Annotated in this window: 41 protein-coding genes and 1 pseudogene; 23 read left to right on the forward strand and 19 right to left on the reverse strand. The window is 72.5% G+C overall.

Annotation, left to right across the window (positions count from 1 at the left end; all coding sequences use genetic code 11):
* The first annotated feature begins 348 nt into the window (after nucleotides 1-348).
* The 4 genes from ACMA1D_RS18440 to ACMA1D_RS18455 all read left to right on the forward strand — a co-directional run bounded on the left by ACMA1D_RS18440 (nucleotide 349) and on the right by ACMA1D_RS18455 (nucleotide 5,964).
* A complete protein-coding gene (locus ACMA1D_RS18440) occupies nucleotides 349-1,656 on the forward strand; it encodes a glycosyl hydrolase family 8 (RefSeq protein ID WP_414725132.1) in 1,308 nt (435 codons plus the stop codon).
* 420 nt (nucleotides 1,657-2,076) lie between these two features.
* Nucleotides 2,077-3,435: an extracellular solute-binding protein gene (locus tag ACMA1D_RS18445; RefSeq protein ID WP_414725097.1), complete on the forward strand. Its 1,359-nt coding sequence runs from the start codon at nucleotides 2,077-2,079 to the stop codon at nucleotides 3,433-3,435.
* Nucleotides 3,436-3,815: 380 nt separating this feature from the next.
* Nucleotides 3,816-4,658 (forward strand): carbohydrate ABC transporter permease, encoded by an 843-nt coding sequence (locus ACMA1D_RS18450; protein ID WP_414725098.1) that lies wholly within the window; start codon nucleotides 3,816-3,818, stop codon nucleotides 4,656-4,658.
* A gap of 493 nt (nucleotides 4,659-5,151) precedes the next feature.
* Nucleotides 5,152-5,964: a carbohydrate ABC transporter permease gene (locus tag ACMA1D_RS18455; protein WP_414725133.1), complete on the forward strand. Its 813-nt coding sequence runs from the start codon at nucleotides 5,152-5,154 to the stop codon at nucleotides 5,962-5,964.
* Nucleotides 5,965-6,235: 271 nt separating this feature from the next.
* Here the strand turns inward: ACMA1D_RS18455 and ACMA1D_RS18460 are convergent, their stop codons facing one another.
* From ACMA1D_RS18460 to ACMA1D_RS18475, 4 genes are all read right to left on the reverse strand, one after another.
* Nucleotides 6,236-7,486 carry a serine hydrolase domain-containing protein gene (locus ACMA1D_RS18460; RefSeq protein WP_414725099.1) on the reverse strand — a complete coding sequence of 417 codons (1,251 nt, stop codon included), beginning with the start codon at nucleotides 7,484-7,486 and terminating at the stop codon, nucleotides 6,236-6,238.
* A 587-nt stretch (nucleotides 7,487-8,073) separates the two neighbouring features.
* Nucleotides 8,074-8,472, reverse strand: a complete 399-nt coding sequence (locus tag ACMA1D_RS18465) for a hypothetical protein (protein WP_414725100.1) — start codon at nucleotides 8,470-8,472, stop codon at nucleotides 8,074-8,076.
* Nucleotides 8,473-9,014: 542 nt separating this feature from the next.
* Complete coding sequence (locus ACMA1D_RS18470; protein WP_414725101.1) at nucleotides 9,015-10,355, reverse strand: hypothetical protein; 1,341 nt, start codon at nucleotides 10,353-10,355, stop codon at nucleotides 9,015-9,017.
* A 311-nt stretch (nucleotides 10,356-10,666) separates the two neighbouring features.
* Nucleotides 10,667-11,365: a hypothetical protein gene (locus ACMA1D_RS18475; protein ID WP_414725102.1), complete on the reverse strand. Its 699-nt coding sequence runs from the start codon at nucleotides 11,363-11,365 to the stop codon at nucleotides 10,667-10,669.
* Nucleotides 11,366-11,749: 384 nt separating this feature from the next.
* On the opposite strand from ACMA1D_RS18475, the gene ACMA1D_RS18480 reads away from it, so the two are divergent.
* Nucleotides 11,750-12,559 (forward strand): S1 family peptidase, encoded by an 810-nt coding sequence (locus ACMA1D_RS18480; RefSeq protein WP_414725103.1) that lies wholly within the window; start codon nucleotides 11,750-11,752, stop codon nucleotides 12,557-12,559.
* 745 nt (nucleotides 12,560-13,304) lie between these two features.
* Here ACMA1D_RS18480 and ACMA1D_RS18485 read toward each other — a convergent pair.
* Nucleotides 13,305-14,330 carry an ATP-dependent 6-phosphofructokinase gene (locus tag ACMA1D_RS18485; protein ID WP_349992866.1) on the reverse strand — a complete coding sequence of 342 codons (1,026 nt, stop codon included), beginning with the start codon at nucleotides 14,328-14,330 and terminating at the stop codon, nucleotides 13,305-13,307.
* An 860-nt stretch (nucleotides 14,331-15,190) separates the two neighbouring features.
* Here ACMA1D_RS18485 and pta point away from each other — a divergent pair.
* The 3 genes from pta (at nucleotide 15,191) to pyk (ending at nucleotide 20,014) form a co-directional block, all read left to right on the forward strand.
* A complete protein-coding gene (gene pta / locus ACMA1D_RS18490) occupies nucleotides 15,191-17,317 on the forward strand; it encodes a phosphate acetyltransferase (RefSeq protein ID WP_414725104.1) in 2,127 nt (708 codons plus the stop codon).
* Entirely contained in the window at nucleotides 17,314-18,471 is a 1,158-nt protein-coding gene (locus tag ACMA1D_RS18495) for an acetate kinase (protein WP_414725105.1), read from the forward strand. Before pta ends, ACMA1D_RS18495 begins: the two co-directional genes overlap by 4 nt.
* Before the next feature lie 124 nt (nucleotides 18,472-18,595).
* Nucleotides 18,596-20,014 carry a pyruvate kinase gene (gene pyk, locus ACMA1D_RS18500; RefSeq protein WP_414725106.1) on the forward strand — a complete coding sequence of 473 codons (1,419 nt, stop codon included), beginning with the start codon at nucleotides 18,596-18,598 and terminating at the stop codon, nucleotides 20,012-20,014.
* A gap of 471 nt (nucleotides 20,015-20,485) precedes the next feature.
* Here the strand turns inward: pyk and ACMA1D_RS18505 are convergent, their stop codons facing one another.
* The 4 genes from ACMA1D_RS18505 to ACMA1D_RS18520 all read right to left on the reverse strand — a co-directional run bounded on the left by ACMA1D_RS18505 (nucleotide 20,486) and on the right by ACMA1D_RS18520 (nucleotide 25,125).
* Nucleotides 20,486-22,174, reverse strand: coding sequence for a hydrogenase expression protein HypF (locus ACMA1D_RS18505; RefSeq protein ID WP_414725107.1), 1,689 nt, complete (start codon nucleotides 22,172-22,174; stop codon nucleotides 20,486-20,488).
* Nucleotides 22,152-22,793 carry a DUF6114 domain-containing protein gene (locus ACMA1D_RS18510; protein WP_414725134.1) on the reverse strand — a complete coding sequence of 214 codons (642 nt, stop codon included), beginning with the start codon at nucleotides 22,791-22,793 and terminating at the stop codon, nucleotides 22,152-22,154. The genes ACMA1D_RS18505 and ACMA1D_RS18510 overlap by 23 nt, the downstream gene beginning before the upstream one ends.
* A gap of 128 nt (nucleotides 22,794-22,921) precedes the next feature.
* On the reverse strand, nucleotides 22,922-23,542 hold the full coding sequence (locus tag ACMA1D_RS18515; protein ID WP_414725108.1) for a DUF6230 family protein: 621 nt from the start codon (nucleotides 23,540-23,542) through the stop codon (nucleotides 22,922-22,924).
* Between the two features lie 617 nt (nucleotides 23,543-24,159).
* Nucleotides 24,160-25,125 carry a tetratricopeptide repeat protein gene (locus ACMA1D_RS18520; protein WP_414725109.1) on the reverse strand — a complete coding sequence of 322 codons (966 nt, stop codon included), beginning with the start codon at nucleotides 25,123-25,125 and terminating at the stop codon, nucleotides 24,160-24,162.
* Nucleotides 25,126-25,507: 382 nt separating this feature from the next.
* On the opposite strand from ACMA1D_RS18520, the pseudogene ACMA1D_RS18525 reads away from it, so the two are divergent.
* The 3 genes and pseudogenes from ACMA1D_RS18525 to ACMA1D_RS18535 form a co-directional block, all read left to right on the forward strand.
* A pseudogene (locus ACMA1D_RS18525) lies at nucleotides 25,508-26,140 on the forward strand (TetR/AcrR family transcriptional regulator); the annotation flags it as partial.
* A 525-nt stretch (nucleotides 26,141-26,665) separates the two neighbouring features.
* On the forward strand, nucleotides 26,666-27,958 hold the full coding sequence (locus tag ACMA1D_RS18530; protein WP_414725110.1) for an alpha/beta hydrolase: 1,293 nt from the start codon (nucleotides 26,666-26,668) through the stop codon (nucleotides 27,956-27,958).
* Nucleotides 27,959-28,194: 236 nt separating this feature from the next.
* Nucleotides 28,195-29,490, forward strand: coding sequence for an alpha/beta hydrolase (locus tag ACMA1D_RS18535; RefSeq protein ID WP_414725111.1), 1,296 nt, complete (start codon nucleotides 28,195-28,197; stop codon nucleotides 29,488-29,490).
* Nucleotides 29,491-29,599: 109 nt separating this feature from the next.
* On the opposite strand, the gene ACMA1D_RS18540 is transcribed toward ACMA1D_RS18535, so the two are convergent.
* The 4 genes from ACMA1D_RS18540 to ACMA1D_RS18555 form a co-directional block, all read right to left on the reverse strand.
* Nucleotides 29,600-31,300, reverse strand: a complete 1,701-nt coding sequence (locus ACMA1D_RS18540) for a methylmalonyl-CoA mutase (protein WP_414725112.1) — start codon at nucleotides 31,298-31,300, stop codon at nucleotides 29,600-29,602.
* Nucleotides 31,301-31,812: 512 nt separating this feature from the next.
* On the reverse strand, nucleotides 31,813-32,142 hold the full coding sequence (locus ACMA1D_RS18545; protein ID WP_349993339.1) for a DUF3817 domain-containing protein: 330 nt from the start codon (nucleotides 32,140-32,142) through the stop codon (nucleotides 31,813-31,815).
* Between the two features lie 80 nt (nucleotides 32,143-32,222).
* Nucleotides 32,223-32,783, reverse strand: coding sequence for a MarR family winged helix-turn-helix transcriptional regulator (locus ACMA1D_RS18550; protein ID WP_414725113.1), 561 nt, complete (start codon nucleotides 32,781-32,783; stop codon nucleotides 32,223-32,225).
* A 201-nt stretch (nucleotides 32,784-32,984) separates the two neighbouring features.
* Nucleotides 32,985-34,220 (reverse strand): alpha/beta hydrolase family protein, encoded by a 1,236-nt coding sequence (locus ACMA1D_RS18555; protein ID WP_414725114.1) that lies wholly within the window; start codon nucleotides 34,218-34,220, stop codon nucleotides 32,985-32,987.
* Nucleotides 34,221-34,666: 446 nt separating this feature from the next.
* On the opposite strand from ACMA1D_RS18555, the gene ACMA1D_RS18560 reads away from it, so the two are divergent.
* Entirely contained in the window at nucleotides 34,667-34,900 is a 234-nt protein-coding gene (locus ACMA1D_RS18560) for a hypothetical protein (RefSeq protein WP_414725115.1), read from the forward strand.
* A gap of 177 nt (nucleotides 34,901-35,077) precedes the next feature.
* On the opposite strand, the gene ACMA1D_RS18565 is transcribed toward ACMA1D_RS18560, so the two are convergent.
* Nucleotides 35,078-35,374 (reverse strand): MTH1187 family thiamine-binding protein, encoded by a 297-nt coding sequence (locus ACMA1D_RS18565; protein WP_414725116.1) that lies wholly within the window; start codon nucleotides 35,372-35,374, stop codon nucleotides 35,078-35,080.
* Entirely contained in the window at nucleotides 35,371-35,715 is a 345-nt protein-coding gene (locus ACMA1D_RS18570) for a DUF3817 domain-containing protein (RefSeq protein WP_414725117.1), read from the reverse strand. The genes ACMA1D_RS18565 and ACMA1D_RS18570 overlap by 4 nt, the downstream gene beginning before the upstream one ends.
* A 189-nt stretch (nucleotides 35,716-35,904) precedes the next feature.
* Here ACMA1D_RS18570 and ACMA1D_RS18575 point away from each other — a divergent pair, with 189 nt between their 5' ends.
* The 4 genes from ACMA1D_RS18575 (at nucleotide 35,905) to ACMA1D_RS18590 (ending at nucleotide 38,455) form a co-directional block, all read left to right on the forward strand.
* Nucleotides 35,905-36,543, forward strand: coding sequence for an AIM24 family protein (locus tag ACMA1D_RS18575; protein ID WP_414725118.1), 639 nt, complete (start codon nucleotides 35,905-35,907; stop codon nucleotides 36,541-36,543).
* On the forward strand, nucleotides 36,543-37,193 hold the full coding sequence (locus tag ACMA1D_RS18580) for an AIM24 family protein (protein ID WP_414725119.1): 651 nt from the start codon (nucleotides 36,543-36,545) through the stop codon (nucleotides 37,191-37,193). Before ACMA1D_RS18575 ends, ACMA1D_RS18580 begins: the two co-directional genes overlap by 1 nt.
* The gene (locus tag ACMA1D_RS18585; RefSeq protein ID WP_349996893.1) at nucleotides 37,190-37,888 is read left to right on the forward strand and encodes an AIM24 family protein; all 699 of its coding nucleotides are present in this window, start codon (nucleotides 37,190-37,192) and stop codon (nucleotides 37,886-37,888) included. Before ACMA1D_RS18580 ends, ACMA1D_RS18585 begins: the two co-directional genes overlap by 4 nt.
* Before the next feature lie 90 nt (nucleotides 37,889-37,978).
* On the forward strand, nucleotides 37,979-38,455 hold the full coding sequence (locus ACMA1D_RS18590; protein ID WP_414725120.1) for a MarR family winged helix-turn-helix transcriptional regulator: 477 nt from the start codon (nucleotides 37,979-37,981) through the stop codon (nucleotides 38,453-38,455).
* A 286-nt stretch (nucleotides 38,456-38,741) separates the two neighbouring features.
* Here ACMA1D_RS18590 and ACMA1D_RS18595 read toward each other — a convergent pair whose 3' ends face one another.
* Nucleotides 38,742-40,454 (reverse strand): sensor histidine kinase, encoded by a 1,713-nt coding sequence (locus ACMA1D_RS18595; RefSeq protein WP_414725121.1) that lies wholly within the window; start codon nucleotides 40,452-40,454, stop codon nucleotides 38,742-38,744.
* On the reverse strand, nucleotides 40,447-41,109 hold the full coding sequence (locus tag ACMA1D_RS18600) for a response regulator transcription factor (protein WP_414725122.1): 663 nt from the start codon (nucleotides 41,107-41,109) through the stop codon (nucleotides 40,447-40,449). Before ACMA1D_RS18600 ends, ACMA1D_RS18595 begins: the two co-directional genes overlap by 8 nt.
* A 134-nt stretch (nucleotides 41,110-41,243) precedes the next feature.
* On the opposite strand from ACMA1D_RS18600, the gene ACMA1D_RS18605 reads away from it, so the two are divergent.
* The gene (locus ACMA1D_RS18605) at nucleotides 41,244-42,062 is read left to right on the forward strand and encodes a PepSY domain-containing protein (RefSeq protein ID WP_414725123.1); all 819 of its coding nucleotides are present in this window, start codon (nucleotides 41,244-41,246) and stop codon (nucleotides 42,060-42,062) included.
* A 621-nt stretch (nucleotides 42,063-42,683) separates the two neighbouring features.
* On the opposite strand, the gene meaB is transcribed toward ACMA1D_RS18605, so the two are convergent.
* Both meaB and ACMA1D_RS18615 read right to left on the reverse strand, forming a co-directional pair.
* A complete protein-coding gene (gene meaB / locus ACMA1D_RS18610) occupies nucleotides 42,684-43,640 on the reverse strand; it encodes a methylmalonyl Co-A mutase-associated GTPase MeaB (protein WP_414725124.1) in 957 nt (318 codons plus the stop codon).
* Between the two features lie 74 nt (nucleotides 43,641-43,714).
* Nucleotides 43,715-44,917 (reverse strand): acetyl-CoA C-acetyltransferase, encoded by a 1,203-nt coding sequence (locus ACMA1D_RS18615; RefSeq protein WP_414725125.1) that lies wholly within the window; start codon nucleotides 44,915-44,917, stop codon nucleotides 43,715-43,717.
* Nucleotides 44,918-45,058: 141 nt separating this feature from the next.
* On the opposite strand from ACMA1D_RS18615, the gene mce reads away from it, so the two are divergent.
* The 6 genes from mce to ACMA1D_RS18645 all read left to right on the forward strand — a co-directional run bounded on the left by mce (nucleotide 45,059) and on the right by ACMA1D_RS18645 (nucleotide 54,424).
* Complete coding sequence (gene mce / locus ACMA1D_RS18620) at nucleotides 45,059-45,499, forward strand: methylmalonyl-CoA epimerase (RefSeq protein WP_349992846.1); 441 nt, start codon at nucleotides 45,059-45,061, stop codon at nucleotides 45,497-45,499.
* Nucleotides 45,500-45,673: 174 nt separating this feature from the next.
* Complete coding sequence (gene scy / locus ACMA1D_RS18625) at nucleotides 45,674-49,558, forward strand: polarized growth protein Scy (protein ID WP_414725126.1); 3,885 nt, start codon at nucleotides 45,674-45,676, stop codon at nucleotides 49,556-49,558.
* A 115-nt stretch (nucleotides 49,559-49,673) separates the two neighbouring features.
* Nucleotides 49,674-50,609 carry a cellulose-binding protein gene (locus tag ACMA1D_RS18630; protein ID WP_349992847.1) on the forward strand — a complete coding sequence of 312 codons (936 nt, stop codon included), beginning with the start codon at nucleotides 49,674-49,676 and terminating at the stop codon, nucleotides 50,607-50,609.
* Between the two features lie 281 nt (nucleotides 50,610-50,890).
* Nucleotides 50,891-52,024 (forward strand): ABC transporter ATP-binding protein, encoded by a 1,134-nt coding sequence (locus ACMA1D_RS18635; RefSeq protein ID WP_414725127.1) that lies wholly within the window; start codon nucleotides 50,891-50,893, stop codon nucleotides 52,022-52,024.
* A gap of 2 nt (nucleotides 52,025-52,026) precedes the next feature.
* Entirely contained in the window at nucleotides 52,027-52,797 is a 771-nt protein-coding gene (locus ACMA1D_RS18640) for an ABC transporter permease (protein ID WP_414725128.1), read from the forward strand.
* A 280-nt stretch (nucleotides 52,798-53,077) separates the two neighbouring features.
* Nucleotides 53,078-54,424 (forward strand): ATP-binding cassette domain-containing protein, encoded by a 1,347-nt coding sequence (locus ACMA1D_RS18645; protein ID WP_414725129.1) that lies wholly within the window; start codon nucleotides 53,078-53,080, stop codon nucleotides 54,422-54,424.
* Nucleotides 54,425-54,537 lie beyond the last annotated feature (113 nt).

Genomic DNA, 54,537 nt, shown 5'->3' on the forward strand with positions numbered 1-54,537 from the left:
CCCGGCTGCGCGGCGCCGCGCCCGCCCCGTACCGCCGACTGAACGCGCCGCGTGCCGCCACGCGCCACCACGCCCACGGGCCCCGTCCACCCGGCCCCCGTCACCCGACCAGGCCCGCACCCGTCGCTCGACGGGTACCGGCGGCGCGCCCCCGGCGCATCCGTGCGCTCGGGCAACGACACAGGTCAGCCATGGTGCACAAGCCCCGGGTCGCCCACCCATGGGCGCACGGAACCGGGCCTTCAGGTAAACAGGAAACTTTCTTAATCATCGCCTTGTCGGGTCTGCACGGGCTCGCTACCGTTCACATCCCCAACTCCCGTCCAAGGATGGAGGCATGACGTGGCTATGGTGAGGAACCGCAGATCGCTCGCCGTGCTCACGGCCGCCGCGCTCGTCGGCGGCGGCGGATTCTGGCTCGCCGGCCTGCCCGGCAGCCAGCCCGCAAGTGCCACCAGCACCGCCCCCACATCGGCCGTCGGGTCCGGGCAGGCCACGCGCGCCGCGGCCACCCCCGCCGTCCCGTTCGGCAGCCACTCCTTCTCCTACGCCAGCGGCGCCCTCAAGCCCTCGGGCAACCAGCAGGACAACGACGCCAAGGTGGTGTCCTTCTACAAGAAGTGGAAGGCCAACTTCATCAAGCAGAACTGCGGGAACGGCTGGTACCAGGTGTACTCGCCGGACGCCGACCACGACTACGTCGGCGAGGCGCAGGGCTACGGCATGGTGATCACCGCGACCATGGCCGGCGCCGACGCCGACGCGCAGAAGATCTTCGACGGCATCCTGAAGTACGTACTGGCGCACCCCTCGTCCATCAACAAGGACCTGCACGCCGCCGAGCAGGACGAGAGCTGCAAGAGCGTCAACGGCACGGACTCGGCGACCGACGGCGACCTGGACATCGCGTACGGGCTGCTCCTCGCCGACCGGCAGTGGGGCAGCTCCGGCACGTACGACTACAAGGCGCTGGCCGTGAAGCGGATCAACGCCATCAAGAAGAGCGAGGTGCACAGCGGCACCAAGCTGACCAAGCTGGGCGACTGGTCATCGGGCTCCGACGACAAGCTCTCGCGCACATCGGACTGGATGCCTGGCCACTTCAAGGCGTTCAAGAAGGCCACCGGCGACGGCACCTGGGACGCGGTACGCACCAAGACGCAGCAGGTCACGGCCGACCTCCAGAGCAAGTACGCGGCGAAGACCGGCCTGTTGCCCGACTTCGTGGAGAACACCACCAGCTCGCCGCGGCCCGCCAACGGCGAGGTGCTCGAAGACCCGCACGACGGTGACTACCACTGGAACGCCTGCCGCGACCCGTGGCGGCTCGGCACCGACGCCGCGCAGACCGGCGACTCCGCGTCGAAGAAGGCAGCGGTCAAGCTGAGCAACTGGGCGGAGCAGAAGTCCGGCGGCAACCCGTCCAAGCTGGTCAACGGCTACCGGCTGAACGGCTCGGCCTACGGCTCCGGCAACGACGCCGCGTTCTTCGCCCCGTTCGCGGTCGCCGCCATGAACGACGGTGACGGTCAGGAGTGGTTGGACGCGCTCTGGAAGAAGATGGTCGCCACTTCGCCCGGCTCCGGCGACTACTTCTCCGCCAGCATCCAGCTCCAGTCGATGCTGGTGGTCACGCACAACTTCTGGACGCCCTGACCCGGCATCCGTTCCACCGGCTGCGCGGCGCCTAATCGCGCGCCTGCCCGTCGCGCCGGCCGGCCCGCCTGACCGCACCGTTCCGACGGCGGGCGGGGCGTCCCCGTAACGGGCCCGGCCCGGCACCCCACGAGGGTGCCGGGCCGTTCGCACGCCCGGCCGCTCCGCTCCACACCCCGCCGCCGGGCAACGCCTCATGCGCCCCCGCGCCCCCGTACGCGCACCGACGCCCCGCCGGCCCCCGCCGGACGCCGTCGGACGCCGCCCGCACTGCGCCGTACCAGTGACCCCGCCACCGGCCGGGGTCGCGGCCATTGACCTGTGCTCGAAGTGGCACGTACGGTCACCGGGCAGTCACCGCAGCGCCCCGTCGGCGCCTCCTGCGCGCCTTGGGGCGCCGTGTCCAAGGAGGCCGTGCCCGTGCGCCCCACCGCCCCGCTCATCCTCGCCGCCAGTCTCACGCTCGCCGCCACCTCGCTCACCGCCTGCGGCGCGTTCGGCAACGATCCCCACACCATCAAGGTCGTCTACCTGCGCAACACGGACAACGAGGTCAGGCACATGGACGCCTACCTGTCCGCGGTGAAGAAGGAGTTCGAGCGCACGCACCGCGGCGAGAAGGTCAAGCTGATCCCGATCCAGGCCGCGCAGCCCGACTACTGGGTGAAGATCCAGCAGATGATGCGCTCGGCGAAGACCACACCGGACGTCGTCTACGAAGACACCTTCATCATCAACTCCGATGTGGCCAGCGGCTATCTGCGCCCGCTCGACCGCGAACTGGCCCGCTGGCCCGCCTGGGACCAGTTCCTGCCGCAGGCCAGGACCGCGGCGAAGGCCGAGGACGGCAAGACCTACGGGGTACCGATGGGCACCGACACCCGCGGGCTGTGGTTCAACAAGGAGATCTTCGCCAAGGCCGGGCTGCCCACTGACTGGCGCCCCCGCACCTGGGCCGACCTGCTGGCCGCGGCCCGCACCATCAAAGCGCGGGTCCCCGGCGTCACGCCCCTCAACGTGTACACCGGCAAGGGCCCGGGCGAGGCGTCGGTGATGCAGGGCTTCGAAATGCTGCTGTACGGCACCGGCACCGACCCGCTGTACGAGCCCAAGGCCGGCAAGTGGGTCACCGGCGGCCAGGGCTTCAAGGACGCACTCGGCTTCCTCGACACCTTTTACGGCCAGCGCCTCGGCCTGCGCCCCGCGGAAGCGGTCGACCCCAACGTGCCCACCCGGGTCGCGACGGAGCTGCTGCCCGAGGGGAAGGTTGCCATCGCCCTGGACGGCTCCTGGCTGGGCCAGTTCTGGATCGAATCCGGCGGGCGGCCCTGGCCCCGGTGGTCGAAGGTGCTCGGCCGCGCCCCGATGCCGACACAGTTCGGGCAGCCGCCCGGGGTGGTCAGCATGTCCGGCGGCTGGGCCTGGGCGATCCCCGCCAAATCGGAGAAGCCCGAACTCGCCTGGAAGCTCATCCAAACCCTCCAGACCACCCCGAACGCCGTCGAGTGGACCCTGCGCGACGCCCAGATCGCGGTCCGCAAGGACGTCGCGGCCGACCACCGCTACCGCACCTCGATGCCCGGCATCGCCTTCTTCACCGACCTCGTACGCCACACCCACTACCGCCCCGCCCTCCCCGAATACCCACGGGTCTCGGCAGCCATCGGCGAAGCGATGGAAACCGTCACCACCAGCGGCACCTCCCCCACGAAGGCCGCCCGAGAGTACGACGCAGAGCTACGCTCCCTCACCGACGGCAAGGTGGTGAACCGACCTTGATGAACAGACTTGGTCTTGGTCGAGGTGGGGTGGGTGGGCGGCGGGGTGGAGCGGGTGGGCGGGGTGGTTTGGGCCGGCGGGGTGGAGCGGGTGAGTGGGGTGGGACGGGTGAGTGGGGTGGTTTGGGCCAGCGGGGTAGCTCAGGTGAGTGGGGTGGAGCGGGTGGGCGGGGTGGTTTGGGCCGGCGAGATAGAGCGGGTGGGCGGGGTGGCTGGGGTCGCCTGAGCCGTCTGGGTGGACAGGGTGGGATGGATGGGCTGGGCGGCCGGGACGGCCTAAGTGGGTGGGGCGGTCGGGGTGGCTCGGGTACTCCGCGATCGGGGGCCCCCTCCCCCTCCCCCATCCCCGCCCCCACCCCCGTCGATCACGGTCGCCGGCCGTTGCGCTGGTTGCCGCTCGCGCCGGCCACCGTCCTGCTGCTGCTCTTCCTCGGCGGCCCGATCCTGTACTGCATCGTCATCGCCTTCACCGACATGCAGCTCACCGGCTCCGCTTCGACGCACTTCGTCGGCTTCGACAACTTCCAACACGCCTTCCAGGACCGGCACTTCCGCAACGCCGTGGTGCTCACCCTGGTCTTCACCGTGCTGTCCTCGATCATCGGCCAGAACACGCTCGGCCTCGGCCTCGCCCTGCTGATGCAGCGCGCCTCACGCCCAGTGCGCACCCTGACCGGGGCCGTGGTCATCGCGGCCTGGGTGGTCCCGGAGATCGTCGCTGGCTTCCTCCTCTACGCCTTCTTCCGCGATGAGGGCACCTTGAACTCCGTCCTCGACGGGGTTCACCTGCCCTCTCAGGACTGGCTCTACAGTGCGCCGATCATCGCCGTATCGCTCGCCAACGTCTGGCGCGGCACCGCGTTCTCGATGCTCATCTACTCGGCCGCCCTCTCCGATGTACCCCGGGAGGTCACTGAGGCGGCGGAGGTGGACGGGGCGGGCGGCTGGCGCCGGCTGTGGCACGTCACCCTGCCGATGATCCGCCGCTCCATCGGTACCAATCTGATGCTCAACACCCTCCAAACGCTCTCCGTCTTCGGTCTGATCTGGGCCATGACCCGCGGCGGCCCCGGCAACCGCAGCCAGACGCTCCCGGTGTTCATGTACGACCAGGCCCTGCTCAAGGCGCTGATCGGCTACGGCACGGCGGTCGCCCTGCTGTTGTTGGTCATCGGCGGCCTGTTCGCCACCGTCTATCTACGGCTGCTCCGTACGGAGGTGTGAACCCATGCCCACACCCGACCTGCCCCCGGACCCCACGCCCAAGCCAGAGCCGGAACCAGAAGCCGGGCCCGCACTCACACCCATGCCCGCACCGGAAACTGAGCCCACACCCACACCCGAGCCGGAAGCCGGGCCCGCGCCCGAGCCTGGTCCTGCACCCACCTTCAAGCCCCCGCACGCATCCGGACCCACACCCGCCTCCAAACCCGCCCCCGGCCCCACACCCGAGCCCGCACCGGAAGCCGAGCCCGCACCTGGCCTTCCGCCCGTGCCCGCTCCCGACCCCAGGCCCGAGCCCGTACCGGAAGCCGACCCCAGGCCCGAACCCGAGCCAGGGCCTGAGCCCGTCGCTGCCGCTCCGGCTCCCGCTGCCCTCACCATCGCCGACCAAGCCCCGACGTACCCCGGTGGCCGCCGTCGTCAGACGGCCCCGCAGGCCCCGGCCACCCATCGGGCCCGGGTAGCCCACCGCACTCCCGCCGCCCGACGCCGGCTGCGCCGCCGCTGCGGTGCCGATCTGGCCCTGCTCGCCCTCACCGCGCTGTTCCTACTGCCCCTGGTCTGGCTCCTACTCGCCGCCTTCGACTCCCACGCGGGGCTCCGCATCTCCGCACCGTCCCCGGCGACCTGGGACAACTTCGATGCGGTGTGGAACGAGGAGATCACCTTCCGTCCGATCCTCAACAGCCTGCTGCTCTGTGGTGGCGGCACCCTGCTGACGGTGGTGTGCGCGACGCTCGCCGCCTACCCGCTGTCCCGCTACCGCTCCCAACTGGTCCGCCCGTACCTGCTGACCGTGCTGTTCACCACCTGCCTGCCGCTGACCGCGGTGATGGTGCCGGTGTATGCGCTGTACGTACGGGTGGAGCTGATCGACAGCATCCTCGGCACCGCGCTCTTCCTGGCCGCCACTCAACTACCGTTCGCCATCTGGCTGATGAAGAACTTCATGGACGGCGTTCCGATCGCCCTCGAAGAGGCCGCCTGGACGGACGGCGCCTCCCGGCTCCGGTCACTGGTGTCCGTGGTGCTACCGCTGATGGGACCTGGTCTGACGGTGGTGACGGTCTACAGCTTCATCATGATGTGGGGAAACTTCTTCGTCCCCTTCATGCTCCTCCTCACCCCTGATCAACTCCCTGCCTCGGTCACCCTGTTCACCTTCTTCGGCAGCCGCAATTCGGTGGTCTACGGCCAACTGGCGGCGTTCTCGCTGCTCTACACCACGCCCGTGCTCCTCCTGTACCTCCTGGTCGCCCGCCGGCTCGGTGGTGGGTTTGCCCTCGGCGGTGCGGTGAAGGGCTGACCCACCGCACCACCACCCTGCCCTGGACTGCCCTGACCTCACTTGTCGTTCCTGCTTCTGCCCCATAGGCCACGACCCGCCGCAAGCCGCGACGATCAGCGGGCGGTGGGGCGAGGACGGCCGACTCGGCACGCGGCCGTCCTCGCCCCCGCGCCGCGCGGGCTCCGGTGGGTGTCGGGGGGAGCACCACACCACCGGGCGGCCAGCCCGCGCCGGCACCGGCTCGGCGTCAGCGTCAGCGTCAGCGTCAGCGTCAGCGTCAGCGTCAGCGTCAGCCGATGATGGCCTCCATCTCCTGTTGGATGATGTCCATGAAGGGCGTCTCGTCGTGGTTGCCGAGGACGACGCCGATCCATCCGGTGTACGGGTAGATGTTCCAACTGGCGACGCTGCCGGGGTTGACTCCGGCGCGGCCGTTTATCCACTGCCCCTTGGTGAGGCTGATCGGCATCATGTAGGACGCGAATGCCGCATCGGCGGGGACGGCTCCGCGGGCCAGGCCGCCGCCCTGCGGGGCGAGCGGGATCTTGGGGCCCATGAAGATCTCGGCGTAGGGCCGGTCCAACAGGGTACCGTCGGTCAGCCCCTGGGCGAACCGGATCAGGTCAGGCGCGGTGGCGAAGCCACCGTCCCCGGGGGGATCTATGAAGCTACGGCCCGGGTTCTTGCCCAGTTGGTGCGGATCGGGGCTGCCCTTGTCCAGGTTGCGGACGGCGTCCACCCGGCTGCCGTCGGCCTGCCGCATGTACGAGTGCGCGATGTGCGGATCGGTCAACCACTGCGGCCTGGTGAAGAACCCGGTGCCCTGCATGCCGCACCGCCGGAAGACGTTCTCCTCCACGTAGTCCCAGTAGGACATGCCGGTCACGGCCTCCACGATCAGCGCGGGTATGGCGACCTCGGCCCCCGCGTGGTCGGTGGGGGTGCCAGGCGGAGCCGCCTGCTTCGACTCCCTGGCCCATCGCGCGTAGAAGTCGTGCACCTCTTCCCTGCTCTGGTAGACGCGTTGCAGGTCCTCGTCCGGGGTGCTCAGCCCGGAAGTGCCGGTGAGCAGGTGGTGGATGGTGACGTGGTCGGCGGTCTCCTTGGCGAAGCCGGTGAGGTGGGTGCCCACCGTGTCGGAGAGCTGGAGCTTGCCCTGCTGCGCCAGTTGCAGGATGGCCACCGCGCCGAACGGCTTGCCCGCCGACGAGAGGTTGAAAGCGACCCCCTCGTGGTTGCGGATGCCCTTCTCCTGATCGGCCAGGCCGTAGCTGCGGGACAGCACCGTACGACCCCGGTGCGCGAGCATCACCACGCCGGAGAACCTGTTCTCCGCGGCCAGCTTCGCCACGAACTTGTCGTACGCCCCGCCGGGTCGGGCGGCCGGCGGGATCTCCACGGTGTCGGCCTTGCGCTGGGCGGCGCGGCTGGGCCTGGCCCCTGCGAACTGTGCGCCACCCGCCGCCACGCCAGCCGCCGTCAACCCACTCCAGCCGAGCAACCGTCGGCGGTCGACCCCACGTACGGAATCGGAGCCCATGAGCACGTTCCTTTCTTGGTCCGCGGACCGACTGATGGCACGCGGTGGTCCGTGACTCCACTGAAGACGATGGGTGGTTGCGCGGGCGTATGCGTTTTTCCATACGCTGGCGATATGCGGCGTAGCCGCCACGGCCACGGCAAGCGCGGCACCCTCCCCTCCCGGAACGCCGCCCCGCGACGGCCCGGCAGCGAGCCGGCCGGCGACATGCACACGGCAGTACGGCAGCAGGGCGGTACGGCGCACGGGTGCATCACAGCCCACGGCCCCCGCCCGGAGCGCCCTCACCCCGCAGCGGCCCCACAGCCAGCGCAGCCCGAAACCGGGCCACGCTCCGGGCCCGGAATAACCCCAACCACCGTGGTGAACAACCTCGTTGACTCGCGCCCGACCCCGTCAACGCGCTGGACCGGGCGCTCCGCGTCGCCCTGAAGCGCACCGACCCGACCTGGCCGACCTGGAGCTGGTCGACTACAAGGTGCGCATCCTGGAGGGCCGGGACGGCACCGAGTCGTACGCCCTCGCCAGCTCCCATCCGGCCCCCGCCAGGCCCGGCACCCGTCCCCGTCAGCCCCCGTCACGCCCCCTCAGCAACGGACGCACCGCGGTGTCGGGCCCTCGCCCCGAGGTTCGGTGTCGGGGCCGTCCGCCCCCGCACCAGCCCCCGTCGGGCCCACCGCGCCTAGCGAGCGGCCCACCGTGACCGCACCCGCCGCACCGGTCACACCACTCACTCCCGTCACACCCACTGCCGGGCCCGTACCGCCGTCCCGGCCCCGTGCTGGTGGGCGGTCGCGGTACTGGATGCGGAACGCGGGGTGGCCGGGCGACTGTTCGTCGAGCGGCACGATTCCGTACCGCTCGACGCACTCCGCGCACGACCACACGGTGCCGCCGGGGCCTGAGTTGGCCTCGATCACCGCTACGGCGATGGCCTGCTCGGTGGGGCCCCGATGGGTGTTGCACCAACTCGATCGAACGCTCATGGCTCTCCTTGCCTGCGATGCCTCTGCAAGGAGGACGCAAAAGCGGGCCTTCGGGTGACAGCCCACGTCCCATGACATCGACTCGTCTTGACGGGTCGAATCGACGCCGGGTCATTTCGGTGCGTGAGGAGGCGTACCGGTCCGCGCTCCGGGCCGCTCGTCCCGGAACACATCGACCCAACTCCCCGTCCCTCGATCCCCGCCCCCCTTTCCCTCCACGCCCCCCGCCCTGGCACCTAAGGCCGGCGGTTGCTCGGCTGGAGTGGGTTGGCAGCGGCTGGCGGGGCGGCGGATGGCACAGGGAACGCGCCGTGGCCGTGGTCGCTGCGCCGGATTTCGTCAGCGTATGGAAAAGCACATACGCCCGCGCAACCACCCATCGTCTTCAGTGGAGTCACGGACCACCGCGTGCCATCAGTCGGTCCGCGGACCAAGAAAGGAACGTGCTCATGGGCTCCGATTCCGTACGTGGGGTCGACCGCCGCCGTCCCGTGCCCGGAGCGGCCCCGGTCCGGCCCGGACACTCGTACGCCCCCGCCCCGCTACGGCACCGCCGGCGCCGCGCAGCCATGCGCGGCGGCGGACCGGCGGGTGAACTCGGCAAGCGCCCGCCGCTGGTACGCCACGTCGGCGCGGGGCTCGTCCTCGCGCCCCTCGCTCGCGCTGTCCTCCGTCAGAGCATCGACGATGTACAGCGCCGCCGGTCGGTCCGCGCCGCAGCGGGCACTCGCGTACCAGAAGTGCAGTTGAGGCACGTCCACCTCGCCCGCGGGCCGTTCTTCGAGGTCGGAGTGGGCGGACCCGCCGTGGGACTGCCCCGCCACGACGAAGCGCAGGTCCTGGGCGTACGGCCCGTACAGGGCGCGCAGTCGGTAGCTTCCGGCCGCCCCGGACCTGCCCACCAGGCACGCCTCGTAGGGGGCCGTGTCGCGGGCGCTCTCCCAGGCGTGCCTGACGTCGATGCCGGGCTGCTTCCCGGCGGGAGTGCCCGGCGTCGGCGGCAGTCCGGCACAGGTGCCCTCGGCGTCGCGCAGCGGCACGTACTCGCGCTCGTCCACCGGCAACGGCACCGTCACCGGGTCGGTGCCCAGCGGCGCATCGCAGTTCAGGTGCCGGGCCGCCTTCTTGGCCGTCGCGGTGGCCACGCGCGCGAAGGCCGCGCGGTGGCGCGGGTCGTCCAGCGTGCTGTCCTCCTGCTGCACCTTGGCCGTCACCAGCAGGTCACTCGTACTGTTAGCACAGGTCAGGAGGACCGCCGTGGTCGCCTCCGAGCCGTCGGCGACGTTGCGGTCGAGGGAGAAGTGGCCCGACCAGCCGTGCCCGAGCGGCGCCGGGGCGAGGCCGCGCGGCACGATCGGCCCGGTGCGGTCGTAGCCGGGGTCGACGCGCAGCTGCCCCGGCGCCTCGCGGACGCCGATCGTCACGGACGCCTCCACCGTCGGCTTGCCCGCGTGGTACTCCAGGTCCCGCTTGACCGTGCAGGTCAGCAACAGCGGTTCGCGCACCGCACGGTCGTCGCTGCCGCGCTCCCCGACCCCCTGGCCGGCGTGCTCGTCGTCACCTGCGAAGGACCCCTTGCGGACGGTGCCGCGCCCGCCGTCCTCCAGCGGCCCGCTACCGAGGATGGCCCGTGCCTCGCGCTTGGCGAGCACCCCGTCGCAGGCGCCGGCGAGCAGCTTGTCCCGCTGATGGCGGTCGTAGCCGCCGCCGAACCAGTAGTAGCCGCCGCCGATGAGCGCGAGGACCAGCAGCAGCGCACCACTGGTCAGCGCCCGCCGCCGCCACCGCTCGCGCACGGCCCGACGCGCCCGCTCCGCTTCCCTCGCGGCATGCGCGACATGCGCGGCATGCTCGGCTTGCTCAGGCTGGTCTGCCTGGCTCACCTGCTCAGACCGTCCCTCCGGCCCTGGTTGGCTCACCTGCTCAGACCGTCCCTCCGGCCCTGGTTGGCTCACCTGCTCAGACCGTCCCTCCTGTCCACCAGCCCGACTCTGCCGGTCCGGACGCCTCGGCCACCTTGCGGGCGCCGCTTCGCCCTGTGGACCTGGCTGCTCTCTCTGCCCGTCCTGCCCTACTCGGCCCACCCGTTCAGGCCGGCCCTGCCCCTCAGACCAGCCCTGTCCCTCAAGCCCGCCCTCCTGTCCAGCCTCATCCGGCTGCCCCGGACGGCCAGGCCGCCCCCGCCCCACATTGGTCACTTGGCCATCACCACCCCGGTCGGCATCGAAAGCCGCGGTGCGGCGCAGTGCTGTTGGCGGGCGGTGACCCAGTTCGCGGCGCGCACTGCGGTACGGGCCGGGGCCAGCCGCTCGGCAGGAGTGAGGTCGCTCGGGAAGTCGGCCCGTACCGGAAGTTCCACGCTGATGCGCAGGTCACGCGAGGGGCGGACGCGGCCGGTGAGGTCGCCGCGGCAGCGGACACGCAGCCAGGCAGTGAGGTTCGCGCGGCCCAGTCCCGAGTCGTACGTCAGCGTGGCGCTGGTGCCTGGCGGGGTGCGCCAGGTGCCCACTGCGTCGTCCAGGTTCGGCGGGCTGAGTCGGTCCTCTTCGCCGGGCAGCGCGGCCACGGCGTGCACCCGTACCAGTGCGTCCGGTTCCCACTTCGCGTGGCTCGCGCCCCACATCAGCGTGCAGTCGTAGAGCGAGCGGCTGGCGCCGCCGTCGGCCAGGGTGCCGAACTCGGCCAGTTCTCCGGCGGAGTCGGCCGGCAGGTAGGGGCGCAGTTCGGACACCGGCAGCAGGCCACGGCAGGCTTGTTCCAACTGTTGCTGGTTGTCGGCGAGTTGGGCTGCGCGTCGTTCGTGTCGTAGGACGACGTAGCCGGTGGTCCCGGCCGCGAGCAATGCCCCCACGAGCACGTACCGCAGCCACACCCTGGCCCACAGCCCCCGCATTCCGCCCCCGTCGCACGCATGGGCCGCCGGCCCGCACACCGCCCGAGTGTGCTGACGTGTACCAGTCAGCCATGGCGGGTCAGGGTAAACACACCGTGATCATTTCCCGCAAGCCTCCGCCCCGCGGGACGCCCCGCACGACGAACCCGCAGGCCAGCATCGCACCATCAACCATCGGAATGAATAAGGGAGTTGACAGATGCCGAAGTGGCGCAACGAGGCCCCATAGGCGCACCGTATGCAAGGTTGGGATTGTTACGGAAGTGGTCCGGTGGCCCACAGTGAGTGGCGACCGGGGGCCCGGGACGGCTGGGCGGCCCGTCCGTATCCGGTCTGCACGGGTCCCCCCTCTTTCCCCCCATCGCCCTTGGAGGACACCCCGCTATGAGATTCCGCACCGTAGCGCGCATCGCGCTCGCTCCTGCCATGATCGCCGCGGCCGTGCTGTCCACGCAGAGCGCACAGGCCGCCGACCGCGCCCCCGAGCCCCAGCCGACCGCGCCCAGCACCAAGATCGTCGGTGGCGGGCCGGCCACCGAGGACTACTCGTTCATGGGCTCCATGCAGGTCCGTGGCCGACACGGCTGTGGCGCCTCGCTGATCAAGAGCACCTGGATGGTCACCGCCGCGCACTGTGTGGCCGGCCAGTCGCCGCAGAACTTCCAGATACGCATCGGCTCGCGGGACAACAGCACCGGCGGCACCGTGGCCTCGGTGGCCCAGATCATCCGCCACCCGCGGTACCAGAACGGCCCGTACGACATCGCCCTGCTGCGGCTGACCCGCGCGGTGCCCAACCAGCCGGTCGAGATCGCCGCCACCTCCCCCGCCGAAGGCACCTACACCAGGCTCCTCGGCTGGGGCCAGACGTGCGGCTCGCCCGGCTGCGGTGGGACCCCGCGCGGCCTGAAGGAGTTGGACACGCGCATCAACCCGGACCGCATGTGCAGCACGGCGTACAACAGTTCCGTGGAACTGTGCGTGTACGGCAGCCGCTCCGGCACCGCGTGTTACGGCGACTCGGGCGGCCCGGCGCTGCTCAAGGAGGGTGGCACGTGGCGCCTCGCCGGTGCGACCAGCCGGGCCGGTGCGAACAGCCAGATCTGCGGTACCGGTGACGCCACGGTCTACACCGACGTGACCGCGCACCAGCAGTGGATCAACACCCAGATCGGCGGCGCCCGCGCCAGCTAGCGCCGGCCGCTCACCACGATCGGCCCCCGCGCCCGGCCCCGGACCGCATCCCGGACGTCGCGCCGCGGGGGCCACTCGCCCCGGGAACGCCCCTAGCCAGCCGGCCAGTTGGGGCTCGGCGCCGCACCGGGGCGAGCGCGGGCCCGGTAGCCAGTCGGGGATGCCGGACCCGCAGCAGGCCGGGCGGCGCGGCGGGGTCGCACTCGCCCGGCCTGCACGGAGCGGGCGGCCGGGGGCGCGCCGAGCGACGGACCAGCCCGCAGGGAGCCGGCCCGCGTGAGACTCCCCGTAGGGAGCCGGCCGCGCTCAACCCCCCGCGCGGAGCCGGCCGCGCTAAACCCCCCGTACGGAGCCGTCCGCGCGCGACTCCCCGCACGGAGCCGCCTGCACGCGGCCCCCCGCACGGAGTGGCCGCGCAACGAGGATTGCCGTACGGGTTCGGCCCACGCGCGGCTCCCCGCGCGAACGGTCCCGCACGCGGCTGCCCGTACGAACCCGGCCCGTACACCGCTCCCCGTACGGGACTCGCCGTACGAACCGGCCCGGGGCCACCGCGGACCCGCGGACGAGGCGGGCGAGGCGGGCGACCGGCGACGACCCAGCGAGCAGCCAGCGCGACCAGCACGACCAGCACGACCAACAGCCAACGACCAACGCGGCCCGCAGCGAACGGCCAGCAGTCAGCGACCAGTGCTACCAGCGGTCAGCGGCAAGGGGTCGGTAGGCGGTGGACCGCGATGAGTCGTTAGAAGACGGACTCTGCCTCGTCCATCCGGTTCGCCGGTACCCGCTTGAGTTCGGTGACCGCCTCGGCCAGCGGCACCAGTTCCACCGCGGTGCCGCGCAGCGCGGTCATCATGCCGAAGTCGCCGCGGTGCGCGGCCTCCACCGCGTGCCAGCCGAAGCGCGTGGCCAGCACCCGGTCGTAGGCGGTGGGCGTGCCGCCGCGCTGTACGTGGCCGAGGATGACCGGGCGGGCCTCCTTGCCAAGACGGTTCTCCAACTCGGCGGCGAGCCGGTTGCCGATGCCGGCGAACCGCTCGTGGCCGTACTGGTCGATGGCGCCCTTCTGGTAGTCCATCGAGCCCTCCGCGGGGTGCGCGCCCTCGGCGACGCAGATCACCGCGAACTTCTTGCCCCGCGCGAACCGCTCCTCGACCATCTTCACCAGGTCGGCCACGTCGAACGGCCGCTCCGGCAGGCAGATGCCGTGCGCGCCGCCCGCCATGCCGGACTCCAGCGCGATCCAGCCGGCGTGCCGCCCCATGACCTCGACGACCATGACCCGCTGGTGCGACTCGGCGGTGGTCTTCAACCGGTCGATCGCCTCGGTCGCCACGCCCACGGCGGTGTCGAAGCCGAAGGTGCGGTCGGTGGCCGAGATGTCGTTGTCGATCGTCTTCGGCACGCCGACGACCGGCATACCGGCGTCCGAGAGCATCCGGGCCGCGGTCAGCGTGCCCTCGCCGCCGATCGGGATGAGCACGTCGATGCCGTACGAGCGGGCCAGTTCCTCGCAGTTCTCGGCGGCCTCGCGCAGCCGGTCGCGCTCCAGCCTGGCCGAGCCGAGGATGGTCCCGCCGCGGGCCAGGATGCCGCTGACGGCATCGAGGTCGAGGGGGCGGAACCGGCCGTCGAGAAGACCCTTGAAACCGTCCTCGAAGCCGATGACCTCGTCGTCGTGGCCGGCGACGGCGCGGTGCACGACCGACCGGATCACGGCGTTGAGACCGGGGCAGTCGCCTCCGGCGGTGAGCACTCCGATGCGCATCCTGGTCTTTCTCCTGCTCCTGGGGTTCCCCATGGGCCGAGGGCCGGGGGAGGTACATATGAGCTCGTCCGATTGTTTCACGGGCCCGCAGCCGCCGCGCACCCCACGGGTCATGCGCCGTACCCATACGCCCGGGTACTGTCAAGAGGGGATGCCCAACGGGACGGGTGATTCTTCGTTCGAATACGGACGGGGAGCCCGGCCGGGAACGGGGAAGTCGTACGCCGACGACGCCCCGGCCACCGGGCAGACACCGCGCTCCGGCACACCGGCCGGCGCAAGGAACCTGGCCACGCGCCGGGCCCGACCCGCCGACGGGCCGGCACGGTGCGCGGCCACCCCTCCGCCCCGGCCGACCCGCCTCAGCCGGCCCGCGCCGCGGACGGCGGAACTCCGCCGCGCCCCGACGAGTCAGACATCAGACAGCCACCCACCGCACACGCACCACCCGGCAGGCAGGCACCCACCCGACAGGCACAGACACCCACCCACTCCCACACGCAGACACCCACCCCACGCGCACCCCACACGCAGACACCCGGCAGGCCCCCGCACCCACCTCCCCGGAGACGCCCGGCAGACGCCCACCCTCCCCACACAGCCGCCCGCCCAGCGCCCCCGGCCACCCCCCGGCAAGCGACCCAAAACCCAACAGCCCAGCAACCCCGCAGACCGCAGACCAGACCCACAACCCCACAGGCCACAAGCCACAAGCCACAAGCCACAAGCACCACAGCAAGCAGCGGCGCCAGCCGCACCGCCGGACGGGCGGCCCCGTACCCCAGTCGTACGGACCACCACCCGCCCGGCGGCCGACAGACGGCCAAGAGCCGATGCAGCCCAAGGATCGGAGAGCACGCGTGACGCGCAGCGTGTATGTGACCGGGATCGACCGCGGGGACGGCCGTCAGGTCGTCGAGCTGGGGGTCATGGAACTCCTGACCCGCCACGTGGACCGGGTGGGCGTCTTCCGCCCGCTGGTGCACGACGGGCCCGACCGCCTCTTCGAGCTGCTGCGCGCCCGCTACCGGCTCACCCAGCCGGCCGAGACCGTCTACGGCATCGGCTACGACGAGGCCGCCGCCCTCCAGGCCGAGCGCGGCACGGACGAGCTGGTGTCCGAGCTGGTCACCCGGTTCCACGCGGTGGCCAGGGAGTACGAGTACGTACTCGTACTCGGTAGCGACTACGCCGCCACCAGCCTCCCCGACGAGCTGCACCTGAACGCGCGGCTCGCCAACGAGTTCGGCGCGGCCGTGATAGCCGTGGTCGGCGGGCAGAACCAGACCGCCGAATCGGTGCGCTCCGAGGCCCGCAACGCCCACATCGCCTACCAGGCGCACGGCTGTGACGTGGTCGCCCTGGTCGTCAACCGGGTCGCCCCGGCCGACCGCGAGGAGATCGCCGGGCCGCTGGCCGAGCAGGTGCCGGTGCCCTGCTACACGCTGCCCGAGGACGGCTCGCTCTCGGCGCCCAGCGTCCGCCAGGTGGTGCACACGCTCGGCGCCGAGGTGCTGCTCGGTGACGCCGCCGGGCTCGCCCGCGACGTGCGCGACTTCGTCTTCGGCGGCGCCATGCTGCCCACCTTCCTGCCCGCGCTGACCGAGGGCGCCCTGGTGGTCACCCCGGGCGACCGCGCCGACCTGATCATCGGCTCGTTGGCCGCGCACAGCGCCGGCGCACCGCCCATCGCCGGCGTCCTGCTCACCCTGGACGCCCGCCCCGGGCCCGACATCCTGGCCCTCGCCTCCCGGCTGGCGCCCGGCACGCCGGTGATCTCGGTGCCCGGCGGCAGCTTCCCGACCGCGGCCGAACTGTTCGCACTCGAAGGCAAGCTGAGCGCAGCCGCGCCGCGCAAGGCCGAGACCGCGCTCGGCCTGTTCGAGCGGCACGTGGACACCGCCGAGCTGACCGAGCGGATCTCGGTGGCCCGCTCAAGCCGGGTCACGCCGATGATGTTCGAACACGAACTGCTGGAGCGCTCGCGCTCGCACCGGCGCCGCGTCGTGCTCCCCGAGGGCACCGAGGAGCGGGTGCTGCGCGCCGCCGACGTGCTGCTCCGCCGCGACGTGTGCGACCTGACGCTGCTCGGCGACGAGGACGCGGTCCGCAAGCGCGCCACCGAGCTGGGCATCGACCTGTCCGGCGCCCAAGTCACCGACCCGCACACCTCGCCGCTGCGCGACCGGTTCGCCGAGTTGTACGCGCAGCTCCGGGCGCACAAGGGCGTCTCGTACGAGCTGGCCTACGACGTCGTCGCCGACGTCTCCTACTTCGGCACCCTGATGGTCCAGGAGGGCCTGGCCGACGGGATGGTCTCCGGCGCGGTGCACTCCACCGCGGCCACCATCCGGCCCGCCTTCGAGGTGATCAAGACGGCGCCGGGGGCGCAGATCGTCTCGTCGGTGTTCTTCATGTGCCTGGCCGACCGGGTGCTGGTGTACGGCGACTGCGCGGTCAACCCGGACCCGAACGCCGAGCAGCTCGCTGACATCGCCATCCAGTCCGCGGCGACGGCCGCCAAGTTCGGCGTTGAGCCCAAGATCGCGATGCTCTCGTACTCGACCGGCACCTCCGGCTCGGGCGCCGACGTGGACAAGGTCCGCAAGGCCACCGAGCTGGTCCGCGAGCGGCGGCCGGACCTGCTCGTGGAGGGGCCGATCCAGTACGACGCGGCGGTGGACGCGGCCGTGGCCGCCACCAAGCTGCCCGACTCGCAGGTGGCCGGGCAGGCCACCGTGTTGATCTTCCCCGACCTCAACACCGGCAACAACACGTACAAGGCCGTCCAGCGCTCGGCCGGTGCCGTCGCCGTCGGCCCGGTCCTCCAGGGCCTGCGCAAGCCGGTCAACGACCTCTCGCGCGGCGCCCTCGTCCAGGACATCGTCAACACCGTCGCCATCACCGCCATCCAGGCCCAGGCACAGCCCGCCCAGGGCGCCCCCGCAGCCCCCGCCGTCCCCGCAGAGAAAGCACCGACCGCGTGAACCACTCCCCCGACCGCACCCGGGTGCTGGTCCTCAACTCCGGCTCGTCATCGGTGAAGTACCAACTCCTCGACATGGCCGACGGCAGCCGGCTGGCCGCCGGCATCGTGGAGCGCATCGGCGAGGGCGAGGTGCCCGACCACACGGCCGCCCTCGACCAGGTCGCCCAGCAGCTCTCCGCGCAGGGCCTCGGTCTCGACTCGCCCGCGCTGGCCGCCGTCGGCCACCGCGTGGTGCACGGCGGTACCCGGTTCACCGCACCGACGCTGATCACCGATGACGTGCTCGCCGAGGTGGAGAAGCTGGTGCCGCTGGCCCCGCTGCACAATCCGGCCAACGTCACCGGCATCAAGGTGGCCCGCAGGCTCCGCCCCGACCTGCCGCAGGTCGCCGTCTTCGACACCGCCTTCCACGCCACGATGCCGGAATCCGCCGCCCGGTACGCCATCGACGTGGACACCGCCGACCGGTACGGGGTACGCCGCTACGGTTTCCACGGGACCTCGCACTCCTACGTCGCGCGGGCCACCGCCACCCTGCTCGGCAAGGACGTCTCCGACCTCAACACGATCGTGCTGCACCTGGGCAACGGGGCCAGCGCCTCGGCCGTGGCCGGCGGCGTGTGCGTGGACACCTCGATGGGGCTCACCCCGCTGGAGGGCCTGGTCATGGGCACCCGCTCGGGCGACCTGGACCCGGCGGCCGTCTTCCACCTGGCCCGGGTCGGCGGGATGTCCATCGACGAGATCGACGCCCTGCTCAACAAGCACAGCGGGCTGATCGGGCTGTGCGGCGACAACGACATGCGCGAGATCGGCCGCCGGATGGGCGAGGGCGACGCGGAGGCGCAGCTCGCCTTCGACATCTACGTACACCGGCTGCGCAAGTACGTGGGCGCGTACACCGCGGTGCTCGGCCGGCTGGACGCCGTCGCCTTCACCGCCGGCGTCGGCGAGAACTCGGCCGCGGTGCGCGAGGCCACCCTGCGCGGCCTCGGCGTGCTCGGCATCGAGGTGGACGCCGTGCGCAACGCGCTGCGCGGCTCCAGCGGCCGGCTGATCTCCACCGCGGCCAGCCCGGTGGCGGTGGCGGTGATACCGACCGACGAGGAGTTGGAGATCGCCACCCAGACGTACGAGCTGGTTACGGCCTGACCGGCGGGCGCGCCGGGCCGCACCCGTCCCGCGAGCCGGGAACGGGGGGCGCGGCCGGGCCCCCGAATCGGTCTAGACCAGCCCTATAAATTCCGCGCTGAAACAAACGGATAGGATCTGCCCCATGCGCCGTTCCAAAATCGTCTGCACCCTGGGTCCCGCCGTCGACTCCTTCGATCAGCTCAAGGCGCTGATCGAGTCGGGCATGAACGTGGCCCGTTTCAACATGAGCCACGGGTCCCACTCGGAGCACGAGGAGCGGTACCACCGTCTCCGCAAGGCGTCCGCGGAGACCGGCCGGGCGGTGGGCGTGCTCGCCGACCTCCAGGGCCCCAAGATCCGGCTTGAGACCTTCGCCGACGGCCCGGTCGAGTTGGTGCGCGGTGACGAGTTCACCATCACCACCGAGGACGTCGCGGGCGACCGGACCATCTGCGGCACCACCTACAAGGGCCTGCCCGGCGACGTCTCCAAGGGCGAGTCCATCCTGATCAACGACGGCAACGTGGCGCTCCAGGTGATCGAGGTGGACGGCCCGCGGGTGCGGTCCATCGTCATCGAGGGCGGCGTGATCTCCGACCACAAGGGCATCAACCTGCCCGGCGTGGCCGTCAACGTGCCCGCGCTGTCCGAGAAGGACATCGAGGACCTGAAGTTCGCGCTGGAGCTCGGCTGCGACCTGGTCGCGCTCTCCTTCGTCCGGGACGCCGCCGACGTGCGCGACGTGCACCGGGTGATGGACGAGGTCGGCCGGCGCGTCCCGGTGATCGCCAAGGTGGAGAAGCCGCAGGCGGTGGCCAACATGGAGGAGGTCGTCGCGGCCTTCGACGGGGTCATGGTGGCCCGCGGTGACCTGGCGGTGGAGTACCCGCTGGAGAAGGTCCCGATGGTGCAGAAGCGGCTCATCGAGATGTGCCGCCGCAACGCCAAGCCGGTGATCGTGGCGACCCAGATGATGGAGTCGATGATCACCAACTCGCGACCGACCCGCGCCGAGGCGTCCGACGTCGCAAACGCGATCCTGGACGGCGCGGACGCGGTCATGCTCTCCGCCGAGTCCTCGGTGGGCGCCTACCCGCTGGAGACCGTCAAGACGATGTCGCGCATCGTCACCGCCGCCGAGCAGGAACTGCTCTCCCGCGGCCTCCAGCCGCTGGTGCCCGGCAAGAAGCCGCGCACCCAGGGCGGTGCGGTGGCCCGCGCCGCCGCCGAGATCGCCGACTTCCTGGACGCCAAGTCGCTGGTCGCCTTCACCAAGTCCGGCGACACCGCCCGCCGCCTCTCCCGCTACCGCGCCCAGCAGCCCATCCTGGCCTTCACCACGGACACCCTCACCCGCAACGTGCTCACGCTGAGCTGGGGCGTGGAGACCTTCGTGGTGCCGCACGTGGACAACACCGACGCCATGGTGGAACTGGTCGACGCCGAACTCCTCAAGCTCGGCCGCTACAACACCGGCGACACCATGATCATCACCGCCGGCTCGCCCCCCGGTGTCCCCGGCACCACCAACATGGTCCGGGTCCACCACCTGGGCGACTGAGGCACACCACGCGGGCACCTGCTGCCCGACGGCCCGCCCGCGCCCCCGGCCGGCCCCTGGCCCCGGTGGCGCGGGCGGACCCCGTACGGCAGTTGACCGAGCCCGTCCCGTACGGACCACGAACGGCTCCGTGCCGTACGGGCCCCACGGCCGGCACCATCCCGTACGGTGTCCGGCCCCGTCTGCTGTACGGGCCCACGACCGGCCCATCCGTACGGGCCCGCGGCTGACCCCGTCGCACACCGGCCCGTGGACGATCCACGGGTACGGGCCCAGGCCGACACCCTCCCGTACGCGAGCCCGATCGACCCCGGCCCGTACGGCGCCCGGCACGGCCGTGGGCCGCGCCCCCGATGGTGGTGGCGCGGCCCACGGTCTTGTGCGGCTCCCGAAAGGGTCAGTGTGCGGCCCGTGGCCGGGACGTGTCGGCCGGGACGCGCGTAGCGCTCCGGTGCCGCCGGGTGTCGCCCGTTATTTGCCGGTCTGGTACAGGTGCATGCCGGGCACCGTCAGCGTGCCGCCGAACTGGCCCGCCTGGGTGACCCGCACCTTGGTGAAGAAGAGCTCGGGGAAGGTCAGCGGCGGCGGGGCGTCGGGGCTGAAGGTGACCGGGATGATGCCCAGCAGATTGCCCTTCAGCTCCTCCGTGTACATGGTCACGGTGCCGTTCCGCATGGTCGAGTTGCTGCCCGGGCGGGCGTCCACGTGGGTGGTCGCGCTGCCGGGGCCGACCACGGTCTGCTTCAGGTCGTGGATGTCGATCGAGCTCGCGGTGAACTTCAGGACCGCCTTCTCCCGGCCGCTGAACGTCTTCACCTTCACGATGCCGTCGTACTTGAGGCCGTGCAGCGCCAGCAGGCTGCTCTCCAGAATCCACGGGTCCTCGGGCAGCAACGGGGCGTCCGCCTCCAGCGGGGCGTTGCGCAGCGCCGCCTCGTCCCGGACGGGGCACGGGTAGGGCTGCGGGTCGTCGGGGGACGGCAGGGTCGGCCCGGCGCTCGGCTCGGCACCGTCCTTGTCTCCCTCGCCGCCCTTGTCGCCCTCGTCGCCGTCCTTCGATCCGGTATCGTCCGCGGTCCCTTCGGCCCCCTCAGACCCGTGGGTTCCCGCGGTCGCGCCGGGCTTCGCGGACTCCTCGCCCCGCGCACGGCGCTCGGCACGCTCCCGCTCCGCCTTGGCGTCGGCCTCCCGCTGCGCCTTCTCGAACTGCTCCTTCTTCTCCTGGACCGTGCTGGCCTGGTCCTTGGCCGCGCCGTCGGCGGTGGCGTCCGACCCGTCTCCGCCCTTGCCTGACGGCTCGTCATGCGCCGTCGTGGGCCGCTGAGTCGGCCGCTGGGTCGACGGCGCGTCGGCGCCGTCACCGGTCGCGTCCGGCCGCGGGGTGGCGCTCGGCTTGGGCGTGGTGCTCGGCTGCGGGGCGGTCGGCGTCGCGTGCTTGCCGCCGCCGAGTAGGTCCTTCAGCGCGTCGCCCAGCCCCAGCGGGTCCAGCGGGTGGCGCGAGGGGCTCGGCGTGGCGGCGGGCTCCGGGTCCGCGGCGTCCGTGGCCGGCGACTTCGCGGCCGGCGGCTCCGGGGCCTGGGTGACGCCGGACGACGGCTCGTGCGCCGCGGGCTGCGGCGCCGCGCTCGTCCCGGAGCCGTCCGGGGTCCGCGCGGCGCCGGACGACGGCCCGCCCGTCGGCGAACTCCCGGGCTGCTGGCCCGTGTTGGGCGCGTCCTGCTGGTCGCCCTGGTCCGTGCGGTCGCCATCCGGTGCTCCGGTACGCCCCTGCGTCCCCTCGCCCCGGCCGTCCGAACCCTTCGCGTCCTGCGGGTCCTTGCCGTCCTGCCCGGCCTTGCCGTCCTTATCGTCCTTGCTGCCCTTGGCGTTCTTGTCGTCCTTGCCTTCGGTGCCGTCCTGCGGCTCGTCCGGCTGGGTCACGCAGGGCCCCGGCTTGAAGCGGTCCTTGGCCTGGGTGTCGGCCTGGGCGAGTTGCGGGGTCAGCCCCATGCCCATGAGGACCGCCGTGGGCATGGCCGCCAAGGCGATGGCCTTGCCCGCGGGCACCTGCAACCGGGTCAGCATCGACTTCTTCGGGGCGGCGTGCCGCGGCCCCGCCTTGGTCCGGCGGCGCGGCTCGCCCCCCGGTGCCCCCTCTTCACCCCGCACGATGCCTCCCATTCCTGGATTCCTGGTCCGGCGTGGCCCCGGCGTCCGGCCCGGTCTCGGCCTCCGCCGGCTGCGGCGCACCCTCCTCGCCCACGATCGGCTCGGGCCCCGCGATCTGCGCTTCCTTCCCCAACTGCACGGCCGGCGCGGGCTGGACGCCGGGGCCGGGGTCCGGGTCCGGATGCAGATCATGGTGCGCGTCCTGGTCCGCGCCCTTGCCCGACTCGGCGGCGAGCACCTCGCCCGGCGCCCAGGAGACGCCCAGCGCGCCGCCGAACAGCGCGAGCAGGAAACCCATCAGGAAGCCCCCGAAGTTGGAGACCACCAACGACACCAGCCCGAGCAGGATCGCGGCGACCCCCGCGAAGACCCGGGTGGCGGACTGGAACCACATGGTCAGGCCCAGCACCACCAACAACACGCCGATGATCAGCGAACCGGACCCGGCGGTGGTGGACATCCGGATGGTCAACTGGCCCATGGTGAGGTTGGCGTACGGGAAGTACGCGATGGGGAGCCCGCCGAGCAGGGTCAACAGCCCCGCCCAGAACGGACGCTGCCAGCGCCACGCGCGAAACGCCGCCCGTAGCTGGCCCACCCGGTCACGCGCCCCCGGCGACTCGGCGCCCATCGAAACCCCCGGCGACTCGGCACTCATCGAAAACAGCTCCCTGGGGCTGGCGATCGCATCGTCGATCGCAAGTGTTCACAGCGTGAGCACGGGGGTGAGGGGCGATGCCCCCCACCCGCCTCAGTGCCTCAGTAGCACTCGTGCTTGCCCTTTTGCACGTTCATCGACAGGCCCGAGAGCTTGAAGGTGCCCGCGCTGGTCGCCCAGGCGGTCTGCTTGACATCCTTCAATTGCGCCCTGTCGGCTTCCTGGGCGAACGAACCGAGGTCCGCAGCGTCGCCCTTCTTGACGCCAGGGCCGTACTTCGTATCTCCGGCCGCCACACCGATGTTGATGTCAGTGAACGTCGCATCGGCGTTCAACTGGTCGAGATCGATGTAGAGGTTCTTGGCCTTCACCGGGTTGCCCGCCTTCGTACCGGCCGACAGCTTCAGCGACACGTCGCCGAAGAGTGGGACCGGGATGACGACGGACTGGCAGAGGTTCTTGATCGTGGCGCTATCGAAGGCCGACACGGCGACGGGGATCTTCTTGCCCCCGCGCTGTGTGTCGATCGCGCCGTACTGGACGAACCCCCTACCGTCGAGCTCTCCGGCGGTGACCTTGAACTGCTGACCGGAGACGCTGAACGAAGCGGCCAGCGCCCCCTGCGAGAGGGCCACGCCAATGGCGGCCGTCGCAGCGACGCTCGGCACCATGACGACGGCGAACCGCTTCCATCTAGTCCCGCCACGAGCCAGGGACTCCATGACTTTCCTCCTTCTCGGACGTACATCTCCGGAGCCAGGCCGCCCGCTGTGACCGGAGCGGTCTGGTCTGAGATGGGAGAAGTGCTACGTCCTCGGGAAGGAGAGCGCCCGCGCCGGGCAGGGTGCACCCGGATCACCGGCGATCACCCCCGAGCGACAACCACTGCCGCGCTGGGCGCGCGACCTTGCCGGACAGGCCCTGCCGCGGTGGGCAGAGACCCCCCTGTCCAGAAGCCGGCCCACCTGCCGCCGACCCGCTCGGTGGGGACCCACGACCCCCCAGCCCCGACTGGCTGCCGTGCTGTGGGAATGGACCGAGCTTGGCCGATCGTGGTCCATCCACGGCGTCGACACAAGGGGTTCATTACTTGCGAGTAACGCGCGGATAACCGAACCGGCGCTGGCCGATATCGGCCGCACACCGAGGGTCGCCGGCAACTGGTCGGAAAGTAACGGATATGCCGCACCAAAGAAGGACATACATCCGCGGTCCACTTACTACGAGTAACAGCGGTCGCGTTTACCAAGTTTTGGTAAAGCGCGACCGCTGCTTCGTTTGGATCGAGGTGTGTCCAAGGTGTGAATATGCGGGGCCGGACCTGAGGTCGGCCGCGGGGCTAGAACAGCACGCGGGCCAGGGCGCTGCGGGCGGCGACGACGCGGAGGTCATCGGCGCCGATCACCTCGAAGAGTTCGAGGAGCCGCACCCGGGCCGCCTCCCGATCGTCCCCGAAGGTCCGCTTCACGAGGTCCACCAGCCGCCCGAAGGCGTCGTCCACGTGACCGCCGACCAGATCGAGGTCGGCCGCCGCGAGCTGGGCCGGCACGTCGGTCGGCCCGTCGGCCGCGGCCTTGCGCACCTGCTGCGCGTCCAGCCCCTGCACCCGGCCGAGCAACTGGGTCTGCGCGAGGCCGAGCTTGGCCTCCGCGTTGTTCGGGTCGTCGGTGAGCACGTTCCGGTACGCCTGCTCGGCGCCGGCCAGATCGCCCGCGTCCAGCGCCTGGTGCGCGGCGGAGAGCGCCGCGTCGTACGGGCCCGGGGGCTGCTCGGTCTCCTCGGCGCCCTCGGCGATCGCATCCGGGTCCACCGTGAGCCCGACGATGCCGAACTGCTGCTCGGCGGCCTGGATGAGCTGGTCGAAGACCTGCCTGACCTGCGCTTCGGGGGCCGCGCCCTGGAACAGCGGCACCGGCTGGCCGGCGACCACCGCGAAGACGGCCGGAATGCCCTGCACCCCGAACTGCTGGAACAGCGCCTGGTTCGCCTCGACGTCGATCTTGGCGAGCACGATCCGGCCCGCGTACTCCCGGGTGAGCCGCTCCAGGATCGGGCTGAGCTGCTTGCACGGCTCACACCACTCGGCCCAGAAGTCGATGACGACGGGGACCTCGGTGGAGCGCTGGAGGACCTCCTGCTGGAAGTCGGCCTCGCCGACGTCGAGCACCAGTCGCACGGAGCCGGGGGCCGCGCCCCCCTGGGCCGCCTGCTGGGCCCGTGCCTGCTCCGCCTTCTGCTTGGCTTCCCCGGCCGCCTTGACCGCGGCGAGGTCGACTACTCCCATGGGCAAATTCCGTGGCTGCATGAGTACATCCTCTCCTTTCCGCGCGGCGATCGGAAAACGCTTCGTGCGATGCGTGCACCGGGCCCCTCGAAGACGCGCCGCCGGTGTGCGGAGCGCGGGCGGGGCCCGGCGTGACCCCGAAGGGCCGGGTGCCGGCGCCGGGTCCCCACCCGGCGCCGAGAAGTCTGCCGGCCGCGTCCCTGGACCTCGCTCCGACCGGAATCCACCCTGGTCAAAGCTGGTCAGCCGACGTGGCCGCGGAGCGTGGCTGCCACTCTTTCGATACGGGTCGTAGCGTAACTGCCGGTCCCGGGCGGCCCACAAGATGCTGGGAGGATACGGTTCGTGATCTCGCTCACGACGCTCCACCTTCTTTTGGTTACCCGGGGGTAAGGTCGCCCGCATGCCGTGTCCCACGCACCGCCGCAGCACCGGCCGGACCGGTCGGCCCCGCAGCACGGAGGCAGACCGGGCGATCCTGGACGCCACCCGTGCCGCGCTGGTCGAACTGGGTTGGGGAAAGCTGACGCTGAGCGACGTCGCCGCCCGGGCCGGGGTCGCCAAGACCACCCTGTACCGCCGGTGGGCGGGGAAGAACGAACTGGTCGTGGACGCGGTGGCGGACCTCTTCGACGAGCACCTGGAACTGCCCGACCGGGGCAGCCTGTACGCCGACGTGGAGGGCGTGGTGCTCCAGTTCGCCGCGCTGCTTGAGCGGCCGGAGACGCAGACCGCGCTGATGGCGGTGGTCGCCGAGGCCACCAGGGACGAGGCGCTGCGGGACCGCATCCGGTACGCCATCGTCGAACGGCAGAAGCGGCTGGTGCTGCTCGGCCGGGAACGCGCCCAGGCCCGCGGTGAACTCCCGCTCGACGAGGACGCCTCGGTCGCCGCCCGCCAGGCCGACCTGATCTTCGATCTGATCGCGGGCACGGTGGTGCACCGCGCCCTGGTCAGCGCGGAACCGGTGGACGCGGAGTGGGCCGCGACCTTCAGCACGCTGGTGGTCACGGGGGTGCGGGCGAGCGTGGGGGCCGGGCCTGAGGGGGATGCGGTGGCCGCGGCCAGTGCCGCATCCGAGTCCGGGGCCGGGATCGGGAACGGAGCCGGGCCCGGGGCCAAGAACGGGAAGGGGAACGGTGCCGGGTCCGGGAACGGGGCCGACGGCCGCCGCCCCGTGTCGGCCCGCCCCGCGGACGGCGACTGACGGCCCGCCACGGCGGGCCCGGGCGAGGGCTGACGGCCCGCCACGACGGGCCCGCGGCTCCCGCACCGCCCACGCCACCCGTGCCGCACCGGTATCTGAACCACCCACAGCCCCAGCCCCCAAGAAGAAGCTGGGGGCCACGAGCCCCATAAGGCCCCGCCTCCCCCAGCCCCCAGCGCTCCCCAGCTCCCCAGCTCCCCAGCTCCCCAGCTCCCCAGGAAAAGAAGAGCCCCACAGGGCCCAAGCCCCCCGTCGGGGTGGGGATTTCCCCAGGGTGACGGTGCTCGTGAGGCACCCGCGCGGCGGGCTGGTAACCGGCTGCCGCGCCGCGCGGCGCCGGGCGAGGATGAGCACATGAGCCGACACCACACCTCAACTGCCGGCACGGCGGGGCCGATCCGCGCCCGCCGCCGTACCACCGTGACCGCCGCCGCCGTGCTGCTCGCCGTCTGCGCGACGCCGGCGCTCGCCGCCCCCGGCCCGGCGCCGCAGCGCGCCGCGGACGCGACCGCCGCGACCGGCACCACCACCGCGGCCCACGCCGGCCGCGGCACCCTGCACTCGATCACCCCGCTCCCCCGGCTCTCCCGGGACGAGGTCAGCCGGACGCTGGCGGACGCCGGCGTGGACGTGAGCGCGGTACGCCACGGCGTCGCCTCGTACCGGCTGGACTACGCCACCCGCACCCCCACCGGCCGTCCCACCACCGCGTCCGCGCTGCTGGTCCTGCCGGAGGGCGGCGGGCACCGGCTGACCACCGTGGCCGAGATGCACGGCACCACCGTCTACCGCGAGGACGCGCCCTCCACCGGGGACAACGCCACCGACCTCGGGGCGCTGCTGTACGGCTCGGGCGGGCGGGCCGTCGTCGCCCCCGACTACCTGGGGCTCGGCACCGGCCCCGGCACCCACCCGTACATGGACACCGCGTCCTCGGTGACCGCGTCGATCGACGCGCTGCGCGCCGCCCGCACCGCCACCGCCAGGCTCGGCCGCGCGCTCACCGGCGACGTGCACGTGACGGGCTTCTCGCAGGGCGGGCAGGTCGCCATGGCGGTCGGCAAGGAGCTGGCCCGCGGCGCCGACCGGCACTTCAGGCTGCGCTCGCTCACGCCGGTCAGCGGCCCGTACGACATCGGCGGCCAGGAGTTGCCTGCCATCTTCGACGGCCGCGTCGACCAGGTCTCGGCGGTCTTCTACCTCTCGTACTTCCTCACCGCGCAGAACAAGCTGCACCACCTGTACGGGGACCCGCGCGAGGTGTTCCGGCAGCCGTACGCGGACCGGGTGGAGGAGCTGCTGAACAACGACCACACCGAGGAGGAGGTGGCCCGGGGGCTTGCGCCCACCGTGCAGGAGTTGCTGACCGACGAGTGGATCGAGCGGCTCAAGCACCCGACCGGCAAGCTGGCCGATGTGGTCGCGCGCAACGACACCACCTGCGACTGGCGCCCGCGCGTCCCGGTGCGCCTGCACACCGCCGCCGGCGACCGCGACGTGCCCATCGGCAACACCACCTCCTGCGTCGCGGCCCTCGCCGAGCACGGCGCCCGCGCCGAGGTCATCGACCACGGCCAGGTCCCGCACTTCGGCGCGTACCGGGCCGCGATCGCCGACAACGCACGGTGGTTGGCCCGCCACGGCTGAGCCCCCGCCCGCAGCCGGCGCCGCACCGCGCGCCCGCACTCCCCCGCACACCACCCGCCCCCACGGGTGCGCACCCCACAACTCCGCGCCCCACCACCGCAGACCGCACCCGCAGCCGCTCCGGGTCAACCCCCGGCGGGTGCGGTCTGCCCCCGGATTCCCCTACGGGGAAACCCACCCCCAAGAGGGGGACGCACCCGATGGTGGCCGGGGCCGGCGTGCTCAACGATCAAGGCATGACCTCACGTGAGAGCCGGTTCACCGCCCGTACCAGCGTCGGGCTGACCGCCCTGGCCACCGCGCTGCTGACCGCCGTGTGCGCCGCCCCGGCCCTGGCCGCGCCGCCCGCGCCGTCCGCCCCGAGCACCCCGAACGCCCCCGCTGGCCCGCACCCGTCCGCCGCCGACACCGCCCGCCCCACCGACCGGGCCCGCGGCACGCTGCTCTCGGTGACCCCGCTCCAGCAGGTGTCCCGGGAGAAGGTCGCCGAGGTCGTCCGGGCCAACGGCACCGACGCCGACTCGGTGCGGTACGGCATCGCCGCGTACCGCCTGACCTACGCGACCGTCTCCCCCACCGGGCAGCCCACCACCGCGTCCGCCCTCTTCGTCCTGCCCGACGGCGGCGCCAAGCGCCTGGCCACGGTGGCCGAGCACCACGGCACCACCGGCTACCGCGGCGGCGCGCCCTCCACCGGCGGCGACTACTCCACCCTGGGCGCCTGGCTGTACGCCTCCGGCGGGCGGGCCGCCGTCGCCCCCGACTACCTGGGCCTTGGCACCGGGCCCGGCACCCATCCGTACGTGGACACCGCGTCCTCGGTGACCGCGTCGATCGACGCGCTGCGCGCTGCCCGCACCGCCGCCACCCAGCACGGCCGCACCCTCACCCGCGACGTGCACGTGACGGGCTTCTCGCAGGGCGGGCAGGTCGCCATGGCGGTCGGCAAGGAGCTGGCCCGCGGCGCCGACCGGCACTTCAGGCTGCGCTCGCTGGCTCCGGTGGCCGGCCCGTACGACATCGCGGGCCAGGAGCTACCGGCCCTCTTCGACGGCCGCATCGAGGACGGTTCGGCCGTCTACTACCTCTCGTACTTCCTCACCGCCCAGAACCGGCTGCACCACCTGTACGGGGACCCGCGCGAGGTCTACCGGGAGCCGTACGCCAGCACCATCGAGGCGCTCTTCGACAACGACCACACCGAGGAGGAGATCGCGCGGGGGCTCGCGCCGAACATCAAGGCGCTGCTGACCGACGAGTGGGCCACGCGGCTCAAGCACCCCACCGGCAAGCTGGCCGAGGTCATCGCGCGCAACGACGGGGCGTGCGAGTGGCAGCCGCGGGTGCCGGTGCGGCTGCACACCTCCACCGGCGACCGCGACGTGCCGATCGGCAACGCCACCTCGTGCGCCGGGATGTTGGCCGAGCGCGGCGTGCGCGCCAAGGTGATCGACCACGGCGACCTGGACCACGGCGACACCTACTTGCGGGCGATCGGCCAGAACGCCAACTGGTACGCGCGCCTGGGGTGAGGCACCGGCTGCGGACGTCGGGCACCGGCGGCGTACGCACGAAGGCGGTCCGCGCACCCCGGGGGGCGCGGACCGCCGTGCGTCATGGGTCGTGCGGTGCGGGAGCCGGTCAGAAGCCGATCGGCTCCGTCCAGCCGCCCCACTCCTCGCGCAGCACGCCGCAGATCTCACCTAGGGTGGCCTCGGCGCGGACCGCGGTGAGCATGGGCTCGATCATGTTGGAGCCGTCGCGCGCGGCGGCGAGCATCGCGTCCAGCGCGGTGCGCACCACGGCGTCGTCGCGCCGGCTCTTGCGGTCCGCGAGCGAGCGCACCTGCTCCCGCTCGACCTCGTGGCTGACCCGCAGGATCTCCAGGTCGCCGGTGACCGAGCCGTGGTGGACGTTGACGCCGACGACGCGCTTGTCGCCCTTCTCCAGGGACTGCTGGTACTGGAAGGCGGATTCGGCGATCTCGCCGGTGAACCAGCCGTCCTCGATGCCGCGCAGGATGCCGGAGGTGATCGGGCCGATCGGGTGCTGCCCGTCGGGCACCGCCCGCAGGCCGCGCTCCTTGATCTGCTCGAAGATCTTCTCGGCGTCGGCCTCGATCCGGTCGGTCAGCGCCTCCACGTACCAGGAGCCGCCGAGCGGGTCGGCCACGTTGGCGACGCCGGTCTCCTCCATCAGCACCTGCTGGGTGCGCAGCGCGATCTCCGCGGCCTGCTCGCTGGGGAGCGCGAGGGTCTCGTCCAGCGCGTTGGTGTGCAGCGAGTTGGTGCCGCCGAGCACCGCGGACAGCGCCTCGACCGCGGTGCGCACCACGTTGTTGTACGGCTGCTGCGCGGTCAGCGAGACGCCGGCGGTCTGGGTGTGGAAGCGCAGCCACTGGGCCTTGTCGGACGTCGCCCCGTACACGTCGCGCATCCAGCGGGCCCAGATCCGGCGGGCCGCGCGGAACTTGGCGATCTCCTCGAAGAAGTCCAGGTGGGCGTCGAAGAAGAAGGACAGGCCCGGGGCGAAGGTGTTCACGTCGAGGCCGCGGGAGAGGCCGAGCTCGACGTAGCCGAAGCCGTCGGCGAGCGTGTACGCGAGCTCCTGCGCGGCCGTCGCCCCGGCCTCGCGGATGTGGTAGCCGGAGACGGAGAGCGGCTTGTAGGCGGGGATGCGCTCGGCGCAGTGCTCCATCAGGTCGCCGATCAGGCGCAGGTGCGGCTGCGGCGGGAACAGCCACTCCTTCTGCGCGATGTACTCCTTGAAGATGTCCGTCTGGAGCGTGCCGTTGAGGACGCCGGGGTCGACGCCCTGCCGCTCGGCCGCGACCAGGTACATGCAGAACACCGGCACCGCGGGCCCGCTGATCGTCATCGAGGTGGTGACGTCGCCGAGCGGGATGTCCTTGAACAGGACTTCCATGTCGGCGGCCGAGTCGATGGCCACGCCGCAGTGCCCGACCTCGCCGAGCGAGCGCTCGTCGTCGGAGTCGCGGCCCATCAGGGTCGGCATGTCGAAGGCGACCGAGAGGCCGCCGCCGCCCGCCGCGAGGATCATCTTGTAGCGCTCGTTGGTCTGCTCGGCGTTGCCGAAGCCCGCGAACTGGCGGATGGTCCAGGTCCGACCGCGGTAGCCGGTCGGGTGCAGGCCACGGGTGAAGGGGTACTCACCGGGCCAACCGATGCGTTCGAAACCGGCGACGGTGTCACCGGGGGCGGGGCCGTACACCGGCTCGACGGGGTCTCCGGAGAGCGTGGTGAAGTCGGCGTCACGCTTGCGTGCCGCGTCGAACCGGGCCTGCCAGCGACGGCGGCCGTCCTCAATGCCTTCGGCGTCCATGCCAGCAAATTTACTTGGACGTCCTAGTAATTGTCGATGGCTGGCCGCGTCACATGGCCCACACCCCGCCCCGGCCCCGCCAGGTGGCCGGCCGCCGCGGCGCCCGCACCGCCGGGGCCCGGCCCGCCCCGGCCCCGGACGACACGGAGGGGCGCGCCGCGGCACGCCCCTCCGTCAAGCTCTTCATTTGTCGCGCTCACTGCCGTGACCTGCGCGAACGCCGCCCTCAGCGGCATCGTCCGGCGGCACCAGCGGCCGACCGGGGCGAAGCGGGCCCCCGCCGTCCGCCGGATCGCCCGCACCGCGGGCCGCCCCCACCGCGCGCCGTGGCCCACCCGGCGGACGAGAGGGGTGGCACGTCACACGTCGTACGTGATGCGTGGTGCGCCCTGCGTCGTACGTCCCCCGCTGTGCGTCACGCGTCGTACGCACGTGTCGCGCGGCAGCCGGGGCTGCGGGGCGGCGCCGAGCGGACGCGGGCCCCGGAGCCGGGGCGCGGTCCGGGCCGGCGCTCAGGCGTTGGCGGGCTCGGTCTCCGCGGTGATCAGCGGCTCGACCTCCTGGACGACCTTGCGCTCCACGAAGAACGCGGCCGTCGGGATGGTGCCGGAGACCAGCACCCACAGCAGCTTGCCAAACGGCCACCTGGCCTTCTGGCCCAGGTCGAAGGCGAAGATCAGGTAGATGATGAACAGCACGCCGTGGATCTGCGAGATGACCAGGGTCGCGTCGGCGCCCTTGTCGAAGCCGTACTTGAAGATCATGGAGGTGCAGAGCACCAGCAGCATCACGGCGGTGATGTAGGCCATCACCCGGTAGCGGGTCAACACGCTTCGCTTCATGGATACGAGCGTAACGGCCCGTTCCGTACGGATCTTGGCCGGCCCTGCGCGCCGCTCGCCGCTGCGCTACGAGGCGTGCACTACGAAGCGCCCGCAACAGGCGGCCCGGCGGGCGGGCCGTCGGCCGCGGCAGCCGCGTCGTCGAAGTCGCCGGCCGCCACCCGCAGCGGGCGCAGCAGGTCGAAGACCTCCTCGCACTGCTCGGCGCCGTAGGTGCCGAGTCCGAAGCCGATGTCCATCAGGTCCTTCGTCGCGGCCTCCACCACCTCGCGCCCCTGGTCCGTGATGGAGGCGAGGGTGCCCCGCCCGTCGTTGGGGTTGGGCCGCTTGGCCACCAGGCCCGACTTGACGAGCCGGTCCACCGTGTTGGTGACCGAGGTCGGGTGGACCATCAACCGTTCGCCGATCTTCGACATGGGCAGTTCACCGGATTTGCTGAAGGTGAGCAGCACCAGCGCCTCGTACCGGGCGAAGGTCAGCCCGTACGGCTTGACGGTCGCGTCCAACTGCCCGAGCAGGATCTGCTGGGCGCGCATGATCGAGGTGATGGCGGCCATCGCCGGCGCGGGTCCCCAGCGCTGCTGCCAGAGTTCGTCGGCCCGGGCGATGGGATCGAAGGGGAGACTGAGCGGTTTGGCCACGGCACCGACCCTATCCGCCAGTCATATGCTGGTCAGCCCCGTCTCAGAGTTCGGCCGCATTTCCCACTCGCCCCGGCGCGGGGCCGAACGCGGCCCCTCTCGTACGCCGCACGGGCCGTCCCGTACGCCGCCCGCGCACCGTCCGGTACGCGTCCGGCGCCGCCCGCCAGTGGCCGGCGGGGGCACCGGAGGCGGCACGGCTCAGCCCTTCTTCTCGAAGACGACCTCCGGGTTGGCCGGGCTCTCGGCGTCCAGCAGCGGCTGCGGCACCCCGCGCAGGTGCTGGTCGAAGAAGGCGCCCACATAGCCGCGGGTGATCTGCTGCGAGCGGGTGCCCGAGAGCGGGATCGCCGGGTCCTGGTAGCCCAGTTGCTCGGCCAGCACCGGCCAGTCGGTGAAGCTGAGGTGGCCCGCGGTGCGCACGGACAGCCAGCGCTTCCAGCCGTCGAGCCGCTGCCAGGCGTCCTGCCAGGAGGTGTCGTCCAGGTCCGGCGGCATCAGCGCCATGTCGCTGCTGATCATCAGGAACGGCCGGCCGCCCAGACCGCCGCCCGGCACCGGCGTGAAGAAAGTGCCGTCCAGGTTGACCCCGGCTCGCACCCGCGGGTCGGCCGCCATGGTCGCCGCGGTGCCCGCGCCGCCGATGGAGTGGCCTGCCATGCCGATGCGGGAGGAGTCGATCAGCTTGGCGTGCCGCCAGGTGGCCCGCGGCCCGGTCAACTCGTCGAGCAGGAAGGACACGTCCTTCGCCCGGCCGTCGGAGACCCGGCGCAACTCCTCGGTCGGCAGCACCTGTTCACAGGAGACGCAGTCGAGCAGCCGCCCGCCGGGGAAGCTGGAGCCGCCCGACTCGTACGCGTGGTCCACGCTGGCCACCACGTAGCCGCGGCTGGCGAGCTCCTCGGCCAGCACGGTGAGCGAGGAGCGCTGCATGGTGTACCCGGGCGAGAGCACCACCAGCGGGTACGGGCCGCCGGCGCGCAGCGGGCGGGCGCCCGCGCGGGCGTTGGTGCGGGTGCTGCTGAGCTCCCGGGGCGTCAACAACTTGCCGACCTCGCCCTGGGCGTCGAGCAGGGCCTTGGACTCGGCCTCGGTCTGGTAGCCGGCCCGGTGGCCGGTGCCGGGGGCCGCCGGGTAGTAGAGGGAGACCATCAACTCGCGGTCGGCGGTGGGCACCCACGGGTCCTTGCGGTCCTCGTCCACCAGGTGCAGCACGTCACGGCCGACGGCGTGCGCGCCGGTCGGCCGCGGCAGGCGCAGCGTGACGCCCTTGGCGTCCCCCGTCCCGCCGGCGACGTGCGCCCCGGGGGCGAGGTCGGCCCGGTCGGTCGCCGCCGGACCCCGCGGGTCGGCCACCGCCGTGCTGGTGAGGGTGGCCGGCACGGCGATGGCCAGGGTCACGAGCGTGGTCGTCAGACCGCGAGTGATCTTGTTCATGGCCGCGACCCTAGGCCACGTTAGGTGGCCCTTACCTCATCCTCAGGTCGTATGTCGCGGCCCGTTGCGGGGCGGTCGGGGGCCGGCCGGGAGCCGGCGGGGGCGCCCGCGGGGGGCCGGAGCCGCCCGGCTCGTACCCGGTCCGCACCGTCCGTCCGGTGGGCTGATTACCACCGCTTACCACCGCCTCGCCGCCGGGCGGGGTCGGGCCGGGACATCATGAGGGGCGCCGCGCCTGCCGGTGACCGAAGGGGAGGGGACGGGCAGCGAGTGCGGGACCGGAACATCGCGCGGGAAGGGCCACGCTCAGGGACGCGGGTCTGCTCTTCCCACCACGGACGAGGGGTGATCGTGCAGTACCAGAGTGAGACGCAGGGCGAGCAGGCCCCCACCCCGGACACCTGGGGCGCGTGCCCGCGCCAGGGCCTGGCGCAGGGGCGGTCCCGATGAACGACCGCGACTACGCCCCCGACGCCGAACCCACCGGCACGAAGTGCCCGTGGTGCCACGGGACCGGCACCGTGCACCACATGTACGCGTACGCACCGGGCGTCGACCCCTTCGGCAACGACACGCTGACCGTCGGCCGGGCCGGCACCTGCAAGCACTGCCGGGGAACCGGGGAGTACGAATCGGAACTCGACCCCACGCTCGACGCCTGGCGCCGCGGCGCGCAGTGAGCCCGCGGGCGGCGGGGGGGGCGGACGCACCACGGCGGGCGGCTCCGTCTCGGTCTGTCCCGCCGGAGACCGGGCAGCTCGGTCTAGATCCGCCCCGCCCGGGCCAGGGTTCATCCGGCAGAGTTCCGCCCCGGCCGCATCCGTGCCGGCCGGGGCAGAGCCGTCAGTGGGGAGCCGTCAGCCGTCAGCCAGGTGTCGCTCGACGGTCTCCACCTTGGAGGTCAGGCCGTCCACCACGCCGGGCCTGATGTCGGCCTTGAGGACCAGGCTGACCCGCGGGGCGCGGGCCTCGACCGCCGCGACGGCGCGCTTGACGACGTCCATGACCTCGTCCCACTCGCCCTCGATCGAGGTGAACATGGCGTCGGTGCGGTGCGGCAGGCCCGACTCGCGGACCACGCGCACGGCGTCGGCGACATAGGAACCGACGTCCTCACCGACGCCGAGCGGGGTGACGGAGAAGGCGACGATCATGCGTTGACGATGCCTTCCTTGCGGGCCCTGGCGGCGATGACCCCGGCCTCCGCCTCGCGCTTGAGCTTGCGCTCGGCGAAGAAGCCGCCGGTGGGCAGCACGGACAGGACGAAGTACAGGGCTGCGGTGCGCAGCGACCAGCGGGTGCGGCTCCAGGAGTCGGCCCAGAAGATCACGTACAGCACGAACAGCACGCCGTGCACCATGCCCATGACCGGCACCGCGTTGAAGTCCGTGGTGCGCTTGAGGACCGAGCAGAGGATGAGGATCAGGAAGGAGATGGCCTCCGGCGCGGAGACCAGGCGGAGCCGGCGCAGGGCGGAGGCGGTCTTGATGTCCACGGGGGCACCTTCAGGGGTTGAGGAGGCGGGAGGACCGTGTTGCGGCGGCGGGCGCGGACACCCCTTGTGCCCGCCTTCACAAGCTCTGCCATTGTGACAGTTACCTGGACGATCACTGCTCGGGGGTCCGCTGTCCGGCGATCGGTCAGGATCTGTCCGACGCCGGGCGCTGGGCGATAGCGTCGGGCCGTGGCTCACTTTCGGCTCCAGGGGAGCAAGGTCCTCGCCGTCGATCTGACCGGCGACACCGTCAAGGCCAAGAAGGGCTCGATGGTGGCGTACGACGGCGAGATGACCTTCAAGAAGAAGACCGGCGGTGGGGAGGGTCTACGGGGCATGGTCACCCGGCGGCTCACCGGCGAACAGATGGAGGTCATGGAGGTCAAGGGGCAGGGCACCTGCTACTTCGCCGACCGGGCCAGCGAGATCAACCTGGTCACGCTGCACGGCGAGAAGCTGTACGTGGAGGCCAGCAACCTGCTGTGCACCGACGGCGCGCTGCGCACCGGCACCACCTTCACCGGGCTGCGCGGCGCCTCGCAGGGCAACGGCCTGTTCACCACCACCGTGGAGGGCAGCGGCCAGGCCGCGCTGGTCTCGGACGGGCAGGCGGTCGTGCTGCGGGTGACGCCCGACTACCCGCTGCGGGTCGACCCGGGCGCGTACGTCGCCCACACCGGCCACCTCCAGCAGCACTTCCAGTCGGGCGTGAACTTCCGCAGCTTCATAGGCGAGGGTTCGGGCGAGGCGTTCCAGATCCGCTTCGAGGGCGAGGGCCTGGTGTACGTGCAGCCCAGCGAGCGCAACACGGTCGGGGGTGAGGTCTGATGCCGTTCAAGGTGCTCAACTCGCGGATGGTGGAGGCCGCGGTCATGCCCGGGCAGACCATGTTCAGCCAGCGCGGCGCGATGCTCGCCTACCGCGGCGAGGTGTCGTTCACGCCCAGCATCACCGGCGGGCAGGGCGGGGTGATGTCGATGATCGGCCGCCGGGTGGCGAACGAGGCGACGCCGCTGATGACGGTGAAGGGCAGCGGCTCGGTGCTGTTCGGGCACGGCGGCCACCACGTGCACGTGGTGGACCTGACCGGCGAGACGCTGTACGTGGAGGCCGACCGGCTGCTGGCGTTCGACGGGACGCTGCGGCAGGGGACGATGTTCATGGGTTCGCAGGGCGGCGTGATGGGCATGGTGCGCGGCCAGGTGACCGGGCAGGGCCTGTTCACCACCACGTTGGAGGGGCACGGCTCGGTGGCGGTGATGGCGCACGGCGGGGTGATCGAGCTGCCGATCGCGCCGGGCCGCGACATCCACGTCGACCCGCAGGCGTACGTCGCCCACCGCGGCCAGGTCCGCAACAAGCTCACCACCGCCATCGGCTGGCGCGAACTCGTCGGCCGTGGCTCGGGCGAGGGCTTCCAACTCGTCCTGTCCGGCACCGGAACCGTGTACGTCCAGGCGTCCGAGGAGAAGCTATGACCGGCCCCGTCGTCTTCGACGCGCACTCGCTGCCCGCCAGCGACAACGTCAACGCGTACGCGTTCAGCGTCGCCTTGGACGGCCAGTGGTTCCTCCAGAAGGGCAAGATGATCGCCTACTACGGCGACATCGACTTCCACGGCGTGGGGCTCGGCCGGCTCGACCGGCTGATCGCCCGCAGCTTCCACTCCCCCCTGCACGCGGCGGACTGGGTGGTGGCCGAGGGGCGGGGCAAGATGGTGCTGGCCGACCGGGCCTTCGACGTCAATTCGTACGACCTGGACGACGGCAACCTGACGATCAGGTCCGGCAATCTGCTGGCCTTCCAGCCCTCCCTGTCGTTGAAGCAGTCGATCGTGCCCGGCTTCCTGACGCTGATCGGCACCGGGACCTTCGTGGCCGCGTCCAACGGTCCGGTGGTCTTCATGGAGCCGCCGCTGCGGGTGGACCCGCAGGCGCTGGTGGGCTGGGCCGACTGCCCCTCGCCCTGCCACCACTACGACCACGCGTACCTCCAGGGCTTTTTGGGTGGCATCAGGGCGCACACGGGATTCGGCGGAACCTCGGGCGAGGAGCACCAGTTTGAGTTCGTGGGAGCGGGCACCGTGCTCCTCCAGTCGACCGAGCAACTGATGGCCGAGATCGCCACCGGCGCCTCCCCCGACCAGGCAGGGGTACCGGTTCGTGATCGATAGCCTGCGGAGTGTAACGTCGAACGCGTGACCTCAAGCAGCCGCATAGATCCATTGGTTCAGAATTCAACTTCTCTAGGTAGAATCGCTCACATGGAGACCGAGAACGGCACCAACTGGCTCAGCGACGAGGAACAGCGCGCCTGGCGCGCGCACCTGGACGTCAGTCGTCTGCTCATGCACCAGCTCGAACGGGACCTCCAGCCGTTCGGCCTGACGAACAACGACTACGAGATCCTGGTGAACCTCTCCGAGTCCGCGGACCACAAGATGCGGATGAGCGACCTCGCCGCCGCCACCTTGCAGTCCAAGAGCCGCCTGTCCCACCAGATCACCCGCATGGAGAACGCGGGCCTGGTCCGGCGCGAGAACTGCGAGTCGGACCGCCGCGGGCTGTACGCGGTGCTCACCGACCGCGGTTGGGAGACCATGCGCGAGGTCGCCCCGCACCACGTCGCCTCGGTGCGGCAGCACTTCATCGACCTGCTGGGCGCCCAGGGCATCGACGCGCTGCACACCGCACTCGCCCCCGTCGCCGACCACCTGCGCACCCGCCGCAAGACCGGCTGACCAGCACTTTCCTGGTCTGGGGCTGGTCTGGCCTGGGCTGGGCTGAACAGGGCGGCACCCGACTGCACAGGGCTATCCCGGGTGGCGCCCCCGCGCTGGACCCGACCGGCGCCCGCCGAGGCCGAAGACTCAGTCGGCCCCGACGGGCGCCCCCGGCCCGTACCGCCGCAGGCCCCGGCTAACGCACCCGCACCGGCCCGCGCACGCGCACCGCCCACCCGCCGTACCGGCCAGCCCACACCGCCCGCCGGCCCGTACGCTCAGCGCCCCGCAGGCCGCACGGGGCTCACCCGCCGGCAGGCCCCGCAGGCCCCTTCGGTGCCGGCGGTGCGGCGCACGGTAGCCGCACCACGAAGCAGGCGCCGCCGCCCGGCGCGTCCCGCACCGTGAGCGCGCCGCCGTACCGCACCACCACGTCGCGGGCGATGGCGAGGCCGAGGCCGGCTCCCCCGTCGTCGCGGCTGCGCGCGTCGTCCAGCCGGACGAACCGCTCGAAGATCCGCTCCCGCTCGGCCTCCGGCACGCCGACCCCGTCGTCGGTGACGGTCAGCACCGCCCAGCCGGCGGGGGAACCCGGTGCCCGGCCGACGACCGCGGCACCGGGCGTCGCCGAGGACCCGGCCCGCTCCGCACCCTCCCGCCGCAGCGCCACCGTGACCGTGTGCGCCGCGTGCCGCTGCGCGTTGTCCAGCAGATTGCCGAGCACCCTGGCCAGTTGCGAACGCGAGCCGCTGATCTGGACGTCGGCCAGTTCCTCGACGCGCACCGCGATCCGGTCGCCGGTGCGCTGCGCCAACTCCGCGCGGATCAGCGGGGCCAGCGGCAGGAGGACGGGCGCGGGCCGCTCGCCCGCGTCGAGCCGGGCGAGCAGCAGCAGGTCGGCGGCGAGGTGCTGGAGCCGCACCACATCGGCGACGGTGCCTTCGGGGTCCAGGAGTTCGGGGTGCGCGACGCCCACTTCGAGCTGGGTGCGCAGGCTGGCGATGGGGCTGCGGAGCTCGTGCGAGGCGTCGGCGACGAAGCGGCGCTGGCGCTCGACGGCGCCCTCAAGTGCGGCCAGCGTCTGGTTGGTGGTCACCGCGAGCCGCGCCACCTCGTCCCTGGCCTGCGGCTCGGGCACCCGCCGGGACAGGTCGGTGCTCGCCGTGATGGCCGCCATCTCGCGCCGGATGTCCTCCACCGGGCGCAGCGCGCGCCGGGTCACCAGCCAGGTCACCGTCGCCACCACGACGAGCAGCACCGGCAGCCCGACCAGCATCGCCCGCCGTACGGTGCCGACCGCGTCCCGCTCGGTGTCCAGCGGGGCGCCGGCGTACACGGTCAGCGACTCGTCGCCCGGGGTGGTGACGCGCACGGCGGCGAACCGGTAGTCGCGGCGCTCGCCGTCCACCGTGGCCGAGCCCTGGTGGTGCGTGGTCTCGTCGTGGATCTCGCCCTGTCCCGGCCACAGCCTGGGCAGGTCATCGCCGCGCTCGATGGCATCGGCCGCTTCCTTCGCGGCCCGCTCGATGGCCTCTTCGGCGGCCTCGCGGGCGGCTTCGCCGACGCCGCCGTCACCATCGTCGTCGCGGTCCTCGTCACGGCCCTCGTCGCGGCCTCCGTCGCGGCCCTCGTCCGCGGGGTCCTCGCCCGTGCCGTCCCCGTCCCGGTCGGGGGCCGCGGTGCGGCGCGTCAGCGGCGCGGCGACCTCGACGCTCCCGTGGCCGGTCCCGGTGATCCGGGTGAGGTCCTCGCTGACCGCCCGTACCCGCCCGTCCTCGTCCACCACCTGCACCGGCGGGTCCTCGTCGAGCTCCAGCCCGGCGCCGGTCGCAAGCCGCGCGGCGACCTGCCGGGCCCGCAGGTCGGCCTGGAGGTCGGCCTGCTCGCGCAGGTTCTCGCGCAGGACGGCGAGCACCGCGAGGCCGGCCAGCACCAGCGCCAGCGCGACTACCGCGGTGGACCCGACCGCGGCCCTGGCCCGTACCGAACCGAGCGCAAGACGCAGCGCGCTAGCCACGGTCCACCAACCGGTACCCGGCGCCGCGCACCGTCTCGATCAGGTCGGGGCCCAGCTTGCGGCGCAGGGCGCTGACGTAGACCTCGACGATGTTCGGGTCGCCCTCGTACGCGAAGTCCCACACGTGCTCCAGGACCTCCGCCTTGGAGACCACCTCGCCGGCACGCAGCGCCAGTTGTTCGAGCACGGAGAACTCCCGCGCGGTCAGCGTGACGTCGACGCCGGACCGCAGCACCCGGCGGGTGCCGCGGTCCACCGACAGCGCGCCCACCCGCAGCACCGGCGATGCGCCGGGGCCGCGCCGGCGCAGCAGCGCCCGCACCCGGGCCAGCAGCACCACGTACGAGAACGGCTTCGTCAGGTAGTCGTCGGCGCCGGTGTCCAGGCCCTCGGCCTCGTCGTACTCGCCGTCCTTGGCGGTGAGCATCAGGATCGGCACCTCGTTGCCGGCGGCGCGCAGCGCGGCGCAGACCGCGTACCCGTTCATGCCGGGCAGCATGATGTCGAGCACGACCAGGTCGTACGCGCCCTCGCCGGCCCGGTGCAGCCCGCTGGTCCCGTCGTGCACCACGTCCACGGCGAACCCCTCCGCCGCCAGCCCCTTGGCCAGCGACAGGGCGAGCCGCCTCTCGTCCTCCACGATCAACAGGCGCATGCGCACAGCCTCGCAAACCGAAGCTGAAGAGTCCTTCAGCCGTCTTCAGCTTCCCTTCAGCGTCGCTGCGCAAGCGTGGGTGGCGTCAAGCGACGGGCCGGCACCGGCACGGGTGGCACCTGGGAGGAAACCTCATGAAGCGCAAGATCGCGATCGCCAGCATCGCCGCTGCGGTCCTCATCGGCGGCGGCACGGCATCGGCCGTGGCCTTCACCGACGGCGGCGACGGCGGCACCTCCGGCACCCGGGTCGCCGCCGACCGCTCCGGCCGGGTGGGCGATGACGCAGCCGCGGACGGCTCGAAGGACGGGGCGAAGGCCGAGGTCAGGGGTGGGGGCGAGGACCGGGCGGCGGATGACGCCGACGACGACCGGCCCGAGCGCGGCGACACCGACGGGCTGGCCGATGACCTGAAGCGGTGGCGCGGCGACACGGACGGCTGGGACGACGACCGGGACGGCGACCGTACGGACCAGGGCGACCGCGGCGACGACGCCGAGGACCGCGCGCTGCGGGGCGCGACCCTCTCGGTGGGTGCGGCGATCGACGCGGCGCTGCGGGCCAGGCCCGGGACCGTGGTCTCGATCGACCTGGACGCGGAGGCCGGCCGCGCGGTGTGGGACGTGGACGTGCTCGGCAGGGACGGCCACTGGTACGACCTGGAGGTGGCCGCCGACAACGGGAAGGTGCTGCGGGACCACCGCGCCCACGAGGACGACGCCGCCGAACTGAAGCGCGCCCTGAAGGCGACCACGGTCTCCGCGACCGACGCCGTCCGGGAGGCCCTGCGCACCACGCAGGGCGTGGTGATCTCGGTGGACCTGGACGACGGTCTGCCCACCGGCTGGGACGTGGACGTCCTCGGCAAGGACGGCAAGGACCGCGAGCTCAGCGTGGACCTGTCATCGGGCAAGGTGACGTGGCACGCGGACGACGACCACGACGACGACTGACGCCGCCCCGCGGCGACACCCGGCGAGGACCGCGAGGAGGACCGGCGGCGGGTGGGCGGGGTGGCTGTCGGTGGGGGTGGCTGACGGGCGACGGTTGAGCTGGTTGGCGGCTCGACTGGTCGCTGGTCGCTGGTCGCTGGTCGCCAACGATCGGGCCGTTGGGCGGCCGGCCCCCGCGGGCGTACGTCTGTGGGGTGCGGGGCATCGCCCGTACCCGTACGTCCGTTGGCGTACGGCCGCCGGCGGCCCCGGCCAGGGGCGTACGGGTAGGCGGCGTACGACGGTGGGGGGCGGGGCCGTGTCCCGTACCCGTACGGCCGTGCACGCCCATCGGCCCGCCCACAGACCGCACGACCCGCGCCCCGCAGTCGCGCTGCCGGCCGCCGATGGCTGCGGCCCCCCCGGCCCGGCCCCCGGGGAGCCTGCGCCGCCCCGGCCGGCGCCCGGCCCCAGCAGCCGCAGGCGCTCGGCGCCCGCCCACGGGACGCGGGGGCCGCCGGGCGCCCCCAACCGCAGTGCGGTGGCGGGCCAGCGCCCCCCGGTGCGGCGCGCACTACGGCCGAACGCACCACGCCGCGCCGCGAACCGACCCGGGCCCGGCCGGGCTAGTCGCGGCCCGGCTCAGCCCTCCGTGAGGCCGGCCACCAGTTCGTCCGCCGCCGCGTACGGGTCGAGGGCGCCGGCCACGATCTGCTCGGCCAGGGCGCTGAGCCTGCGGTCGCCGCTGAGGTCGCCGATCCGCTCGCGCAGCGCCGTCACCGCGATCGTCTCGACCTCGCGGGCGGCCCGCTCGCGGCGGCGTTCGGCGAGCACGCCGCGCTCCTCCATCCACGCCCGGTGCTTCTCCAGCGCCTCCACGACCTCGTCCACGCCCTGCGCCCGGGCGGCGACGGTCTTCACGATCGGGGGCCGCCAGTCGCCGGCCGCCCGCGCCTCGCCGAGGCCGAGCATGTGGTTGAGCTCGCGGGCGGTGGCGTCCGCGCCGTCCCGGTCGGCCTTGTTGACCACGTACACGTCGCCGATCTCCAGGATGCCGGCCTTCGCCGCCTGGATGCCGTCGCCCATGCCGGGCGCGAGCAGCACCACGCTGGTGTCGGCCTGCGAGGCGATCTCCACCTCGGACTGGCCCACGCCCACCGTCTCCACCAGCACCACGTCGCAGCCGGCCGCGTCCAGCACCCGGATGGCCTGCGGCGCGGACCAGGCCAGGCCGCCGAGGTGGCCGCGGGTGGCCATGGAGCGGATGTAGACGCCGGGGTCGGAGGCGTGGTCGCCCATCCGCACCCGGTCCCCCAGCAGCGCGCCGCCGGAGAACGGCGACGAGGGGTCCACGGCCAGCACCCCGACCCGCTTGCCGATCTTGCGGTACGCGGTGATCAGCGCCGAGGTGGAGGTGGACTTGCCGACGCCGGGCGAGCCGGTCAGGCCCACCACGTAGGCCCGGCCGGTCAACGGCGCCAGCGCCGCCATCACCGCGCGGAGCTGCGGGGACGCCCCCTCCACCAGCGAGATCAGCCGGGCCACCGCGCGCGGCTTGCCCTGCCTCGCCTGCTCCACCAGGCCGGGGACGTCCACCATCGTGCCGCTCTCCTTCTGCTTCTGCTCGTACGGGCCGGCCGGCCGATCGGGCCGGTGGCGGGGGCGCGGGCCGGCTACTTCTTGGGCACCCGCACGATCAGCGCGTCGCCCTGACCGCCGCCGCCGCACAGCGCCGCAGCCCCGACGCCGCCGCCGCGCCGCTTGAGCTCCAGGGCCAGGTGCAGCACCAGCCGGGCGCCCGACATGCCGATGGGGTGGCCGAGCGCGATGGCACCGCCGTTGACGTTCACCTTTTCCGCGGATACGCCGAGGTCCTTCATTGACTGGAAGGCAACGGCCGCGAACGCCTCGTTGATCTCGATCAGATCGAGGTCCGCGACGTCGAGGCCCTCCTTGCCGAGCGCGTGGTTGATCGCGTTGGAGGGCTGCGACTGGAGCGCGTTGTCGGGGCCTGCGACGTTGCCGTGCGCGCCGATCTCGGCGATCCACTCCAGGCCCAGTTCCTCGGCCTTGGCGCGGCTCATGACGACCACGGCGGCGGCGCCGTCGGAGATCTGCGAGGAGGTGCCGGCGGTGATCGTGCCGTCCTTGGTGAACGCCGGGCGCAGCTTGGCCAGGCCCTCCACGGTGGTGTCGGCGCGGATGCCCTCGTCCTGGCTGAAGACGACCGGCTCGCCCTTGCGCTGCGGGATCTCCACCGGCGTGATCTCGGCCTCGAACAGGCCGTTCTTCTGCGCGGCTGCGGCCCGCTGGTGGGAGAGGGCGGCGATCTCGTCCTGAGCGGCGCGGCCGATGCCGAGCCGGCTGTTGTGCTTCTCGGTGGACTCGCCCATGGGGATGTTCTCGTAGGCGTCGGTCAGCCCGTCGTGCGCCATGGAGTCCAGCATGTGAACGGCCCCGTACTTGAATCCCTCACGGGAGCCGGGGAGCAGGTGCGGCGCGTTGGTCATCGATTCCTGGCCGCCGGCGACGACGATGTCGAACTCGCCGGCGCGGATGAGCTGGTCGGCCAGGGCGATCGCGTCGAGGCCGGAGAGGCAGACCTTGTTGACGGTCAGCGCCGGCACGCTCATCGGAATGCCGGCCTTGACGGCCGCCTGGCGGGCCGGGATCTGCCCGGCGCCGGCCTGCAACACCTGCCCCATGATCACGTATTGCACCTGGTCACCGCCGATGCCGGCGCGGTCGAGCGCGGCCTTGATGGCGAACCCGCCGAGGTCGGCTCCGGAGAAGCTGCGCAGCGAGCCGAGCAGCCGGCCCATGGGCGTACGGGCGCCCGCCACGATCACAGAGGTAGTGCCGGTCGTACCAGTCATGGTGCGGCCCCTTCGGAAGCGTCAGGGATGTTAACGAGGGTTATCCGTCAATGTACTGAGGGGTGCGCGACAGGTCACCGGCCCGAGGATGTGATCGCGCGCACGTTGCGTGACCGGCCGTGCCGGCGGTGCACTGGGGGCATGCTGACGAGAATCGACCACATCGGGATCGCCTGCTTCGACCTCGACAAGACCGTTGAGTTCTACCGTGCCACCTACGGCTTCGAGGTGTTCCACTCCGAGGTCAACGAGGAGCAGGGGGTGCGCGAGGCGATGCTCAAGATCAACGAGACCTCCGACGGCGGCGCCTCCTACCTCCAGTTGCTCGAACCGATCCGGGAGGACTCGGCGGTGGGCAAGTGGATGGCCAAGAACGGCGAGGGCGTGCACCACATCGCGTTCGGCACCGCCGACGTGGACGGGGACGCCGCGGCCATCCGCGACAAGGGCGTACGGGTCCTGTACGAGCAGCCCCGGCGCGGCTCGATGGACTCGCGGATCACCTTCCTGCACCCCAAGGACTGCCACGGCGTGCTCACCGAACTGGTCACCTCCGCCTCCCCCGACCAGACCGAACACTGACTCACCCCTCCCCCGGCCGGTAGAGTGCAAGCTCGGCCGGGGCGCGGGTTGGGGGCTCGGCCCAAGCTACGCCGATGATCTGACACCATTTCTTCGGAAGGGCCAGCTCCGTGCACCCCGGCATCGGGGCGGGGCAGGCCGCCGACGCGACCAGGGGACGGATGGGACCGCGCAGTGCGGGGCTACGACCGCTACGAGCCTGACGATCACCTTTCGCAGTTCGAAGCCGAGATGGAACGGCTGAAGACCGAGCGGGAGAAGGCCGTCCAGCACGCCGACGACCTCGGCTACCAGGTCGAAGTCCTGCGCGCCAAGCTGCACGAGGCGCGCCGCACCATCGCGTCCCGTCCCGCGTACGACTCGGCCAACGTCGGCTACCAGGCCGAGCAGATGCTGCGGAACGCGCAGGCGCAGGCGGACCAGCTCCGCGCGGACGCCGAGCGCGAGCTGCGCGACGTGCGGGCGCAGACCCAACGGCTGCTCCAGGAGCAGGCCGAACGGCAGTCGCGCCTTGAGGCCGAGCTGCACGCCGAGGCGGTCGCCCGCCGGCAGCGCCTGGACGAGGAGTTGGCGGAGCGCCGGGCGACCGTCGAGTCGCACGTCAACGAGAACGTGGCCTGGGCCGAGCAGCTCAGGGCCCGCAGCGAGGCGCAGGCCAGGCGGCTGCTGGACGAGTCGCGGGCCGAGGCCGAGCAGTCGCTGAGCAGTGCCAGGGCCGAGGCCCAGCGGCTGGCCGAGCAGGCCAGGGAGCGGCTGGCCGCGGAGAGCGAGAGCGCGCGCTCGGAAGCGGAAGCGATCCTGCGGCGGGCCCGTACCGACGCCGAGCGGCTGCTGAACGCCGCGTCCACGCAGGCGCAGGAGGCCACCGACCACGCCGAGCAACTGCGGACGACCACGGCGACCGAGTCCGAGGAGGCCCGCCGACAGGCCGGTGAGCTGACCCGGGGCGCCGAGCAGCGCATGCAGGAGGCCGACACGGCGCTGCGCGAGGCACGCGCCGAGGCCGAGAAGCTGGTCAGCGAGGCCAAGGAGGCCGCGGCGGCGCAGCTATCGGCCGCCGAGTCGGCTGGCGAGCAGCGCACCCGTACGGCCAAGGCGGAGATCGCGCGGCTGGTCGGCGAGGCCACCAAGGAGGCCGAGGCGCTGCGCGCCGAGGCCGAGCAGTTGCGGGACGACGCCAGGTCCGACACCGAGCGGTTGGTCGCCGAGGCGCAGGAGAAGGCGCGGGCCGAGGCCGCCGAGGAGTCGGCCGCCCAGTTGGCCAAGGCGGCCCGTACGGCCGAAGAGGTGCTGAGCAAGGCCGCCGACGACGCCAAGGCGACCACCAAGGCCGCCGCCACCGAGGCGGAGCGGATCAGGACCGAGGCCGAGCGCGAGGCCGACCGGCTGCGGGAGGCCGCGCACGACACGGCCGAGCAGCTCAAGGGCGCGGCCAAGGACGACACCAAGGAGTACCGGGCCAAGACGGTCGAGCTCCAGGAGGAGGCCAGGCGGCTGCGCGGCGAGGCCGAGCAGTTGCGGGCCGACGCGGTCGCCGAGGGCGAGAAGATCCGCGGCGAGGCCCGCCGGGACGCGCTCCAGCAGATCGAGGAGGCGGCCAAGACCGCCGAGGAGCTGCTGACCAAGGCCAAGGCCGACGCCGCCGAGAGCCGGGCGAGCGCCACCGCCGAGGGCGAGCGGGTGCGGGCCGAGGCCGCCGAGCGGGCCCAGGCGCTGCGCAAGCAGGCCGAGGAGGCCCTTGAGCGCTCCCGCGGCGAGGCCGAGGACCTGGTGGCCGCCGCCGAGGAGGGCGCCGGCAAGATCAAGGCGGAGGCCGCGGAGGCCGCCCAGCGGCTGCGCGAGGAGACCGAGCGCACCACCGCCGAGCGGCGGGCCGAGGCCGAGGCCGAGTGGGCCAGGCTGCACGGCGAGGCCGAGCAGCGGGTCAGTGCGGCCGAGGAGGCGCTGCGCGAGGCGCGCGCCGAGGCCGAGAAGCTGCGTCGGGAGGCCGCCGAGGAGACCGAGCGGCTGCGCACGGAGTCCGCGGAGCGGCTGCGCGCCCTCCAGGAGCAGGCCGAGGCGGAGGCCCAGCGGCTGCGGACGGAGGCCACCGCGGACGCGTCGGCCGCCCGCGCCGAGGGCGAGTCGGTCGCGGTGCGGCTGCGCAGTGAGGCGGCGGCCGAGGCGGAGCGGCTGCGGACGGAGGCCCAGGAGGCCGCCGACCGGGTGCGCGGCGAGGCGAAGGCGGCGGCCGAGCGGCTGGCCGGCGAGGCCGCCGAGGCGCTGGCCGCCGCGCAGGAGGAGGCGACGCGGCGCCGCCGGGAGGCCGAGGAGCTGCTCGCCGACGCCCGCGGCGAGGCGCAGCGCGAGCGCGAGCGGGCCCAGGCGCAGAGCGAGGAGTTGCTGGCCGCGGCCCGTAACCGGGTGGCGGAGGCGCAGGCCGAGGCGCAGCGGCTGCAAGAGGAGGCCGAGCAGCGGGCGACGGAGTTGGTGTCGGCCGCCGAGCAGACCGCGCAGCAGGTGCGGGAGACGGTCGCGGGGCTCCAGGAGCAGGCCGAGGAGGAGATCACCGGGCTGCGGTCGGCGGCCGAGCACGCGGCCGAGCGCACCCGTACGGAAGCCCAGGCGGAGGCGGACCGGGTCCGCGCCGACGCGTACGCCGAGCGGGAGCGGGCCTCAAGCGACGCGTCGCGGGTGCGCCGCGAGGCGCGCGAGGAGACCGAGGCCGCCAAGGCCCTGGCGGAGCGCACGGTCTCGGAGGCGATCGGCGAGTCGGAGCGGATGCGCGCCGACGCCCGCGAGGAGGCGGCGCGGCTGCGGGCCACCGCCGCCCAACAGGCGGACACGCTGGTGGGCGAGGCGAGCGCCGAGGCCGAGCGGCTGGTGGCGGACGCCACGGCCAAGGGGCAGCGGCTGCGGACCGAGGCGGCGGACGCGCTGGCGGCGGCCGAGCAGGACGCGGCGCGCTCGCGCGCCGAGGCCCGTACGGACGCCAACCGGCTCCGGTCGGACGCGGCACAGCAGGCCGACCGGCTCATCGCGGAGGCGACGAAGGAGTCCGAGAAGCTCGTCGGCGACGCCACGACCGAGGCCGAGCGGCTGCGGACCGAGGTGGCGACGGAGAGCAAGCGGGTACGGGCGGAGGCCGCCGACGCGATGGCCGCCGCCCGCCAGGAGGCCGACCGCACCCTGGACGAGGCCAGGGTGGCGGCCAACCAGCGCCGGGCCGAGGCCGCCAAGCAGGCCGACCGGCTGGTGGCCGGGGCGGCCAAGGAGGCGGAGCGGGTGCGCGCGGAGGGGGGGGGGGCCCGTCGCGCCGAGGCCGCCAAGCAGGCCGACCAGCTCATCGCCGGGGCCCAGGAGGAGGCGCTGCGGGCGGCCACCGCGGCCGAGGAGCGCGCCGACACCATGGTGGGCGTGGCCCGCAAGGAAGCCGACCGGATCGTGGCCGAGGCCACCGCGCAGGGCAACCAGCGGGTGGAGAAGGCGCGTACGGACGCCAACACGATGCTGACCGAGGCGCGCGGCGACGCGACGGCCATAAGGGAGCGGGCCGAGGAGTTGCGCACCCGGGTCGAGGGCGAGGTCGAGAAGTTGCACGACCGGGCGCGCCGGGAGTCCGCCGAGGCGCTCAAGTCGGCCGGCGAGCGGGCGGACAAGTTGGTGAAGGCCGCCGAGGAGCAACTGGCCGCGGCCGAGGCGAAGTCCAAGGACCTGTTGTCCGACGCGAGCAGCGAGGCCAGCAAGGTCCGGATCGCCGCGGTCAAGAAGGCCGACGGGCTGATCCGGGAGGCCGAGGCGAAGAAGACCGAGGCGGTGCGCGACGCCGAGCGCATGCGGAAGGAGGCAGCGGGCGAGGCACAGCGAATGGTCGACGACGGCAAGCGGGAACTGGAGCTGCTGGTCCGTCGCCGCAAGGACATCAACGCGGAGATCTCCCGCGTCCAGGACGTGTTGGAAGCACTCGAATCCTTCGAGGCTCCGGCGGCCGGCGGCGGGAGCGGCAAGGACAACGGGGGCGCGAAATCAGTGGCGGGCGCGGGCGCGACTCGTTCAAGTGGCAAGCAGTCTGACGGCTAGCCACTCAAATGAGGGGTCATTCTCCAGATCAAACGGGCAATGACTCGAAGACACGCCGTCCGCCCCCCTAGGATTCTCCCTATCACCTCACCGGTCTTCTTTCGACAGGAACCCCATGAGCGACACTTCCTCCCCCTTCGGCTTCGAGCTCGTGCGGCGTGGATACGACCGCGGTCAGGTGGACGACCGCATCAGCAAGCTCGTCGCCGACCGAGACAGCGCCCTGGCACGCATCACTTCCCTGGAAAAGCGCATCGAGGAGCTGCACCTCGAAACGCAGAACGCACAGGCCCAGGTCAACGACTCCGAGCCGTCGTACGCGGGTCTCGGCGCGCGGGTGGAGAAGATCCTCCGGCTCGCCGAGGAGGAGGCCAAGGACCTGCGTGAGGAGGCCCGTCGCGCCGCCGAGCAGCACCGCGAGCTCGCCGAGTCCGCCGCCCAGCAGGTGCGCAACGATGCCGAAACGTTCGCGGCCGAGCGCAAGGCGAAGTCCGAGGACGAGGGTGCGCGGATCGTCGAGAAGGCGAAGTCCGACGCGAGCCAACTGCGCACGGACGCGCAGAAGGACGCCCAGTCCAAGCGGGAGGAGGCTGACTCCCTCTTCGAGGAGACCCGCGCCAAGGCCGCCCAGGCCGCCGCCGACTTCGAGACCAACCTGGCCAAGCGCCGCGAGCAGTCCGAGCGCGACCTGGCGTCCCGTCAGGCGAAGGCCGAGAAGCGGCTCGCGGAGATCGAGCACCGCGCGGAGCAGCTCCGGCTTGAGGCGGAGAAGCTGCGTACGGACGCGGAGCGGCGGGCCCGGCAGACGGTGGAGACCGCGCAGCGCCAGGCCGAGGACATCGTGGCGGACGCCAACGCCAAGGCCGACCGGGTGCGCAGCGAGTCCGAGCGCGAGCTCGCGGCGCTCACCAACCGCCGCGACAGCATCAACGCCCAACTCACCAACGTCCGCGAGATGTTGGCGACGCTCACCGGTGCGGCGGTGGCCGCGGCCGGCGCCCCCGAGGAGGACTCGGTGCAGCGCGGCGTCCCGGCGCAGCAGAGCCGCTGACCGCGCCGGGCCGAGGGCGCCGACCTCGGGTCGGCTCCCGGTAGCGCTCCCGGGTGGCCGGCCGACCGGTGGGGTCGCCGGCGCCGACGAGGGTGGCACCGCTCACGGGCGGTCGGTTGCCACTGGTCGTCTGCCATGGGATCGATCGGTAGCCGAGAGGTGACCGACGGGTCGCAACCTTGTTTCGCTAGGCACACAGCGCCTCGTACCACGGAATGTGGTACGAGGCGCTGTGTGCTGCGGGGTGGCGTGTACGCCTCAGGGCCCTTAGCGTGGCCTGCATGATCGAGCTTGTGGGGTTGACGAAACGCTACGGCGACAAGCTCGCCGTCGACGGGTTGACGTTCACCGTGCGCCCGGGGATCGTCACCGGCTTCCTGGGGCCCAACGGGGCCGGCAAGTCCACGACCATGCGCATGATGCTCGACCTGGACAACCCCACGGCGGGGCAGGTCCGCATCGACGGCAAGCACTACCGGCAGTTGAACGATCCGCTCAAGCACATCGGCGCGCTGCTCGACGCGAAGGCCGTGCACGGCGGGCGCAGCGCCTACAACCACCTGCTCTGTCTGGCACAGAGCAACGGCATCCCCACCAGTCGGGTGAGCGAGGTGCTCGACACGGTCGGGCTGTCCTCGGTCGCCAAGAAGCGTTCCAAGGGGTTCTCGCTCGGCATGGGGCAGCGGCTCGGGATAGCCGCCGCACTGCTGGGCGACCCGGAGATCCTGATGTTCGACGAGCCGGTCAACGGGCTCGACCCGGAGGGCATCCACTGGATCCGGCACCTGATGAAGAACCTGGCGTCGCAGGGCCGTACGGTCTTCGTCTCCAGCCACCTGATGAGTGAAATGGCCCTGACCGCCGACCACTTGGTGGTGATCGGGCAGGGGCGGCTGATGGCCGACACCTCGATGGCGGAGTTCATCGCGCAGAACTCGCGCTCCTACGTACGGGTGCGCACGCCCGACCACGAGCGGATGCGGGAGGCGCTGGCAGGGGCGGGGTACACGGCGCTGGTCGCGGCCGACGGCGCGCTGGAGGTGGACCGGGCCGATGCGGCGCACCTGGGCGAATTGGCCGCGCGGCACCAGGTGGTGCTGCACGAGTTGAGCCCCCAGCAAGCCTCGCTCGAAGAGGCGTTCATGCAGCTCACGGCCGAGTCGGTGGAGTACCACGCGCACTCGGGGCCGGCCGGCGCGCATCCGGGCGCCCCGGCGGCGTACGGGGGTGCGGCGCCGCCGGGTCCGGTCGCCGGCCAGCCTCCGCAGGGGTACCCGCCGCAGGGTCAGCCGCCCGCGCAGGGGTATCCGCCCGGGCCGGGACAGCCCGGGCCGGGACAGCCGGGGCCGGGCCAGCAGGGGCCCGGGCAGCAGGGCGGTTGGGGAGCCGACTGGCAGCGGAAGAAGGGGTCCTGACGATGGCGGTCACGACGCAGGTCCTCAAGTCCGAGTGGACCAAGATCAAGTCAGTGCGCTCCACCGTGTGGACCATGGTCCTCGCGCTGGTGGTGACGCTGGCCCTGAGCATGTTGCTCAGCGCGCTCAGCAAGAACGACTACGACGACATGTCGCGCCAGGACAAGATCCAGTTCGACCCGACCCTGATCAGCTTCGCCGGCATCGGCCTCGGCCAACTGGCACTGATCGTCTTCGGGGTGCTCGTGGTCTCCAACGAGTACAGCACCGGCATGATCCGTACCTCGCTCGCGGCGGTCCCGCAGCGGCTGACCTTCCTGTTCAGCAAGGTGGCGGTGGCCACCGCGGTGGCGCTCGCGGTCGGCGTGGTGATCAGCTTCGCCAGCTTCTACGCCGGTCAGGCCATGCTCGGCGAGCACAAGGCGGCGCTCGGCGATCCCGGGGTGCTGCGGGCGGTCCTCGGCAGCGCGCTGTACATGGCGCTGATCACGATGTTCGCCATGGGCGTCACCGTGATGCTGCGCAGCCCGATGCTCTCGCTCGGCATCCTGATGCCGTTCTTCTTCCTGATCTCCAACATCCTGGGCAACGTCCCGGCCACCGAGAAGGTCGGCCGGTACCTGCCCGACCAGGCCGGTTCCCGGGTCATGCAGGTCGTCAGGACCGACGACGACGCCCCGTACGGGCCCTGGGGCGGCCTGACGATCATGGCCCTGTGGGTGCTCGCGGCCCTGATCGGCGGCGCCGTGGCCCTGAAGAAGCGGGACGCCTGAGGGGGCGCCCTGGCCCGGCGGGGCGGGCGGGCGGCGTGGGCGGAGGACGGGGTTCCGGGGCGCGGCCGGGGCGCCCTCACGCCGCCGACTCGTACGGCCGCTCCGTGTGATCACGACAGTCCGCGAAAGCCAACATGGATCGACATAAGCGGAAACTTCGCCCCAGCACAGACGGCAGTGGCTGGTGGAAGGGAACCGTCAGCAGCCGGTTATCCTCCTAACCCTCACGGGGGCGAGCCGTCAGGTGGCTGACGCCCCGACCGATCGCGAGGGCGGATCATTGATCGAGGCAGTCGGCCTGACGAAGCGCTACGGCGCCAAGACAGCCGTGCACAACCTGTCCTTCCAGGTGCGGCCGGGCGCCGTCACCGGTTTCCTGGGCCCCAACGGCTCCGGCAAATCGACGACGATGCGCATGATCCTCGGTCTCGACAAGCCGACCGCGGGCACGGTCACGGTGGGCGGCTACGCGTTCCGCCAGTTGCCGAACGCGCCGCGGCAGGTCGGTGCGCTCCTCGACGCCAAGGCCGTGCACGGCGGGCGCAGCGCGCGCCAGCACCTGCTCTGCCTCGCGCAGCTCTCCGGCATTCCGGCCCGTCGGGTGGACGAGGTACTGGGCGTCGTCGGCCTCCAGGGCGTGGCCAAAAAGCGCTCCAAGGGGTTCTCGCTCGGCATGGGCCAGCGGCTCGGCATCGCGGCGGCCCTGCTCGGCGACCCGCAGGTGCTGCTCTTCGACGAGCCGGTCAACGGGCTCGACCCCGAGGGCATCCTCTGGGTCCGCAACCTCATGAAACAGCTCGCCGGCGAGGGTCGTACGGTCTTCGTCTCCAGCCACCTGATGAGCGAGATGGCGCTGACCGCTGACCATCTCATCGTGATCGGCCGCGGCCAGCTCCTCGCCGACATGAGCGTCTCCGACTTCATTTCGGCCAACTCCGCCGACTTCGCCCGGGTGCGCACGCCGGACACCGAGCCGCAGCAGCGCGAGAAGCTGGTGGCCGCGCTCACCAAGGCGGGCGGGCAGGTGCAGCCCGAGCAGGACGGCGCGCTGCGCGTCACCGGCCTCGCGCTGCCGCGCATCAGCGACCTCGCGCACGACGCGGACGTGCGGCTGTGGGAGCTCGCCCCGCACCAGGCGTCGCTGGAGGAGGCGTACATGCGGATGACGCAGGCCGCCGTCGACTACCGGTCGACGCAGGACCCGCGGGCCGGCCTCCAACAGCAGGGCTTCGCGCCCGGCCAGCCGGTGCAGCCCGGCGCCCCGCAGGGCTGGGGCCAGCCCGCGCCGGCCGACCCGCGACAGCAGCACCCGTACGCAGCGGGCCAGCCGCACCCGTACCAGCAGCAGCCGTACGCCCCGCAGCAGGGCCAGCCGGTGCCGGTCGGCGCCGTGCCCGGGCAGCCCGCACCCGGTGCGCCGGTGGCGGCCGGCGCCACGGCCGGCGGGCCGACGCCCGGTGCACCCGTGCCCGGTGCGCCGGTGGCGGGGGTTCCCGCCGCGCCCGCCGGTGGTTCGCCGCGCACCACTCAGTTGCGCGCGCTGCCGGCCGACGCCCCCGCCCCCGCGGCGCAGCAGCCCGCCGCCCCCGCCGAACCGACCGAGCGCGACAGCGAGGACGCCCGATGACCACCCCTCAGCAGCCGCAGACCACCCCGGGCGAGCCGGCCCCCGCCGCGGCCCCCGCCACCGGCCAGCCCACCGGCCAGAGCGGCCAGCAGCCGGCCGTGCCCGCGCCCGCA

The organism is Streptomyces sp. 796.1, assembly GCF_047525675.1.
In the GTDB taxonomy this organism is placed as follows: Bacteria; Actinomycetota; Actinomycetes; order Streptomycetales; family Streptomycetaceae; genus Streptomyces.

What these genes read in the sequence shown, in the direction of transcription:
- ACMA1D_RS18440 (WP_414725132.1), top strand. Translation starts at nt 349, where the DNA reads ATGGTGAGGAACCGCAGATCGCTCGCCGTGCTCACGGCCGCCGCGCTC.
- ACMA1D_RS18460 (WP_414725099.1), bottom strand. Translation starts at nt 7,486, where the DNA reads ATGGGCTCCGATTCCGTACGTGGGGTCGACCGCCGACGGTTGCTCGGC.
- ACMA1D_RS18465 (WP_414725100.1), bottom strand. Translation starts at nt 8,472, where the DNA reads ATGAGCGTTCGATCGAGTTGGTGCAACACCCATCGGGGCCCCACCGAG.
- ACMA1D_RS18475 (WP_414725102.1), bottom strand. Translation starts at nt 11,365, where the DNA reads ATGCGGGGGCTGTGGGCCAGGGTGTGGCTGCGGTACGTGCTCGTGGGG.
- ACMA1D_RS18480 (WP_414725103.1), top strand. Translation starts at nt 11,750, where the DNA reads ATGAGATTCCGCACCGTAGCGCGCATCGCGCTCGCTCCTGCCATGATC.
- ACMA1D_RS18485 (WP_349992866.1), bottom strand. Translation starts at nt 14,330, where the DNA reads ATGCGCATCGGAGTGCTCACCGCCGGAGGCGACTGCCCCGGTCTCAAC.
- pyk (WP_414725106.1), top strand. Translation starts at nt 18,596, where the DNA reads ATGCGCCGTTCCAAAATCGTCTGCACCCTGGGTCCCGCCGTCGACTCC.
- ACMA1D_RS18505 (WP_414725107.1), bottom strand. Translation starts at nt 22,174, where the DNA reads ATGGGAGGCATCGTGCGGGGTGAAGAGGGGGCACCGGGGGGCGAGCCG.
- ACMA1D_RS18510 (WP_414725134.1), bottom strand. Translation starts at nt 22,793, where the DNA reads ATGGGCGCCGAGTCGCCGGGGGCGCGTGACCGGGTGGGCCAGCTACGG.
- ACMA1D_RS18515 (WP_414725108.1), bottom strand. Translation starts at nt 23,542, where the DNA reads ATGGAGTCCCTGGCTCGTGGCGGGACTAGATGGAAGCGGTTCGCCGTC.
- ACMA1D_RS18520 (WP_414725109.1), bottom strand. Translation starts at nt 25,125, where the DNA reads ATGCAGCCACGGAATTTGCCCATGGGAGTAGTCGACCTCGCCGCGGTC.
- ACMA1D_RS18530 (WP_414725110.1), top strand. Translation starts at nt 26,666, where the DNA reads ATGAGCCGACACCACACCTCAACTGCCGGCACGGCGGGGCCGATCCGC.
- ACMA1D_RS18535 (WP_414725111.1), top strand. Translation starts at nt 28,195, where the DNA reads ATGACCTCACGTGAGAGCCGGTTCACCGCCCGTACCAGCGTCGGGCTG.
- ACMA1D_RS18540 (WP_414725112.1), bottom strand. Translation starts at nt 31,300, where the DNA reads ATGGACGCCGAAGGCATTGAGGACGGCCGCCGTCGCTGGCAGGCCCGG.
- ACMA1D_RS18545 (WP_349993339.1), bottom strand. Translation starts at nt 32,142, where the DNA reads ATGAAGCGAAGCGTGTTGACCCGCTACCGGGTGATGGCCTACATCACC.
- ACMA1D_RS18555 (WP_414725114.1), bottom strand. Translation starts at nt 34,220, where the DNA reads ATGAACAAGATCACTCGCGGTCTGACGACCACGCTCGTGACCCTGGCC.
- ACMA1D_RS18560 (WP_414725115.1), top strand. Translation starts at nt 34,667, where the DNA reads ATGAACGACCGCGACTACGCCCCCGACGCCGAACCCACCGGCACGAAG.
- ACMA1D_RS18565 (WP_414725116.1), bottom strand. Translation starts at nt 35,374, where the DNA reads ATGATCGTCGCCTTCTCCGTCACCCCGCTCGGCGTCGGTGAGGACGTC.
- ACMA1D_RS18580 (WP_414725119.1), top strand. Translation starts at nt 36,543, where the DNA reads ATGCCGTTCAAGGTGCTCAACTCGCGGATGGTGGAGGCCGCGGTCATG.
- ACMA1D_RS18585 (WP_349996893.1), top strand. Translation starts at nt 37,190, where the DNA reads ATGACCGGCCCCGTCGTCTTCGACGCGCACTCGCTGCCCGCCAGCGAC.
- ACMA1D_RS18590 (WP_414725120.1), top strand. Translation starts at nt 37,979, where the DNA reads ATGGAGACCGAGAACGGCACCAACTGGCTCAGCGACGAGGAACAGCGC.
- ACMA1D_RS18600 (WP_414725122.1), bottom strand. Translation starts at nt 41,109, where the DNA reads ATGCGCCTGTTGATCGTGGAGGACGAGAGGCGGCTCGCCCTGTCGCTG.
- ACMA1D_RS18605 (WP_414725123.1), top strand. Translation starts at nt 41,244, where the DNA reads ATGAAGCGCAAGATCGCGATCGCCAGCATCGCCGCTGCGGTCCTCATC.
- meaB (WP_414725124.1), bottom strand. Translation starts at nt 43,640, where the DNA reads ATGGTGGACGTCCCCGGCCTGGTGGAGCAGGCGAGGCAGGGCAAGCCG.
- ACMA1D_RS18615 (WP_414725125.1), bottom strand. Translation starts at nt 44,917, where the DNA reads ATGACTGGTACGACCGGCACTACCTCTGTGATCGTGGCGGGCGCCCGT.
- mce (WP_349992846.1), top strand. Translation starts at nt 45,059, where the DNA reads ATGCTGACGAGAATCGACCACATCGGGATCGCCTGCTTCGACCTCGAC.
- ACMA1D_RS18630 (WP_349992847.1), top strand. Translation starts at nt 49,674, where the DNA reads ATGAGCGACACTTCCTCCCCCTTCGGCTTCGAGCTCGTGCGGCGTGGA.
- ACMA1D_RS18635 (WP_414725127.1), top strand. Translation starts at nt 50,891, where the DNA reads ATGATCGAGCTTGTGGGGTTGACGAAACGCTACGGCGACAAGCTCGCC.
- ACMA1D_RS18640 (WP_414725128.1), top strand. Translation starts at nt 52,027, where the DNA reads ATGGCGGTCACGACGCAGGTCCTCAAGTCCGAGTGGACCAAGATCAAG.